This window comes from Pseudoalteromonas rubra (genome assembly GCF_005887115.1).
GTDB lineage: Bacteria > Pseudomonadota > Gammaproteobacteria > Enterobacterales > Alteromonadaceae > Pseudoalteromonas > Pseudoalteromonas rubra_F.
The window spans coordinates 1-57,671 of the sequence record NZ_PNCJ01000043.1 but is presented as its reverse complement, the minus strand read 5'-3'; the positions used below and the strand labels follow the sequence as shown (position 1 = coordinate 57,671).

The following is a 57,671-nucleotide window of genomic DNA, read 5'->3' as shown; positions in this document are numbered from 1 at the left end:
AACTTATCCCACACCAAACCAACGGGTGCAATACATGCGCCTGACTCTTTTGCTATGCCCGCATAAATATCATGCACATACTGGCCTTCCCACTGACGGCCTCTTTGCCCCCACTCAGGAAACATAACGGCCTGGGTGCCATGCTCCTTCGCCAGCGCAACCAGCTTTTTCGCCTCTTTGGTTGAGTAGAGCTTTCTGCGGCTTTGTGAGTATTTTTGCGCCTGCAATACCACATGGCTTAATGAGGTGTCTTTTAACATCTTACGGCTCGGACCATGATCCCAGCGCTGATCCAGAAATAAGATCCCGGGCGCCATTTGATAACTAACCTGAACCCCCGGCTCGGATGCCTCAATGATGGCTTTGACAAATTCGGGCACACTGTGTCGCTTGGTATGACTGTTGCCCATATATAAAATGTTCAGTGTTGATGTTTCCATTGCGTGTTTTTTAACTCCGCTATCCGTGACTACTGCGGCCCCTGCCTGTGCGCTGACCAGCAGCGACACAGCAGAAACCAGTGAATAAAGTGTTTTCATTATTGTTTATCCTTATCTATTTCCGTTTATCGGCTACATTGGGATCCGCGTCAAGAGCAGATCGACCAGTAAAGCCTGTTGGTGATGGATAAAAAAGTGGCCACCGGCGACTGACTCCAGCTCAGCCTGTGGCAGCAACTCACGCCATGCAGACATCGCTTGGGCGCCCACATCCACATCCTGTGTACCATAAATCAGCGTGGTGGGAAGCTGCTGCAAGCGTTGCTGAGGCTCTGTGGACATATAATCGAATCCCAGCTTAAAATCGGCGCGCAACATGGGTGACAGCAACGTCAGTAATTGTTCATCTGCCAGCAAAGCCTGTGGTGTGCCGCCCAGCTCAGCCAGTGCCTGCCTGAAATCCGTTTCATTCAGCAAGTGAAGCGGATCGCGCCGATAGGTAATTCGGGGCGCGGCTTTTGCGCCCAAAAATACCCGCCGACAATTTAGCAACTGTCCGCGATTAAGTAACTGACGAGCAAATTCATAACAATATAACGCACCATTACTGTGACCATACAGATAGAAGGGTCTGTCCAGATAGGGCAAAAACTCGTCAACCATATTGGTTATGGCCGCCTCAATGCTGGCATCAAATGGCTCACCAAAGCGCGCACCGCGCCCTGGCAGACTGACTGCCACTACCTCAATCTGCCGACTGAAAAAATAGTCTGGCCAGTCAAAGTAAATACTGCTGGTGCCCCCCGCGTACGGAAAACAAAAGATCCGTGCACGAGGGTTAAGCAGTGGCTTAGGTGCAAAGTAATACGGAGACTTTGTCATCTTATAGCCACCCACTTTCTTGCTCATCCAGCATCATGTCGATCTCTTCAGCCATAGACGCAATGTCGCCCAGCTCAAACAAATCAGCCACATTCAGCTCTAACTCAAAGGCATCATTGATCTTCGAGATCAGCTGCATCGCTAACAAGGAGTGACCTCCCAGTTCGAAAAAGTTGCTGCGGATACTGATCTGCTCCAGGCGAAGCATCTGCGACCAGAGTTCGGCCAGCTGTTGTTCCGTGTCTGTTTCCGGTGCGACATAGTTATCCACTGTACACTCGCTGAGGGTCAGCGCCTGCAGGGCTTTGTCGTCGCGCTTACCATTGAGATTCACCGGCATTTCGGTCACTAAGGCATAATGTCCGGGCACCATATATCCGGGTAGCCCTGTGCGAACCTGTTGCCAGATATCACCAAGTTGCGTCTCGTCTGCGCCCTGAGCCAGGCATACATAAGCACACAAGGTAGGGGCCGCAAAGTCCGTTTTATTGACCAAGACCGCGGCCTGACGCACCGCAGGATGCAGTTCAAACTGTTGTTCAATTTCCTGCAACTCGATACGGAAGCCCCGCAGTTTAACCTGATGATCTTTGCGTCCCTTGAAGTAACACATGCCATCCATACCAATCCGTGCCATATCACCACTGCGATAGTATCGCTGTTGCGACTGCGGATCTGTGATAAAGGCCGCTTCAGTGGCTTCAGGGTTATTCTGATAGCCAATACCCACACTCGGGCCATGCCAGCACAACTCACCCACAAATCCAGATGGCAGACGCTGCCCCTGTGCATTGCGGATCGTATACTGGGTACCACCCAGAGACAGGCCGATAGGAATATCATCGTTCAGCTGCAACGTGCGCGGAACCGGATAATAGCTCGACAAAACACTGTTCTCGGTCGGACCGTAAACATTGTAAACCTCAACCTCAGGGTCTAGTTCAAATAAACGTCGCACCGACTGAGTCGGGAAAACGTCTCCCCCGATCAACAAGTGACTAAAGCCACAAGTGCCTGTGAGCTGCTCGCACCAGGGTTCGAACAGTGCTGGGGTGATCAACGCGGTATTCGCACCACTTTGCTTCACCACCTGCTCCAGCTTATCTATCTCAACATGACGACCCGGATAGAACACCACAGCACCGCCGTGGACCAAAGGTCCCCAGATGTCAAAAACAGCCGCATCAAATGCCAGTGACAACAACTGCAATACCCGGGTATCGCGGTTGAACGGGCAGAATTCCAGCTGAGTCAGCATAGAGAAAATCGAGCCCTGGCTGATCTTCACCCCTTTCGGACGCCCTGTGGTACCTGAGGTATAGATAATATAAGCCAGATCATCCGGGTGGTTTTCGACCACAGATACAGCCGTGCCGTGAGCCTCAGGAAGTTGCGCCGTGGTGTAAGTCGGACACGGCAGTTCAACCTCAAAATGTGGTGCTTTTAGCAACATACGACATTGTGCGTTCTCAACAATGTAGCTCAGCCGGTCCATGGGGGCGTTCGGGTCAAGTGGCACATATGCTGCGCCCAGCTGCATAATGGCCAGCTGCGCGACCACCAGCTCAAGCGAGCGGTCAAACATCACCGCTACCTTGTCGCCATGACTCACGCCTTGCGCCGCCAGGCGTTGCATCAGTGCGTCGGCCTGCTCGATAAGTGCGCCATAACTGAGCTGCTCCTGAGCATAGAACACCGCAATATGTCCGGCATCCTCCAGCGCAAAGGCGCGGATCGCCGCAGCGATGGACTGTGGCCCTTGCGACGAGTGACAAATTGCCTCAGCAATCGGCTCATCGCTGAGCGTATGCTGTGACAAAGCCAGCTCTGGCGCATCGACTATCCCTTTGAGCAAGCGATTGAAGGCCTCTGCGGCGATTTCTATACTCTGCTGAGCAAACAAATCACGACAATAACCCCAGGTGAAGTACAGACCGGTATCAGATTCATGGGCTGTCAGTGACAAATCAAACTTCACATCTGACTCAGCCGAGCGCTGATAGTCCTCAACCACCAGCTGGTCCAGACTATAATCCGCCGACTGATTGTTCTGTAGTACAAAGAGCACCTGGAACAACGGATGATAAGCCGTGCTACGTTCTGGCTGCAGTTGCTCTACCAGCAATTCAAATGGCATATCCTGATGTGACTGAGCATCCAGATGCATTTGCTTGGCGTCGCGCAGCGCCTGCTCAAAACTCGGGTTGTCATCAAAGCGGTTGCGCAGCACCAGGGTATTTACGAAGAACCCGATCAGGGCTTCGACATCTCGCTGGGTGCGGTTTGCCACCACGGTCCCCATCACAATATCGGTTTCATTGCTCCAGCTGCTTAGCAGTGCCGCAAAGGCGGTTTGTAACGTCATAAACAAGGTTGCACCATGACGTTGCGTAAGCGCTTTAAGCCCTGCCAGGGTCTGCTGATCCAGTTCAGTACCAATAAAGTGCCCACGGTGCGACTGGATTTTCGGTCTGGCGAAATCCAGCGGTAAACTGTGCACCGCTGGGATATCCTGCAGCTGTTGTTGCCAGTAGTCACTTTGCTGTTCAAGCACTTCACCGCTGAACCAGCCGCGCTGCCATGCGGCATAATCCCGATACTGCACTTTTAGCTCAGGTAACTGCGGTTGTTCACCACGTACCAGCGCGGTATAGAGATAACTGAGCTCCTGCCAGAAGCGTCCGATTGACCAGCCATCACAAATCACATGATGGAAGACAAAGTTCACCATGTGGCGCTCTGCACCTATAGTGGCGACATGCACCCGGAACAGGCTGTCGCCTTGCAAATCAAACGCGCGGGTCGAAGTTTCATTCACCCAGTCAGCGATGCTTTGTGCATCCCCCTCTAACTCTGCCAGCTCAAGGGCAACCTGAGTATGTTCCGTGCAATACTGTAATAGTGTCTCGCCCAGCACAAAACGTGTACGTAAGCTGTGCTGACGTGTCACGATTAAATCTAGCGCAGCCCTGAACATAGTCAGATCCAGCGGCCCTGAGACGTCATACGGATAAGGCATGTTATACAGCCCGGACTCAGGGTTGGACTTGGCAATAAACAACAGACGCTGTTGTGCATATGACACCACAGACGGGCTGTTATCTGCCAGCACCTGGATCTCGGTCATGCCTGAAGTCGCACTCATTGCACTGAGTCGCTCGCAGAACTGCGCCAGTTTTGGTGCTTCAAAAATGGTTCTGACCGGCACTTCCAGCGTCAACTCATCCCGGATCCGCGAGACCAGCTGAATGGCTAACAGTGAATGCCCGCCCAACGCAAAGAAGCTATCATCCAGGCCAACTTGCGTCTGGCCCAGCAACGACTGCCAGATTTTCGCAAGCTGCAGCTGCAATGGCGTTTCAGGTGAGCGATACGCCACGTCTGATTGCCAGCTAGGCTGCGGCAGTGCTTTACGGTCGACTTTACCACTCATATTCAGTGGCAAGGCATCAAGCTGCATCCAGGCTTTAGGCACCATATACTCAGGCAGCAAGGCACTGAGCTGAGTCTGTAGTGTCTGACTGTCGAGCGTCTGCGATGCACAATAATATGCCACCAAAATGGCCTGCTGCTGCGCATCTTGCCTAATCACCACACAGCTTTGTTCAACCCCATCAAGGCGCTGCAGACAGGATTCAATCTCTGCAGTTTCAATCCGGTAACCGTTGAGCTTCACCTGTCCGTCGTTACGGCCAAAGTACAGGATCGTACCGTCATTGAGCCAGCGTACCTGATCGCCCGTGCGGTACATACGTCCACCCGGATTACCGTATTCAGGCAGGTAACGGCTCCCGGTCTGCTCAGCGGCAGCACCAAGGTAGCCCAGCGTGACCCCTTCACCCGCAATATACAACTCACCCACAGCGCCAACTGGTGCCAGCGCCTGTTGCTCATCCAGTACATACAAGCGAGTATTGTGAATAGGTTTACCCAGGGCAATCGCGGCCCCCTGTGGCGGCTCTGCAACAAAGTTAAAGGTACAGCCAATGGTGGTTTCAGTCGGACCATAGTGGTTGTAGATGCGGGCCTCAGGCAATAAAGCACGGATCCGCTCATAGGTTTGCACCGTGAACTCTTCCCCTCCCATCATCAGTGTGTGTGGCTGAGCTACAGGCGCACTTAACTGAGACAGCAGAACCTCTATCTGAGTCGGCGTCACCTTAATGTACAGCGGCACGTCACTGTCTGTCAGGATCTGCGCGGCACTGAGATACAGGTTATCATTGTCAGCGATATGGACTGTTTTACCCCTCAGTAACGGCAGGTAAATATTCGGGATCGTACCGTCAAAACTGACCGAGCTCATCAGCACTGACCCTTCCAGGTCAGACACAAAATAGGTGTCTAACGCCTGAGCCAGATAATTGGCAATATTGGCGTGACTGATCATGACGCCCTTTGGCTGACCGGTAGAACCTGAGGTATAAATGACATAGGCAGGCATCAGTGACGACACGGCGACATCAGGTGCAACAGTCGCACAGGCGCTCAGCTGAGCCTGCCATTGCGGACAGTCAACTAAGCAGCGTGTTGCCAGTGCCGAGAACTTGTCACTGTCAGAGTGTGATGTGATCACACAAACAGCCCCGGAATCAGCAACCAGATAGTCAATCCGTGACTGCGGATACTCGGGGTCAACGGGCAGATAGGCACCGCCTGCTTTTAATACCGCCAGCATAGAGGCAATCAGCGTAATCGATTTATCCAGGCTCAGCGCAACCACATCTCCCGGTTTCACGCCCTGTGCAATCAACAGATGTGCCCATTGATTAACCAAAGCGTCCAGTTGCTGATAGTCTATCTGCGCAGCGCCCTGACGAATAGCAATCGCATTAGGTGTCGCCTTAACCTGGGCACTGAACCAGTCATGGAAGGGCACCTGCTCAGTAAACTGACGGCGGGTATCATTCCACGCGGCAAGCTCTGCATGTGCCTGCGGGTCGATCATGTCCAGTTGCGCCAGCGGAGTATGAGGCTGGTTCACAACCGCCCGGGCCAGCGTAGCAAAACTACGTGCCATACGTTGTATACTCTGCTCGCTGAACAAGTCCAGGTTATACTCCCAGGCAAGCACCACACCGCCCTCGGGTTGCTCTATGGTCGACAACTTAAGGTCAAACTTACTGGTGTCCCTGTCATATCCCATAGGTTCAACCGCCAGTTCAGCGACCTGCAATTCGTCAAATTCATTGTTCTGAAGCGCAAACAGGATCTGGAACAATGGTGAGTGACTCAGGCTACGCTCTGGCTGAAGCACTTCCACCAGGCGCTCAAATGGCATGGCCTGATGCTCAAAGGCATCCAGGATCATCGTGCTGGTACTTCTGAGGTTTTCAACAAAGCCCTGCGACAATGCCAGACGGTTACGCAGCACCACAGTATTGACGAAAAAGCCAACCAGAGGTTCGATTTCAGGTCGTTCACGCCCGGCAACGGGTGTGCCTATCATGATATCGTCCGTGCCACTGTAACGGGCCAGCAACGCCGCAAAGAGCGATTCCAGCACCATAAACAATGAGCACCCCTGATCCAGCGCCAGTGTATTGAGCATCGCACTGACATCACTATCCAGCTCAGTAATAAACCGTGCGCCGTTAAAGCTCTGTACCTGAGGTCGAGGCTTATCCAGCGGCAGGCTGTGCAGTTTAGGAGCGCCGTTAAGCGCTGCTTTCCAGTATTGCTCTGAGCGACTCAGCGCCTGTTGCTGCGCATCCTGATGTTGCCACTGCGCAAAGTCTTTATACTGAATGGCTAATGACTCTGCATCCGGCATCTGATCGGCACACAGCTGCTCATAATGAGCGAACAACTCACGCTCAATCACCGCAAATGACCAGCCATCAACGGCAATATGGTGGATCACCAGCGCCAGAACATACTCCTGTGTGGCCACTTTATATAACACCGCCTGTGCGGGCAGATCTGCTGCCAGGTTAAAGCAGGTCGCAGACAACTCGCGAAGCGCAGTGTCCAGTGCCTCTTGCGGGTTAGACAGACCACTCAAATCACGCAGGGTGAGTTGAGCTTGTCGCTGTGTAATGCGCTGGACAGGCCCGTCTGTGCCCTGCTCGTAAACTGTACGCAGGATATGATGACGGTCACTCAGGGCGGCAAAAGCGGCTTGCAGCGCAGTCACTTTAAGGGCACCGCGAAGGCGATAATTCGCCGGTACATTGTAGTTGCTGCTGCCCTGCTCAAGCTGGTCGATAAACCATAAGCGACTTTGCGCATAGGACAGGGGATAACAGGCATCCGGATTGGATACTGCATTTATCTGCCCCAGCTCACTGTGTGCAGCCGCATCAATGGCCAATGCCATGGTATCCAGAGTCGGTGTCTCGAATACCTGTTTAACGCCAAACTCGATGGCAAAACTCTGCTTAACCTGAGTCACCAGGCGCATTGCCAGTAAAGAATGTCCGCCCAGAGTGAAGAAGTTGTCCCCTTTGCCCACTTGCTCTACTGCGAGCAGCTGTTGCCAGATCTGCGCCAGTGTTTGCTCGGTTGGCGTCTGGGGTGGCGTATACTGCGCCTGCTGCTGAGCATCAGGCTGTGGTAGCGCGCGTCTGTCGACTTTACCATTATCGGTAAGCGGCAGTCGCTCAAGATGATAGTAAAGCTCCGGGCACATATAATCTGGTAAAGCACCTTGCAATGCCGCCTTTAGTGCTTCATCACAAGGCTTATCCGCCACATAGTAAGCAATTAAACGGCTTTGCTGGTGTACCGTCACCAGGGCTTCACTCACGCCCGGATATTGGTTCAGCAGGGTTTCAATTTCGCCCAGCTCAATACGGAACCCGCGCAGCTTAACCTGAGTGTCGCTGCGGCCAACATAGCGCAACTGGCCCTGCTCATCGAGCTGCACCAGATCTCCGGTGCGATACCAGCGTTTGCCCTCTGCCATCTCGACAAAGCGCTCATCGGTGAGTACCGGATTATTCAGATAACCCAGCGCCACGTTCACACCGCTGATAAATAACTCACCCACGCAACCGGGCAACACAGGCTGAAGATGCTTATCCAGCAGGCGTGCTTCATTCCCTGGCAGTAGCTGACCAATTGGTGGCAACTGCGGCCACTGCGCTGGCTCTCCCCGGAGTACATACTCGGTCACAACATGGGTTTCAGACGGACCGTAATGGTTAATCAGCGTGCACTTCGGATACTGAGTGAAGAAACGGGTAATATCAGCACTGATCTGCAATTGTTCACCGGCTGTCACTATCTCACGCAACGCATCCAGTGAGACACCAGACGCCAGCGCCTCGCTGCACATCACCTGTAAAACGGCAAATGGCACAAATATCCGGGCGACTTGCTGTGTGGCAATCACATCCAGCAACGCAGCCATATCGGTGCGGGTATGCTGATCGACCACCACCAGCTCCGCGCCTGTGGTCAGTGCCGTGCAGATCTCCTGCACAGACACATCAAAGTTCAGTGAAGCAAACTGCAGCGTTTTTGCCGGTGCAGACAGCACACTGTTGTCGCGGCGCTGGAACGTCAGCAGGTTTGCCAGTGTACGGTGAGGTACCACGACCCCTTTGGGTTTACCCGTTGAGCCTGAGGTATGGATCACATACGCCGCATCATCCGGATCCCCCTGCCAGTGAGGTGCGCTTGCTGCCACTGTACTGGTCAATAAGGTTTCAATTTCCAGTACCCGGGTGACGTCAGGGTGCTGCGCTGATGGCGTGTTGTTGCTGATCAGCGCAAAGGTCACCTCATTGTCGTGGCAAATGGTGTCGATACGAGCCTGAGGCCATTGACTGTCAACGGGCATGTATACTGCGCCCAGACGCCAGACTGCCAGCATCGCCAGCACCGCATTGATCCCCCGCGAGACCATCACTATGACTTCACTGCCAGGCTCAACACCTTGCTCGAACAAAGCGCCGCTCAGATGCTCAACCCGCTCAGCAAGTTGCTGATAGGTCAGGTGTGTCCCCTGGAAACTCAGCGCACTGTGTTGTGCATATTGCTCCGCGGCGGCCATAAATAAAGGTATAACCTGTGACTGCGGCGTCACTTCAACAGCGGCAGTTATCAGCTGACCTTGCGCTGGGGTAGCCAGCGAGATATCCGCTATACGTTGTTGTGGCGTATCCAGTAGTATGTCAATCAAACGGTGCAGCGCCGCATCAAACCGGGCGATCCGCTGCGCGCTGAACAGATCGGTATTGTACTCCCAGGACAGGCCCAGACCCGACTCATTTTCCATCGCCGTCAAGGTAAGGTCGAACTTAGCCAGTGCCGCTTTGCTACGCTCAATATCAATTTCGAAAGCGCTGTTGTCCAGCTCAACCGCCTGGTTGTTGTGTAGTACAAACATGATCTGGAACAGCGGGCTGTACGCCAGACTACGCTCCGGTGCCAGGCTTTCAACCAGTGCTTCGAAAGGCACATCCTGATGGGTCTGCGCCTCAAGCATATAAGCCTTGGAACGAGCCAGCACATCCATGAAGCCATCCTGCGCCTCAAACTGAGTACGCATGACCAGAGTGTTCACGAAAAAGCCCACCAGGTCCACCAGCTCTTCACGGCGGCGGTTCGCCACCGGTGTACCCAGCACAATGTCATCCTGATGACTCAATTTGTGCAGTAATACGCTGAACATAGACTGCAACACCATGTACAGTGTACTGTCGGTTTGCTGAGCCAGAGACTGTAACTGAGCAAGCTGTGCATGACTGAGCTGAGACTCATGCCAGGCACCGCGATAACTCTGTTTTGCCGGACGAGGCTGGTCGGTCGGCAATTCATGCACCGCGGGGATCCCTGCCAGTGCCTGTTGCCAGAAGCCAACTTGTTGTTCCAGCTGTGCCCCTTGCAACCAGCTTCGCTGCCACATTGCAAAGTCAGCATACTGCACACTCAGCGTTGGCAATACGGCCTCACGCCCTTCAACCAGCGCTTCGTAAAGACGAATAAATTCATTGGTGATCAGGCCCATAGACCAACCGTCGGCAACAATATGATGTACCGTCAGCAACAGTTTAAAGCAACATGCCTGCTCTTTGATTAAGGTGACATGCAACATAGGGTCACAACTTAACTCAATCGCCAGAGTGGCGGCCTGCGTTGTTGCCAGGGCCAGTTGCTGCTGTTTCTGTGCATCAGGCAAGGCACTCAGGTCACGATAATCCAGCGTGAAATGACTGCCATCATGGGCAATTTGTCGCGCCTCTCCGTCATGGTTGACAAACTGGCTGCGCAACACCTCGTGACGCGTCAGCAACTGTGCAAAAGCCAGCTCCATAAGACTGATATCCACTTCACCGCGGATCGCATACACCATCGGGATATTGTAGTTGCCGCTGTTGCCTTCCAGCTGGTTAATAAACCACATGCGCTGCTGCGCATAAGACAGCGGAGCCCCTTCAGCAGGACGCGCCTGAACGCTCAACTGAGCCCCCACTGAGAGCTGTTCACTGCTGTCTATCAGCAGCGCCTGCTTGGCGATGGTGTTGGCACTGAATACGGATTTAACCGCCAGCTCCACGTTAAACTCAGCAATGATGGCCGTCACCAGACGCGTAGCCAGTAATGAATGACCTCCAAGGTGGAAGAAGTTGGCTTCGGTACTAATCGACTCTTTGTCCAGCAAACGTTGCCAGACAGCTTGCAGCCGTTGCTCTGTTGGCGTAGCCGGAGCGACATACTCATCCTTCACCGCCACATCAAATGCCGGTAAGCGACTACGGTCAACCTTACCATTGGGTCGATAGGCAAAGCTGCTGACACACATAAAGGCATCCGGCAGCATGTAATCAGGCAGGGTCTGAGCCAGCTGCGCTTTGATTGCCTGCAACAGGGCTGATTGCTGACAGGCAGGGATCTGGGTCAGCAGATACGCCTGCAGGCTCTGCTGCTCAGGCACATAAATGACAATGGCATTCTGGATATCACTGTGACGCGCCAGCTGCGCTTCTATCTCACCGATTTCAATCCGGTAACCGCGGATCTTAATCTGATAATCTTTACGGCCCAGGCAATGCAAACGACCCGCCTCATCAACCCGACCCAGATCACCCGTCGCATAAGCCCGGCCAATCGGTGTTTCAATAAAGGCACCAGCTGTTTGCTCTGGGCGATTAAAATAGCCAGTTGCCAGACCGTGGCCTGTGATCACAATTTCACCCACCGCGCCCTGTGGCACCGGATTGTGGTTGGCATCCAACAATACCACCTGGGTATTGGCAATCGCAGCCCCGATAGGCGCATATAAGGTATCGGTAAGCGAAGTGTCAGTGACAACGTAATGGGTAACATCTGACATTACCTCAGTGGAGCCATAAAGATTCACCAGCTGAGTATCGCCCAGTGTAGGCAATACCTGACGGGCCAGTGACGTCGCCAGCGGCTCACCACTGACAAACCAGTAGTTCAGCGCCGGTAATCTGAAGCCCGTTTGCGCCATATATTCATTGGCTATATTCAGCAACGACGGCGCCGTAACAATACGGGTGATCCCCTGCTCACTCAGAGCCTGCAGCAACTGAGGTACCTGCTTGACCAATTCGCGATCTATCAGGTGCAGCGTCACACCTTGCAGTAACGGCGTGAACAATTCCCATACCGCCCGGATAAAGGCCATCGAAGTAATATGACAGGCCTGCTCACCGTCCTGATATGGATAGTCTTGTGCCATCCAGTTAACCCGGTTCAGGGTGGCGCCATGGGTTCCCAGCACCCCTTTTGGATTACCCGTTGAGCCAGAAGTAAAGATGATATGGGCACCATCATTGGGCGTCAGGCTAACCTGATAGCTCGGTGTTGTTGGTTGAGCCGCAATCGCGCTGGCAGTCTCACTGTCATCCAGAGCACAAATCTGCGCCTCAACCTGCCAATGCAAGACCTCACTGCCCGCATTGCTGAGTACCCATTTACAGCCAACTTCATCAATCATAAATTCACAGCGCTGTTGAGGGAGCTCGGTAGAAACCGGGACATAGATTGCACCCAGCTTGATCACCGCCATAATGGCGACAATCCTTGGCAACGCCCGGGCCATGCACACAGCGACCCGATCGCCCTGCTCAACCCCCAGCGTACTGAGGAAGTTAGCCACCTGTGTGGCCTGTGCATCCAGCTGCTGGTAAGTGAGGCGATGCTCAGCGGATATCAGCGCGGGCTTATCGGCACACATCGCTACCACCTGCTGCCACTGAGTCAGTATGGTGTCACTTTGCGATGGCAGAGCCAGGGGCTGCGGCAGCACCGCGTTGTCGCTCCAGGCATGACTTAGCAGTGGTTGTTCCGGGTTGTTGCAGCCCAGAGCCAGCAGGTGTTCATATTCAGCGGCAATCATGCTGATTGTGCTGGCTTTAAACAATCTAGCATCGTATGCCCAGGTCAATTCATACCCCTGTTCGCGGCGCGACAAATACAGGGTCAGATCATATTTGTTATCGAACTCGCCCAGTGCAAGTCCTGATACGTCCAGCCCGTCCAGTGCCAGTTCGGGTTGGTCATGACCATCGAAATTAATCATCACCTGGAACAGTGGCGCATGTTGCAGGTTACGCTCCGGATTGAGCACTTCCACCAGTCGCTCAAATGGCAGGTTAGCGTGCTCATGCGCCGACAGGTGATGCGTTTTCGCCTGCTGCAGCAGGTGCATCAGACTCGGCGAGTCACCTAAATCCAGACGCAGCACCACTGAATTTAAGAACAAGCCAATCACATTTTGCAACGCGGCATCGTTGCGGTTAGACACCGGTGTGCCAACCACAATGTCCGTCTCATTACTCCAGCGAGCCAGCAACGCGGCAAACACGCTATGCAGCAGCATAAACGACGACGCCTGCTCACTTGCAGACAGTGCATCAATTTGTGCACTGAGCGCCCCGTCAAGCTGGTGATGATGGAATCCCCCCTTAAATGACCGCGTGCTGTCGCGCGGCTTATCCAGTGGAATGCTGTGGACAGTTGGCAAACCTTGTAACTGTGTTTGCCAGTATTGTTCGCTGTGCTCCAGCGCGGCCAGATTCTCAGGCGCACGTTGCCAGGCGGCAAAATCACGATACTGAAGATCCAGCTCTGCAACTTCAAGCGGTGCCTGAGCACGGTGAGCATTGTAGGCACTGAACAGTTCCTGCTCAAAAATCGCGAACGATCCGCCATCGGTTGCTATGTGGTGCATACAAATCATCAAAATATGATGCTGTTCAGCCACTTTACACAACTCAGCACGGATCACCTCGCCCGCCTGCAAATCAAACGGCCGAGCGTTAAAGGCATTAAAGTGTGCTTCTGTCTCTGTGTCGCTCAGTGCACACTGAGTCAAGGTAAAGGATGACTGCGCCGGGTTCAGGCTGCGCTGACGTACAACCTGTTGTGCCCCTGCTTCTGCAAACACCCGGAACTGAGTGCGCAGGCTGGCCTGTCTGGCCACAAGCCAGTGTAGTGCTTGCTCCATCGCAGCAACATCCAGTTCCCCCTTAAACACATAGGCTGCCGGCATGTGGTAACTGGTGGCGTCCGGGTTAAGTTGCTGCATAAACCACAGTCTTTCCTGTGCAAAGCTCAGCGCACACCACTGGCCTTCCTCAGTTGCAGCAGCCAGTTTCAGGGACTGCTCTGTCGCCTGTGAGTCATCAATCAGTGCGGCCAGTTTGTTGATGGTGCTGTGACTGAAAATGACTTTCAACGGCAGCTGGAGTGAGAACGCTTTTTCAATGGCAATCAACAGGCGTGTCGCCAGCAGTGAATGCCCGCCCAGTTTAAAGAAGTTACTGTCGGTACTGATTTGCGCTTCGCGCAGTTTCAGCAGTTCAGCCCACACAGTGACCAGGAAAGTCTCTGTCGGCGTACTGGCCGGCACAATCACTTCATTCATCGTGACTGAGCTTTGCAGTTGCTCAAGCACGCGAGCCTTGTCCAGTTTACCATTGCGGGTCAGTGGCAGGCTCGCCACAAAGGCATAGCGCTCTGGCACCATGTAGGCAGGCAACTGTGTGCCCAACGTCTGAACCAGGGTGCTTTGCAGCGCTTCGTTTGCGTCACCGGACTCACATACCACAGCCGCGGCAAGCTGCTGTTGCCCCTGGCTATCGGTAAAGGTGAAACAACGTGCCTGATTGACCCCCTCGCATTGCTGCAATGCCAGGTCAATTTCATTAAGCTCGACACGGAAACCACGGATCTTAACCTGATCGTCATTGCGGCCCAGATATTCCAGCTTACCGTTACCATTGAAGCGGACCCGGTCGCCCGTATTATAGCAAGGCTGCCCGCTGGCGTGCGTATAAAAACGCTCCGCAGTTAACTCATCGCGGCCCAGATAACCCAGGGCAACCTGCGCGCCACTGACATGCAACTCACCGATGGCACCTCGCGGCACCGGCTGACCATGGGGATCCAGAATATGCAGCCCACACTGGCCCACAGGGAGACCAATAAAGGCAAAACCGGGCTGGCTAAAGTCGTCGACAAACTCAGCACAGGCCACATGGGTCTCTGTCGGGCCATAATGGTTCCAGAGCTTGCTGGGGTAGCGGGTAAACAGCGCCGCAATGGCCTCTGAGATATACAAGGCTTCACCGGCAACAATGATCTCATCCGGCACCGCATCATAGTCGTTACCGTTCACTTCTTCAGCCAGGATTTGAAGTACCGCTGGTGGACAGAACAAACGCTCGATTTTGCGTGCACTCAGTAGCTGAGGCAGCTGCGCCAGATTGTCTTTTTCCTCTTCGCTGATCAGTACCAGCGGACTGTGTGTGAACCAACTGGTGATCAGTTCCTGCACTGACACGTCAAAGGTAAGAGGCGTAAACTGCAAAGTTCGCTTCGCATCAGTGAGCCCATGCGTGCTTTGCTGGGCAACCGCCAGATGGCATAGAGTACGGTGCGTTTGCACCACCCCTTTAGGCTCACCGGTTGTCCCTGAGGTATAAATCACATAGGCCGCGTCGTCACCCTGAATGGGTTCTTCACTGCGATAGACGCTGTCGTCCAGCCCCTTCAGTTGCGACTGTAGCGCCGGCCAGGTGAGTGCCAGGCAGTTTAATTCAAGCGTGTCGATTAGCTCTGCGAGGCTGGCGTCGCCTCGGGTATCAATCACATGCTCAACGCCACTTTGCTGCAGAATATAGCGCAGACGCTGCTCTGGCAGTTTAGGGTCCAGAGGCAGATACGCTGCGCCCAATTGTAGCAGGGCCGCAATGGCCAGATAACTGGCAGGTGTACGCGCATAAGTCAGCGCCACAATCTGGTGTTGCCTGACCCCTTGCTGTGCCAGTAAACGCGCCAGCTGGCTGGATTGAGCCACGAACTCACCATAAGTTAGCTGTACCTCGCTTGATTCCAGTGCCAGGGCATCAGGCTGAGTTTGCGCACTTAACCGTAAGACATCGGCAACAGACTGAGGCAAGTGCGCCACGTCTGCAGCGTCACAGGCGTCCTCAGCGTTCAGCGGCAAAGACAGTAGCTGTACATCTGGTGTTGCCAAAGCTTGTTCACATAAAGCCACAAACGCCTGTGCCAGTGATTCTATGGTCGTTTTGTGGAATAAGTCACTGTTGTACTCCCAATCGAGGCGGATCTGTCCCGCTTGCTCAACCACCGACAGTGTCAGGTCAAATTTACTCTGATCAAAGTTAACCGGGTGCTCGCGCAGCTCTACCCCATCCAGTAACCAGGCACTATTGTGCTGACTCTGAACCACTAGCAAGATCTGGAACAGAGGGTTATACCGATTGTGACGTGCCTCTTGCAAATCAGCCACCAGGGTTTCAAAAGACACGCTTTGATTATCAAACGCAGCCAGCGCAGTGTCGCGGCTTTGTGCCAGCAATTGTGCAAATGACATAGACAGATCTGTGTCCATACGCAGGACCAGTGTGTTAGCAAAGAAGCCCAACATGCGCTGTGTTTCCAGCTGTTCACGATTGGCCACTGGCGTGCCGATAACAATATCGCGACTGCCACTGAACTTACTCAATAGTGCACTGAGTAAGCCATGCATCGCCATAAAGGTACTGACCCCCTGACGTTCACAATAGGCTTTCAATGCCTCGCTGCATTGCTCGCCAAGTTGATTGAACACCACCTGACCACTGTGGGTCATTTCCTGAGGACGCGGCTTATCCAGCGGCAACTCATGCACAGGCGGTAATTGTGCCAGTTGCTGATGCCAGTAGGCCCGCTGCGCTGCCAGGTTGTCAGGGTGACGACCCTGATGTTCCCACAGTGCATAATCGGCATATTGCAGCGCCAGAGGGTTCAAGCAATCGCCGTCTCCTTTGTGACGATACAGCGCATCCAGTTCGGCAATGAATATCTCCATGCCCGAACCATCCATCGCCACATGATGGAAGTTGAGTAACAGGGTGTAATGTTCACCACCGCGGATAAAGGTATGAGCACGCAGCAGCACGTCCTGCTCTAAATCAAATGGGGTCACCGCCAACTGCTCAAGCAGACCGGCAAATTCCTCTGTACTGTATTCGCTGGCATCGAGCACTTGTGGCTCAAATGCACTGACCTCCTGGATATACTGGTAAGGCCCCAGCTCATCCTGACGCAAGCAGGTGCGCAGCACTTCATGACGCTCGACCAGCGCCGTCAATGCCTGTGTCAGCGCAGTTAAATCAAGCGCGCCATGATAATCAAATGCGAAGGGCATGTTGTACTGAGCACTGCGCCCTTCCATCTGGTCAACCAACCACAACCGCTGCTGCGCATCGCTTAACGGCAAACGCTCCGGGCGCGGCGCCTTCACCAAAGGCTGATCCTGAGGCAGTTGCTGTTGTGACGTCAGCGCACGCGCCAGTGCCCGAATGGTCGGCATTTTAAACACATCAGATACGTTCAATGTACACGGCTGGGTTTGCTTCACCCGGGCAACCAGTTTGCTCGCCGCCAGAGAGTGACCACCCAACGCAAAGAAGTTAGCCTCAACGCTTATCTGGCCAACATCCAGTGTAAGAATTTCAGCCCACAGCGTTTGCAGCTGCGACTCCAGATATGTTGCCGGCGCCTCATAATACGCCTGCTCGACACTGATCGCAGGCAGTGCCCGCAGATTAATTTTTCCGCTTACGGCATACGGCACCTGCTCAATCTGAACATAGTAACTTGGCTGCATATAGTCAGGCAGGGCTTGCTGTGCCAGTGCCTGCAAACGCGCCGTAATGTCCTGCTCGCTCAATGTGCCTGCCGCGACAAAGTAGGCAACCAGGTGCGCGCCCTGAACCGTTAATATTACTTGAGCCACAGCCTCGCTGTGACTAAGTACGGTTTCAATCTCGCCCAGTTCGATACGGAATCCACGCAATTTGACCTGCTGATCGATACGACCAAAGAACTCCAGATTGCCATTATGATCCCAGCGCACTAAATCGCCACTGCGATACAGTGAACCAGTACCAAATGGATTGCTAATAAAGGCTTTTTCACTCTGTGCCGGATTGTTGAGATATCCCTCGGCAACACCCGCACCAGCAATATACAGCTCCCCTTTGGCTCCAATCGGAACACAACGCTGCTGAGCGTCCAGCACGTACAGCTGGGTATTGGCTATCGGACCGCCCAAATGAGGATGGGTGCCGGTGACCTCAGTCTGAGTTACTTCGACGGTTGTTTCCGTCGGACCATAGGCATTGAAGAACACGCGACCATGTTGCTCACTGTAGTCACTGAGCTGGCACCAGAGTTTACGATTCAGCGCTTCACCGCCAAGCATCAGCGATGGCACCGGTTGCTCATGACACTCCAGCATTTGCTCCGCAAAAGAAGGCGTGGCAAAGCTGTAGTTAATATCGTGAGCCTGACAGAACTGCATAAAGGCGTAAGGGTCACGGCCCGTTTCATGATCAGCAATAACCAGGCACCCGCCAAATGCCACTATGGCCAGGCCAAACATAGATGCATCAAACACTAAAGGAGCACGCCAGCCCCAGCGCACCGTGGTTATATCTACCGTTGCAAAGGTCCGTTGTGTCCAGCTTGTCAGTAGATGCGCCAGGTTTTGCTGACTGATACACACGCCTTTGGGCTCGCCGGTAGAGCCAGACGTAAAGAGCAGATAGGCCATCTGTGCATATTGCTCTGGTGTTCGGTAATCGCAATCAGATGGGATAGTTTGCAGGCTGACAATTTCGGCAATTCCCTCAAATACCTGCCCTGCATCCAGGTGCTGAACAAGGAGCAGACGGATCTGTGCCTGTTCAGCTATTTTCTCCACCCGGGCACGAGGATAATCCAGCGCCAGCGGCACAAAAGTCGCGCCACACAGCTGGGTCGCATAAATAGCCACGAGCGCATCCGCGCTGCGCGGCAATAATAGTCCCAGATTATCACCAGGCTGGACACCCAGAGATTGTAAATACCCTGCCAACTGTCTGGCGCGCGTGTGTAGCTGACTGTATGTCAGCGTCAACTCGCCTTCTTCAATGACGATATGATCAGGGCTTTGGACAACACGCGCTTCAAGCATAGTGCGTAAATCCGCCTCGTACTGGCATGGCGCTCCTTGCCCCAGTGTCTCAATGGCACGCCGCTGAGTGTTATCAACCAGTGCGGGTAATGATTCGAATGGCGTACCGCTGTGAGCCAGTAAGTTGCTGAGTCCATCGCTCAGACAAGTCAGCAGAGCGTGTGCCGTTGGCGTCTCAAAAATGTCTGTACTGAAGTCAATTTCCAGCAGAATATCGCCATTTTGCTGCTCTGTTGCATTGAGCGTCAGATCAAATTTAGCGAAACTGTTTGGCTCTTCCAGCGTTTCACAGCCAAGATCTCCCAGAGAAATAGCCGCACTATGTTCAGCCGTCAGATAGCTGAACATAATCTGGAACAACGGATGAAGGTGTGCAACCCGCTCCGGATTTAAGGTTTCTACCAGTGTCTCAAACGGGAAGGCCTGATGTTCATAAGCGCTCAGGAAGGTGCTATTTTGCGCTTTGACCAGGTCGATAAAACTGAGCTGAGGAGACACCTGCGCGCGCAACACAACACTATTTACAAAATAGCCAATCATGTGTTCACAGCTCGCCTGCTGACGGTTTGCCATTGGCGTCCCCATCACAATATCCTGTTCACCACTGAACAGCGACAAAACCCAGGAGAAAGCACTCTGCAACACCACAAATGGGGTGGTTTGTTGTTGCTGAGCAAACTCGCGGATTGCACTCACCTGCTCCTTGGGAATGCGTCTGCTCAGTGTCTGCGCACGATAACTGGCATCAACCGGGCGCGGTTTATCCAGTGCCAGCTCATGATGCAGTGGTAAGTCTGCCAGCTGCTGTTGCCAGTACTTCGCCAGCTTATCCATATGAACGGGATCTTCGAACCGTGCTTGCTGCCAGCGTGCGTAGTCATGGTACAGAGGCAGTTCAGACTCATCAGTGTGCCCAGTGCGATAAAAGTGATCCAGCTGCTCCAGGATCAATCCCATGGACCAGCCGTCTGCTGCGATATGATGAATACACAGCGCCAGAACGTACTCTTGTGCACTTAAGGTGATCAATTTCGCGCGCAGCAGCAGCGGACTTTGCGGCGTCAGCCCCTCATGAAGTTGCGCAAAACTGTTCGCCAGTGCCGTGTCGCGTTGCTCTGTCTCACACTCTGACAGGTCATCAAACGTTAGTAGGCTATCAGGCTGGGCATTAAGTTTTGCCATCAGTTCATTATCTTGCTGAACCACTGAGGTTCTCAGTACCGGATTGTGCTCAAGTAAAGCACATAAGGCTCGGTCCAGACGTTCAGGATCCGGACAAGTTTCAAAGCGCAGATAAAGCGGGATATAGTAACCGGCCTGGTCGTCACTCATCTCACAGGCCAGCCACATCTGGCGCTGTGCCATAGACAGCACAGGTTCATCCCTGTCTGAGCGCTCAATTTCGATACTGTGAGTAATCTGCGTGTGCTGCGCAACCATCCCAGCCTGGGCCTGAACGCTTGCATACTTAAAGACACTCGCCAGTGACCAGTCGCCCCCAAACGCCCCATTGATCAACGTGATCAGCTTAGCTGCCAGCAAGGAGTGCCCGCCCAGCGCAAAGAAATTGGCCGTTGTACTGATTTCATCAGCCTTGCGTCCCAATACCTGACCCCACAGCTCAACCAATTGTTGCTCTGTTTCATTAGCCGGCCCCTGGTAGGCCTGCTCAACGATATTTGGTGCGGGTAACCTGCGTTTATCTACTTTTCCGTTTACAGTCAATGGCATTTCATCAAGCAAAATACACTGTGAAGGCACCATATAATCCGGCAACTTTTCGCTCAGATGTTGTGTCAGTTGACGAGTAAGATCGCCTGTCGCTGTTTCAGATGCCGTATAGTAGGCAACCAGATGCTGTTCAACAACCTGCACGCAAGCTTGTTTTACCAGGCCGCTATTGCTCATCAAACGGGTGATCTCTCCCAATTCAATGCGCAAACCGCGCAGTTTAATTTGGTCATCCGCCCGCCCCATATAGGTCAGACGACGAGCCTCATCCCAGCGTACCAGATCTCCACTGCGGTATAGTTTTCCCGCACCAAACGGGTTGTTCAGGAAACTATCCCGGGTTTGCTGGTCACGATTCAGATAACCCTGAGATACCCCGCTACCTGCGATGTAAAGTTCGCCTTTCGCACCAAATGGTTGCAGACGTTGATACGGATCGAGCACATATAGCTGGGTGCTGGCTACGGTTTGTCCCAGGTGCGTTGTGTTGCCAGTTACCTCAGTACAGGTCACATAAACCGTTGTTTCCGTTGGTCCATAAACGTTATAAGCCCGGTGCCCCTGCTCACGCAGAGCGACCAGTTGTGACCAAAGGGGTTGCTCAAGCGCCTCTCCACCTAACACAAGATCCGGGATAGGCTTATCCTGTGGCCAGGCATCGAGCATCAGCTGAGCAAACGAGGGAGTTGCAAAGGTCAGATTGATACCCTGTTGCTGAACAAACGCCGCGTATTTAATTGGATCCCGGCTGGTTTCTCTGTCGCACACCCATAACTGTCCGCCCAGCGCCAGAGCCGCAAGGCCAACCACCGAAGCATCAAATACCAGTGGCGCACGCCAGCCCCAGCACACGTCACTGACATCACGGCCATTAAGCACAGTATCTTGCATCACTCCGATAAAATGAGCCAGGTTGCCATGGCTTACCTGCACCCCTTTCGGTTCACCGGTTGAACCAGATGTAAATAATATATACGCGGTATCTTGCGCACAGATATCTACGCTCCGATAGCGATTACGGTCGGCACTGAGGGTTTTCAGCTGATGGACCACCCGCTCACCCTGATACAGTGCTTGCAACGACTCACAACTGATTATAAAACGCACATCAGCCTGCTGACAGATGTTGTCTATCCGCTCAGTCGGATAGCTTTCATCCAACGGGATATAGACGCCGCCACACAGATGAATGGCCTGTAGCAATGCCACCAGCTGAATATCTTTGGGTAACAACAATGCCAGCGCATCACCCGGCTTTACACCCCGCTGCTGTAGACCCGCAGCATACTGTCTGGCTTGATGATCCAGCTCGGCATAACTCAGCTGAGCATACGCATCATGCACAGCAATGTGCGCCGGACGAGCAGCGGCTAATTCTGACAAGCGCTGTGGCATGAGTACCGACTGCACAGCTTGCTCAGACCCGTGACCCAGCTGCTCACGCTGGACTGTAACTTGCTCCGGTGCCAGTAAATCAAGTGCATTGAGTGGCTCAGAAGGCGCAGCGCAACATACCGAGATAATATGCACGAACTGAGACAACATGCTGTTTATCATTGCCTCACTGAACAGACTCGTGGCGTAATCCACTTCGATACTCAACGCTCCAGAGTCGCGCTCTATGATATTCAGTGACAGATCAAACTTAGCGGCGCTTTGCTCAGGGGGCAGTGTACTCACCTGGACACCCGGCAAGGCAAAAGAAGTCAGACGTTCATCACTGGATAAATAATTGAACATGATCTGGAAAAGCGGATGACGACCATGTACACGTTGCGGCTGTAAGAGCTCAACCAGCTGTTCAAAAGGCAGTTCCTGATGTTCATACGCATCGAGGATCATGGCTTTTTGTCGGACCAGCATAGTGCTAAAGCTATTCGTCCAGTCTACCTCGCTGCGCAGCACCACAGAATTGACGAAATAGCCAATCAATGACTGAGCTTCTTCATGACGACGATTCGCCATAGGCGTACCCATTACCACGTCCTGCTCGGCGCCAAATTGCGCCAGCAATAACGCAAATGCGCTCTGCAATGTCACAAACGAGGTAACATCATGAGCGCCCGAAAAAGCTTTCAGCTGCTGGTTTTGCTTTTCATCAAGTGTCACCCGGCAGGTATGCGCGGTATGCAGGTTCTCCTCAGACTCACCATCTACAGGCAAACTGTGTAAACTCGGCAAATCGACAAGCTGTGTCTGCCAGTATGTACGCAACGACGGCAGCACCTCTTGCTCAGCAAAGTGCTCACGCTGCCAACGTGCAAAGTCGCTGTATTGTAATGCCACATCATCCTGTGCTGTGGGGTCAATATACAAAGCGGATAATTCATTCCCCAACAACTCGACAGACCAGCCATCCGCTGCGATATGATGGCACCATAATCTCAGTTCATACTGCTCAGTGCCCAGCGTAAACAAGACAGCATGCAGCATAAGGTCACTTTCAGGTGTCAGGCTAGTTGCCACTTGCTCTGTCACTTTGGCAATGGCCTCTTGCTGCTGCGCGGTAGTGTACTCACGCAAGTCAACCTGACTCAAAACACTGTCCGGTACCGGATTTACCCGAGCAGCAATACCCTGCCCGGCGCGCTCAATGGAAGTGCGCAACACGGTATGACGAGTGAGCAGGCTAACCAGAGCAGTATCAAGTCGGGTAGCATCAACTGAGCCGTGCAATGCCAGATGTAATGGCAGCAAATAGCCAGCCTGATTGTCGCTCATTTCACAGGCCAGCCACATCTGTTGCTGCGCAAATGACAGCACGACGTCTGCATTGGGATCAAATTGTATCTCACTGCGTGTTGCGCTCTCGCCATCCTGAGGCGCTGGTAACAGGGCTGCCAGTGCAGCAATGTTTGGATTGGCAAACAGCTGTGTCATTGTCAGCGGATAGCCAAACACCTTCTTAATCATACTGATCAGCTTAGTTGCCAGTAAGGAGTGGCCACCCAGCGTAAAGAAGTTACCGTGCACACTGATCTGCGAGGCTTCCAGTGTTAATACTTCTGCCCACACTTCGCTGAGTTTCACCTCAGCACTTGTGCTCGGTGCAACATACTCATCCGTGCTACTCACCTGAGGAAGCGGCAATGCTTTTTTGTTGACCTTACCATTCACGGTCAACGGCAGCTGAGGTATGAAAACAAAGTGGGTCGGTATCATATAGGCCGGGAGCTGCGCATTCAGGTTAACCTGTAAAGCGCGCTGCACCTCAGCATGTGCGCCCTCCGCGACATCCCCCACTGCCACATAAGCAACCAGCTGCTGGCGGTGTGCAGTCACAAACGCTTGTTGTACGGCCTCATGCTGAGCAATAACAGATTCGACTTCACCGGGCTCAATTCGATAGCCTCGCAGTTTTAATTGCGTATCTGCACGTCCCTGGAAAGTGAGCTGTCCTTGTGTATTCCAGCGCCCAAGGTCACCTGTTTTATAAACCAAACCCGGACCGTAGGGGTCGTCAATGAATTTTTCCGCGGTCAATGCCGGCTGGTCAAGATAACCAGCCGTAACCCCACTACCTGCAACCCATATTTCGCCAATCGCGCCACGGGGTAACAAGCTGCCACAATCATCGACCAGATAAACCTGCGCATTGCTTGCAACCTTGCCGATACTTGGTAAAGCTGATGAGCTGATATCACAGCTTGTCGCGTGTACTGTGATTTCAGTTGGGCCATAATAGTTGATAATGTTCAACCCGGTTTGAGCAGCAATCTGATTGAGGCGCGCCCACAGTGACGGTGAAATCGACTCCCCGCCCATCCCCAGGTTTGGCATCTGTGCAGCATCTGGCCATTGCTCGATAAATAGCTCACAGAATGAAGGCGTAACACAACAGTGAGTGAGTTGATGCTGACGACAAAACTCAGCATAACGCTCTGGATCCTGGCAGGTTGCTTCGTCTGCCAACACCACAGTCGCACCAGAGGCAACAGCGCCTAATCCCAGCATGGAGCCATCAAAGACAAACGCCAGGCGCCAACCCCATCTTACGTTGCAAGGATCATGCGCCGAGAATGTATCCGTATCATTGGTGGTTAAAAAGTAAGTTAAGTTACGCTGGGTGACGATAACCCCTTTGGGCGTGCCTGTTGAACCGGACGTAAACAGCATATAGGCCGTATCTTGTGGATGGTTGATTACCGGTTGGCAACTCACCCCCTGTGCAATCGCTACCCGTACATCGATAAATTCACACGCCAATTCTGGTGCCTTGTCAACTTCCGACACACTCAGCAAGCAATGGATACCAGCCTGGCTGGCGATATTATTAACCCGTTCGACTGGGAAGTGAGTATCAACAGGGACGAACGCCGCGCCACACAAATGGCAGGCATACACAGCGACAATATACTCGACACAGCGAGGCATCATCACAGCAACGGCATCACCTTGCTCCACCCCGTTACTTTGCAAGTAACCAGCCAATGCATGAGCCTGTTGTGCCAGCTCCCGGTAACTGAGAGAACGATTGTCGTCAATTAGCGCCGGGCGGCCGTCACATTGTTCACTAAGGCGGTTCAAGCGTTGCACAAAGGACTCACCCAGCTCACATTCTTCTCCTTTACCAAGTGTCAGCAATGCTTCTCGGGCAGACTGAGCAGGGACGTTGGTCAACTGATGTAGGGGTTGGCTGGAATTGGTTAGCCAGTGGTTCAGGGCCTCACAGAATTGCGACAGGATTGACTCTGCAGTCGTGCTATCGAACAAAGCACTATTGTAATAGAGGCTGGTTGTGAGCTCATCATCCATGCTTTGCCAGATATCCAGGGTTAGATCAAACTTCGCCTGCGTGTCTTGCTCAGTCAACACCCGGGCTTCAACCTCACCCAATACAAAGCGTTCACGATGCGGGTTCTTACCCAGAAAGTTAAATAGAATCTGAAAAATCGGGTGAACGTGTTCCTGACGTGGCGGGTTAAGCGTATCGACCAAATGAGAAAATGGAAACGCCTGGTGCGCCATCGCCGCCATGATAGTGTCGTGCTGACTGGCGATAAACTGAGCCAGCGTGTGCTGACGATTGACCTGACTGCGAATTGCCACCGGATTAACAAAATAGCCGACCATATCCTGAGTTGCGCGCTGTTGACGATTCGCCATGGGCGACCCAATCACGACGTCTTCTTCACGGCTAAACAGGCTTACCACCAGCGCAAACATACTCTGCAATACCACAAATTCAGAGGTGCCGTGGCGCTTGGCAAATTCAGCCAATTGCTGCCCGACAGCCTGCGGGAGTACAACTCGTGCCATACCTGCCGCGGGTGATTGCGCCTCATTGAGTGACAAATGACTGCGCGGCTTGTCCAGGGCAATACCATGCAGAACCGGCAACGACTCTAACTGCGTCTGCCAATATTGGCTCATGGCTTGCGCCTGTTCACTGCCCTCCCAGTATTGCTTTTGCCAGCGAGCATAATCCCCATAACCTGCCCGCTCACCAGGCTCAACCGCATGCTGATAAAACTCACTCAGTTGCTGGCACAGTAAATTGACCGACCAGTCATCAACTGCGATGTGATGAAACACACAGCATAAAAGGTGACGCTGCTCAGACACGCTAATCAAACAGGCGTTCACCATCAGCGAACTGGCTGGTGTCAGTCCGCGGCCCAACTCAGCACGGACCTGCGCAATGCGCTGTGACTGCTGTGCCTCATCCAGCTGGCTCAGTTCAATGTGTTGCAATGGCAGCTGCGTAGTGTCTGCGAGCTGAGGCTGCAACTGGCCGTCTTCGTCCATCACCAGGCGAGTGCGTAAGATTGGGTTATGTGCCAGCCAAAGATCCAATGCAGCTTGCAAACGCGGGATCTCCAGCGGGCCGCTAAGCGACAGTGTCAGAGGCACTAAATAGCTGTGTTGTCCATTTTCCTCCAAGCCTTCGTGCTGACTGGCCAGCCACATCTGTTGCTGCGCAAAGGATACCACCGGACCAGCTGCTGCATCAGGTTGCATCGAGATGGCGGGCAATGGGTTCGCTTCCTTTGCCAATGACGCAGTGTCGAGCTCAATGTAGTTTGCCAAATCCATTATGGTGGGATGAGTAAGCAAGGTTTGAAACTCAAGGTCTACCATCAACTGTTCGCTAATGGCGCCGAGTATACGCAGACCAATCAGGGAGTGTCCGCCCAGCGCAAAAAAGTGTGCAGCACAACTGAGCGCCTCTTCAGGCAATTCAAATGCCTGCGCCCAGATCTTCCTAAGCTGTGTTTGTAATGGCGACTGAGGTTCAACGATTTCACTGGCCACCGGTTCAGGCAAGCGATGATCTCGCAGTGCACGACGATTGACCTTTCCATTGGGCAGCAGAGGTAATTCACTCAGGGCGACAAACTGGTTTGGTACCATATGCCCGGGCAGACGAGATGCGGCAAATTCACTGAGTTCCTCGCCAGTGGGCGTCTCTCCCTGCGCAACATAGAAGGCAACCAGCTGTTGACTCTGTCCTCGTACAACATCAACCACCGCAATGCTTCTGATCTGATCATGACGCGCCAGTTGACTGTCAATCTCGCCCAACTCGACACGAAAGCCCCGCACTTTTACCTGTTCATCGGCACGTCCCAGGAAATAGAACTCACCTTCGGGGCCTTGTCTGACTAAATCACCACTGCGGTACCAGCGCAGGCCGCGATATTGAATAAACTTACTGCGGTTTTCTGCTTCGCGATTCAGATAACCTGAGCTCAGACAGGGTCCTGCCAACAACAATTCACCAACGGCCCCGGGAGGCTGTTCATGACCCTCATTATCAACCACCAACGCAATTCTGGGCCCACATAACTTACCAATGGGAATACTGGCCCGAGACAAATCAGCCGGTGTTACCTGGTGCCAGGTGGAGGTAATGGTTGCTTCAGTGGGTCCATAGGCATTAAATAATCGACAGCGTGAGAAAAGCGCCAACTCTTCCCAGCGACGGACAATCTGAGGGTTCAGGGTTTCTCCGCCCAGTACTAAGGTATGTAATTGGGTTTGCTGCCAAAAAGCCTCTTCATTCGCTTGCTCACTGAGCAATTCAGCGACCAGTGCCGGTGGCAGGTCGGTACAAGTGATCTGATGATGCAACAGGTAATCGGTCAGCTCCTGATGGCGCCATAACCGCTCCCCCTTAATATGCACAGCAGCGCCGGCACATAGTCCCACCCATATCTGCTCCAGCGCGGTATCTACGTTCAAAGACGCAAATGACAATACGGCATCCTTATCTGACAACGCCAAATGCTCAGACATGGCATGAATGTGCGCAGCAAAAGCATCATGGCTTATTGGCACGCCTTTAGGTAAACCGGTCGATCCAGAGGTATAGATAATATAAGCAGACAAACTGGTGTCTATCTCGGGTGGGTGCCAGACCTTGTTATGTGTTTGTGCCATCAGAACATCATACCGATAGCTTTTCATACCATCGAGTGCACCTTTATGCTCATTGGCGGCATCTGTGAGCACACATTTAAGGTCTGCATCCGTCATAATATGTGCAAGCCTTTGTGCCGGATAACCTGGGTCAAGCGGTACAAAAGTGGCGCCTAAGCGCCATAACGCGAGCTGTGCCACCAGAGCAGCCACTGAGCCGGGCAGCATGACACCTACCCGAGTACCCGGGTCAACCTGCTCAGCAAGTTGTGCTGCCAGATGACAGGAGCGAGTCACCAAAGTGCGATAATCGATTTGCTCATCACTGTCACACACAGCAAGGGCCAGGGGAGCATGTTCAGAAACTTGGTCGAGTACATCGACAATGCTTTGAGGTGTTTGCGCAACCGTGGGAGACAAGGTCTCATGATAATAAGCCAACGCGTTAAGAGACTGATTTGGGTCAATCGCGACCTCTGTAACCACAAAGGTTAGCCAGTCTGCAAGCGTCTCCACGGTTTGACGGTCTATCTGCCCGGCATCATAAAACCACTCAAGGTGTGTCTCAGATGCCATGTTTAACAGCAAAGTAAATGACATATTTTCCATGCCTGCTTTGGCAGACTCCGCCACAAGGAAAACCGGTAACAGCGCATCTGTATTCTCTGTCGCGCCTGTTGGCACCGGAAGTGCGCTTGTTGTCTGTGCACACACATACTCATGCCATTGCTGCACAGTCATCATGGGGTCAAGGTGTAAGTCACATACATGTTCGGTATTACTTGCTGAATTAGCGTCAGCATTATCTACATATCGCATCCTCGCTGGTGACATCTGATAATATCTGGCATACACCAGTGCGAAGCAGCTAAACAACATCTGCGCTTTGTCTGTATTCAGCCTGGTTGCTGCCTGGATCACTGTTGCAGCATCTAGGCTGGATTGAGCCAAACTGGTTATTTCCTTAGCCATGCCTGGATTAGCTCTGTCGACAATCACTGTATCTCTCCCGGTATTATTATATTTATAAAATTCAGTACATAAGGGCTTGCACTCGTTGTCATGCAAGCCAGTGTGAATCTGTGTAGCTCTGTTTATGCTGTCCGTGATTGGCCAAACCATTGTTGCGCTGAGCGTCATATCTCTCGTCATGCGCTGCGCAAAACAACTTAAAACAAGATGCCTGACTCGGTTTAACGGCACTGCAGAATGAGATAACGGATACCATCACAGTGGCCTCACCATTACCCGTTCTTCACAGAGCTAAGTTAGTGGTTGCTTAATCAAAGGCATACTCAATGCGAAGTTTTATTACCATAGACAGGACTCATACAAAGGCACTGAATCCTCCGCCTGCCTTTTCATGCATGCTCAAAAATCACACAAAACATACAAGGTGGCATGCAGCAAGGCAGTGAACCCGGATGTTATTAACTTTGCATAACCCTGTTCATACATCGCACAAAAAGTTCACTTTTTATCCCAATTTGCACAACAAAATAAAACTTACAATTTCAATACTTAAAATTAACCACAAACAAACAATTTAGTTTGTAAGCACCCACAAACAAACATGAATTAATTAATTTGCAAGCACTAAAAGTCACTTAATACCTAATAAACACACAAGATGAGCACAAATCAAACTAAATTTGAATTTTTTTAATCTTGACAATTTCCAAGCCTTAGGTACTCTAAATCCGAATTGCAATAAAATGAAAACAACACTGTTAATTGCTGTAACAAAAACAACAAACAAAGATAACCAATTCTCTATATCCAAGGAGGCGACATGGATATCCAGAGCTTGATCCAGGAAGCAGATTCAGCAGGTGTTTCGCTGTTTATTGAAGATGGAAAACTGGGTTACAAGACGAACCGGCGGCTCAAAGATCGCTCCATCCTGTCCAGAATTTCGGGCCGGAAATCTCATATCATTGCCTACCTTGAAGGACAACAGGCTGCTCGTCTGTCAGGTGATGCGCCTGCATCGCTGAGCCAAAAACGTATTTGGCTGACACAACAGCTTCAACCCGGCACTGCAGACTTCAATATTCCAATGTGGATCAGGTTCGATAACAGCTGGGATACCCATGAGCTGGAAACCACGATTCGAAATTTGATTTCCAGTCATGAAATATTTAATACCTGTTACTACGAAAAAGACGATGAAGTTTATCAGCGAGTACAATCTGATTTGGTACTTACTGTGGAACATCACCAATGTACTCAAAGCAGTGAACAAGATTTGGCAGAGCAGGTACAAGCCTTCTCTGCATACTCGTTTGAGCTGGAGACGGATATGCCGGTGCGCGTTGCCTTTTTCCATACCGCCACGGGCTGCGACTTGTGTTTGTTGTTCCATCATATTGCGTTGGACGAGACCGCCTGTCAGACGTTTGTTGCTCAACTGTTTGCTTCACACCAGCAACACACCACACCAGCCAGCACGGAGCAATATCGCGATTATGCGCTGTGGCAAAAGCAACACCTGACAAGCCCGGCTTTTCAGCGCCATGCAACTGCGTTCATTGAGACCTTGCGCGGTGCCCCTCAGTTACATCGCTTACCGCTTAAGGCACCGCATGCACAGAATACCCGCAGCACAGCGCAAACCATTCCCGTCACCATTCCCGATGCACTGGCAGACTCAGTAAAGCATCTTTGTCAGGAAGCTCGGATCACCGAGTTTTCGTTTTATCATACCGTCCTGGCAATACTACTGGGCCACTGGAGTAAAGTGGATGATGTGATGTTCGGTACGCCGGTGATCCATCGCCCGACGGCGAATATGGATCAGGTACTTGGCTGCTTTTTAAACCTGTTACCACTGCGCCATCAGCTTGACTATAACTGGTCTTTTGCTGAGCTCATTGAGTACATTAAGGGTAAGCAGAACGCGCTGATGCGCTACCAGGACGTACCCTTTGAATACGTACTGGAGCAATTAAAACCGGCTCGTCAGCCTTACGTGAATCCACTGTTTCAGATCCTGGTATCTAACCACACCAGTTCCGACCAAGCACATTCAGATACGCAAAGCTGGTCGTTTGTCAGCTCAGCACAGGCAACCTCGAAATACGATTTGACTCTTAAGATTGTCACCGCACCAAATGAAGCACGGATCCTTTGGCAATACCGGGAAGACCTGTTCAGCAGCGAGCTGATGACCATGATGAGCGACAGCCTGGTGCCCTTGCTCACACAATTAATGAATACCCGGGAGCAAACATTAAAACGCGCCCTGACAGAGATTAAGTATCCAACTCTGGCTCAGCTTACTTCGACACAGATTGCACCAAAACGCACCCTGCTTGGAGCCCTGGCTGAGCATGCACAGCACCAGCCTCACGCCATTGCACTACGCTGTCATCAGCAGCAGATAAGTTATGAATCTCTTAATAATCAGATTAATTTACTGGCACAAAACCTGCTGAATCAGGGACTCAAACAAGGCGATCACCTTGGACTGATGCTTGAGCGCCACTGTGATATGGTTATTGCGATGTTGGCAGCCCTGCGCCTTGGTCTGATTTACATTCCAATGGATCCAGATTACCCGCAGCAGCGCCTTGAATACATTGCACAAAAAGGTCAGTGCAAGCTGATCCTGTGTGAACAAACACAGCAGCTCAGTGGCACCTTTGCTCAAATGACCTTAGATGAGCTGAGAGCACAGCCGGTGGCACCAACGGACCTGAATACGCTCCCGGAGTCGGATCAGCTAGCCTATATCATTTTTACCTCTGGCTCGACCGGGCAGCCCAAAGGGGTCAAGATCAACCATGGAAATCTGGATAATTTCCTGACCAGTATGGTCACTCAGTTGTCACTGACTCGCCATGATACCTTGCTGGCCGTTACGCCAATTTCGTTCGATATTTCGGTTTTGGAGCTGTTTGCCCCATTGATGGCAGGCGGTGAAGTGGTCATTGCACCACAACAGCAAAGGGATGGTCTGAGTCTCAAGCAACAGCTCAACACGCTGCCGATTACCGTGATGCAGGCAACGCCTGCAGGCTGGCAATCGTTGCTTGATGCGGGCTGGGAAGGCAAACCGACTGTGCGCGCGCTATCTGGCGGCGAACGCCTGCCGACTACATTGGCTCGGGCACTCAATGGCAAAGTCGCCTGCCTGTGGAATATGTATGGCCCCACCGAGGCAACAGTTTGGGCAACCTGCCAACTGGTTGATCCTAACACCAGCCAGGATATACCGCTTGGCCAGCCAATCAATGATTGCGCAATCCATATCCTCGACGAGCAGGGTAATCCCTGTCCGCCTCAGATGCGCGGAGAAATTGTCATAGCTGGTGCGTGTGTCGGCCAGGGCTATGTTGGATTAGCATCTCAGACAGCTGAACGTTTTATCACGCTGGACAGCCCACAGGGTCCTGTCAACGCATACCGCACAGGCGATTTGGGCTACATCAATTGCGAAGGTGAGCTTTACTGTTTAGGCCGAAATGACCATCAGGTCAAAATTCGTGGCTTTAGGATAGAGTTACAAGAAATCGAGCGCCAGCTTCAGCAACTGGCGGCACTGGAAAAAGTGTGTGTTGTCGTGCACACCATGCCTAACGGCAGTCAAAAGCTCATTGCCTATTTTGCCGATCCGGCGCAGATGCAAGATTGCGAGCAGTTACAATTTCAGCTCCGTCAGGTACTACCGGCCTATATGGTGCCAGATTTCATCATCGCGATGGACAAATTACCACTCACCCCCAGTGGCAAGATAGATCGAAACCACCTGGCTTCACTGGAGCCCAGCCCGGAATACAATCAGCTCGTTCCCCCGGCAAATGATCAGGAACAGCAATTGCTGGAGCTTTGGAAAAGCCTGCTCAACCTGTCTGACATTGGCACTAATTGTAACTTCTTTGCACTGGGCGGAGATTCAATCACCGCGATAAAGCTGGTAAGCCAACTACAGACACTGGGCTTCAATGCAAACAGTGGCCATATTTTTCAACATCAAACCATTAAGGATCTGGCTCAGAGCCTGATCCCGAACTCAACACCCAACACTGTGCTTGCCAGCGAGCAGCAACTGCATGGCGTTGAGGTGATTGGTGATGCCGTATCAGAAGCGGATCTGCAGTCCTTATTCGATGAGTTCGAGTCCTGATTTTTAAAAATATAAAAAATATAAGAAAACAAGGAATACCCATGAGTTCTGTTAAAGAAATACAAGCTGTGTACCCGCTTTCGGCAACCCAACGTGGCATGTTGTTTTACCTGGTTAATGCAACAGAGTCAGACGAGAACTACCGAGAGCAGCTCAACCTCATCGTTGCAAAAGAGACCCGGGTAGAGATCTTGCAACAGGCCTGGCAGGCCGTCATTGACCACAACCCTGTACTGCGTTCAGTGTACAGCTGGGAAAATAAATCTCAGCCATTACAAGCTGTGCTGGGTCAGTACACCCTGCCCTGGCATCAGCACGATTTCAGTGCCATGAGCGAACAGCAGGCCGAACAGAGAGTCTTAGAAAATAGTGCGCAGAGTCGCCGCAAACCGCTTGAGTTAGGCAAAGTGCCCCCAGTCTGGGTCGACTATTATTTGCTCCCCGAGCATAACCTGATGACCTTTAACTTCACCCACCTGCAACTGGATGGATGGTCCATGGCGCTGATCACCAATCAGCTTGAACTGGCCGTATCCCAGCTGCTTCAGGGTTCAGCTGTGGTACTTCCTCAGGGAGGCCAGTACAAAGATTATGTGAAATGGCTGCTGGCGCAGGACACCAAACAGTCTTTAGGCCACTGGTATACTCATCTGGGAGAGCCGCAATCAAGTGCTCCGCTCAAATTGCAGGGGTTTGCGGTCGAGCAGATTAGTGAGCAAAACTCTCAGGCCAAGCTCAGCTTCAGCGAGCAGGAATTTTCAACGCTCAACGATTTTTGTCAACGCCAGGGGGTGACATTAAATGCCCTGATGCTGGGCGCATTTGGCTTGTTTGAAGCTCAGGTCAGCAGACGTGAAGATGCCGTCATTGGCTCGGTTGTCGCAGGTCGTCCGCATCAGGTGCCAAACATGGAAAGCATTGCCGGCTTTTTCAGTAATGCCCTGCCAATCCGTATTGATGCACAGCACAACAGCGACTTCACCAGCTGGCTGAAACAATTCCAGAACACTTTAGTGGCATCATGGGATCATGCCCATGTCTCTTTGGAACAAATTAAACAAGCGGTCAAAATGCCGATCACTGAGCATTTGTTTTCTACTTTGTTTATTTTCCAAAACTTCCCTAAGCGTCTGGTCAATGATGAACAATCAGATGCACAGCAAGCTCCAATGCAGCAAGTGGTGGGTTATGAACAAAGCCACTATCCACTGACGCTGTATGTCATGGCATCGGGCGCACTCAGTGTGCACGCCAGTTATCAGTCCAAGCATTACAGCGCTGCGCATATTCAGGCGTTGCTGGACTTTTACAAGACTTTCCTGCTGAACTGTGTTGAACAAGCGCAGCAGTCGCTGACCCAGTTGGACCCTTACAGCCAGGATGTGCTGACGGCCATGCCGGCGGCGGATCTTAGCATTCAGTGGGAAAACAACCATCTGCACGCACATTTGGCCAAGCTGGGTGAACCGGGCGAATCCATTGCAATCGTGGATGGCGAACAGTCAGTCTCATATCGCGAATTGAATACACTTATCAATGGCTGCGCTCAACAATTGCAGGCACAAGGTATTACCGCAGGTCAGCGTGTCGCCATTGCACTCGACAGAGGATTACCTTTTATCGTCGCAACACTGGCAACCCTGCGCATTGGCGCCAGCTATATTCCGCTTGACCCTAAAATGCCTGCAAGCCGACAGGCATTTATTTGTGATGATGCGAAACCAGCCCTGTTGATCACCAATGTCGCCGTCGATAGTCAGCTACCTTGTCTGAGTGCAGAACAAGTCACATCCATACATGCCGATACACTGCTGGCAGCAGACGTTGAAGACACGGCTGAAGCCTACGTCATTTATACCTCTGGCTCTACCGGTAACCCGAAAGGGGTGAGTGTGCCTCGCAGCGCATTGCTAAACCACACTTTGTCAGCAATGCAGTGCTACGACATTACACCCCAAAGCAGCGCTTTGCAGTTTGCTTCAGTGAGCTTTGATACCGCCGTTGAAGAAATCTACCCCACCTTATTTGCGGGTGCCAAACTGGTATTGCGAAACGATGCCATCATGGCTGATCCACAGGCATTCATCGACTTTATTACTGCCCATAACCTGAGCATCCTGAACTTTCCAACCGCATTTTTTATTGCCTGGAGTAATACCCTTGAGCAGCCACTGCCTGCATCAGTAAAGACCGTGATAGTCGGCGGCGAAGAGCTGACTCAGCAAAGCTTTAGCGCCTGGCATACCTTCTGCCAGCAACATCAGCTGAACATTGATTTATTCAACACCTACGGCCCGACTGAAGCGACCGTGGTCACCACTCGAATTAAACTGGATGAGTCACATCTGGCCCTCGCCCGCTTGCCTATCGGTCGTGCCATCGACAACGCCGCCTGTCACATCCTGAGCCAGTCTCTGCACTGTCTGCCGGAAGGGTTTTTAGGTGAAATTGCCATATCGGGCGCCGGTCTGGCACGGGAATATCTGAACCAGCGTGAGCTGACCGATGCCGCGTTTGTTGCGCACCCGCAACTTGGCCGCTGCTACCTCAGTGGCGATCTGGGTTATATCAAACAGGGCGTGCTCTACTATGCTGGCCGTAAAGACCACCAGGTCAAAATCCGCGGCTACCGCGTTGAGCTGGGTGAAATTGAACATGCCCTGGCGCAACTGGAGGACATTTCGGAAGTGGTCCTGGTTGTTGTCGATAACGACCAGGGTGCTCAGGAACTGGCGGCTTACTATACAGCGGCAGTGGAGTGTGACTCGGCGTCACTGCGTGATGCACTGACAGAGCGACTGCCTGATTATATGGTGCCCAGTCACTGGATGCAGTTGCCACATATCCCCAAAACCATTACCGGTAAATATGACCGGAAAAAACTGCCTGAGCTTGAGCGCAAAGCGGTTGAAATTGATTTCGAGGATCACTACCTCAACTCACTGGCGGTGATCTGGCAGCAGTTACTCTCTCCGGAAACACTGTGCGAAGACAGCCACTTCTTCCGTTTGGGTGGTCACTCAATTCTGACCATCAAACTGCTGGCAAAAATTAAAGATGTTTTCCGCGTAAAACTGAATTTCAGTGAGATCTTTGATTATCCAACGCTGGCAGCACAAGCTCAGCTGATCGCCCAGAAAGCGCGTAACAGCGAGAGCAGCCAACAACTGCTGCCCAGCCTGACACATCGTCCGGAGCTGGACCGCTACCCCTTGTCGTTCCAGCAGGAACGCGTATGGTTCCTGCAGCAATTACAGAAAACCAATACGGCCTATAACTTCCAGATGACCTTCTATCTCGACGGTCCATTGAACATCACTTACCTGGAAGAAACGCTGGAAGAGATCGTTGCCCGTCATGCGCTGTGGTTCAGTACCTTCCACGATGACGATGGTGTGCCTTATCAGCGCATCGAAAGTCCGTTCAAAGTCGACCTGACCCCGCTGGACATGAGTCACCTGAGCGAAGAACAACAACGAGCAGAATTGGATGAGTTACTTCCTAAACTGACTCAGAAGCCATTCGACATTACTCAGCTGCCACTGATCCGCTGGAAACTAATCAAACTGGCTGAAGATTCTCACTGCCTGCTGCAGGTTGAGCACCACCTGATCCACGATGGCTGGTCTGTGGGTATTTTCACCAAAGAACTGCACGCCATCTACGAGGCCAAACTGGCAGGGAAAGCCCATTCAATGGCGCCGCTTAAATTCACTTATGCCGACTTCTGTTTGTGGCAACGTGAAGTGATGTCTGGTGCCTACTACGAAGAAATGGAGCAATACTGGCTGGACAAGCTGGCAGATTTACCGCCGGCACTGGAGTTGCCTTATGACTATCCACGCCCGCTGGAGCCGTCGTTTAGAGGTGACTCACTCATGTTCAACCTGGACTTTGAACTGTATGAGTCATTGCGTACATTTGCGCGCGAAAATGGCTTCACCTTATATATGACCATGATCGCTGCATACTATGTGTTACTGCACAAATATAGTGGCCAGACCGACATCAACATCGGTGCTGGTACGGCGTCGCGCACCGCACCCGAGCTGCACCCTATCATGGGTATGATGGTAAACAGTATCGTGCTACGTACCAGCCTGGAAGGTAACCCAAGCTTCCTTGAGTTACTGCAGCGCGTGCGTAAGACCTGTCTTGATGCCTATGCTTATCAGGACATGCCATTTGAACAACTGGTTCAGAAACTCAGCCCTGAGCGTATGGGACAGGCTAACCCCTTATTCCAGACTATGTTCAGTTTCCATGATGCGGAAGTGCCTGAGCCAGACTTCGGTGGCTTACAGGTCAATGGCCTGGTTAACACCAACAAATCGGCCAAGCTGGACCTGAACATCATAGTCGCGCCGCATGCAGAGCAACGCGTAGGACAAACTACATCACGACGCGCGGCAGCAGTTATGACCTGGGAATACAGTACCGATCTATTTGCCAAAGAAACCATGCAGGAAATGGTGGCTAACTTTATGCACCTGCTGGCTAACCTGACCCAAAACCCGGATCAGCCTATTGACCAGCTGACGGCCATCAATGCCAGCTCTGCCAGTCAGCTACTGATGAACGAAGATGAACTCGCATCACAGCTGTCACCGTCGGTTGCAGCCCTGTTCGACCGCCAGGTTTCGCAATACCCGAATAACACAGCTGTTATTGATGCAGACTCAACCGAGTACAGCTACCTGGCATTGCAACAGCGCTCTGCCAGCATAGCCGCAGCACTACAGGCACAGGTTACTGCGGGTGATACTCTGGGTCTGGTACTTAAACCCGGCTTTGAACTCTATGCTGCCATGCTCGCGGCGGCTCGTCTGGGTGCGAGTTATATGCCTATCGACCTGGACAGCGGTGAAATCCGTACCCAAACAATGCTCGATGACCTGGCACAGCTAAATGCCAGCCCGGTGATTGTGACCGATCAACAGGCACTGACACTGGCAGAGCGGTTCAACCTGGTACATATCAGCGAAATTGCCGATATGTCTGATGCGCCATTGCTGGATTTAGGTACTCAGGACTCGACGGCATACATCATGTACACCTCGGGCTCTACGGGCAAACCCAAAGGGGTTCGCATTCCGCAAGCCGGGATACTGCGTCTGGTAGAACAGCCTGATTTCATTGCCCTGGGCAGTGAAGACGTATGGCTGCAGCACTCGTCTCAGTACTTTGATGCTTCCACACTTGAGATCTATGCACCACTGCTCAATGGCGGCACTTTGGTTGTGCCAGCGCAGAAGCGTCTGTCTCTGGCTCAGTATCAGGATTACCTGAACACCCACAACATCAGCCATATGTGGTTAACCGCAGGCCTGTTCCATCAGTTGGCTGAAGCACAACAAACAGCCCTGCCCGCCTCGCTACGTTATTTGCTGGCCGGTGGTGACGTGCTGTCTCGGGACAAAGTGCAAAAGTTTGTGGAGCACAATCCGCACTGCATCCTGATCAATGGCTATGGACCGACAGAAAACACTACTTTCTCATACTGTCAGCAACTCACAGCCGACGTCCTCGAAGCCACTGCGCTGTCACGCTCAGTGCCCATTGGTACCGCCATCAAAGGAAGCGAAGGGTTTGTGCTGGATGCACAAGGCCAGTGTGTACCACAAGGTGGCATTGGTGAGTTGTATCTGGCCGGACTGGGACTGTCTCAGGGATATCTGGATAACGAGCTTAACGCACAACGCTTTGTCACTCATACCTTTAAGCTGCATGGAATTGAACGCACCGTTCGCTTGTATCGCAGTGGCGATATGGTGCGCGAAAATGCCCAGGGACAGCTTGAGTTTATCGGCCGTAACGACAACCAGGTCAAGGTGCGTGGTTTCAGGGTTGAACTCAATGAAATTGAAGAAGTAATAGGTCAGCACCCTGGTGTACAAGCCGTGTGTGTGGCTGTAACTGGTGAAGATAATCAGCATCTGGCCGCGTATTATCAGGCAGACAAGAACCTGGACGATGCATTGCTGGATCACTGTCAGTCTGCGCTGATGGGCTTCCAGATCCCAGACTTCTTCGTTAAAGCGGAGCAGTTCCCGTTAACCAGTAATGGTAAGCTGGATCGCAATGCCATTATTGCGGCGAACCCGATTGATGTACGCAGTAAGCTGGCTCAGTTTGTGGCACCACAGACTGAGCGAGAGCAGACACTGTGCGCTATTTTTGCACAAGCCCTGGGACTCGAGCAGGTTGGTTGTAACGACAACTTCTTTATGCTGGGTGGCCACTCGCTGGTCGCAGTCAAAGTGATTGCCAACATCGAAGAGCAGCTACAGGCACATCTCACTCTGGTTGACCTGTTCACTGCCCCTACGGTCGCTCAGCTGGTCCGCAAACTGGACGAGCAGCAGCATGCACCTCAGGCAGCGGATCCTGCCCATGCACCGGAACAGGCTGAAATCGACGAGCAACTGTCCGATCAGGAATTGGATGCCTTGCTGGCTGCGATGGATGGCGAGGAAAGCTAGGATGACAGCCTCAACTCTGAGCCGCGCAGAAAAACTCGCGCGGCTGAAACAACTGCAACAGCAAAAGGCGGGTCTGGCCCTGCTGGGACTGAGCGATAAGCAGCAACGCTTCTGGTTCAGTCATCAGCTGGATGCCACCAGCGGCATGAATAATATTTTTCGTGCCTACCGCTTTGCTGGCAGACCAGATACTGCGGCATTGCAACAAGCAATTGCCGCTGTCATGCAACAACACCCGGCCCTGACCAGTAAATTTGTGATGGTCAAAGACGAGCCCAGACAGTTCAGTCAGCCTCTGGAAAAGGTCCCGTTTGAGCAGGTGCCGGTGAACTCAGCAAGCGAAATGAAACACGCGATTGAAGCCGAGGCAAAAGTGCCGTTTGAGCTCAGTCGTCAGTACCCGTGTCGGTTCCGGTTATTCCATAACACTGAGGCCGCAGACGAATACGTGCTGACCTTGTGTTTCCACCATATTGCGCTGGACGGTTATTCGGTGGTGATGGTCGAACGCGCCATTATGGCTCTGTACTCGGGTGCTATACGTGTACCGACAGAGCCCGCCTACACGCTGACTCAGTTACTCGCCACCCAAAGCGGCGACCGCAGTGCAATGGAACAATACTGGCTGAGCCGCCTTGCAGACACTGAACATACTTTGTCTCTGGCGCTCAACCCGGCATCACCGGAGCAGGATTTACAGCAAGGCAGTTATGTCAACTTCAGCTTTGATAACGCGCTCAGCAAGCAAATCACTGCTTGCTGCCAGCAACTTGCTATCACACCATGTGTGTTTTTTCTTGCCGCTTATCAGTTGTTACTACATAAGCTGACCGGTCAGCATAATTTTATTGTGGGCATGCCTGAGCTGGCACGTGCCAATCAGCAGCAACGCGCTATGGTGGGCAACTTTGCCAACACCTTACTGATCCCGGCAGGCGTGAGCCCGGACACACCGGTTAGCGCTTTTATTTCCCGGTTGCAGCAGCATTTCTATCAGGATCTGCAATGTAACCAGGTCACGGTTGAGCGACTGGTCGATTTGCTCGGGGCAGATCGTGACAGTGGCACGAATCCGCTGTTCCAGGTGATGTTTTCATTTAATAACCTGAGCAGCAGCACGCCATCAAACTCTGAGGAAGCGCCAATTTGGCAGCCCTACCCGGTACAAAGACACTACAGCAAACTGGATGTTACGCTGGAAATTCAGCAAGCCAGTGACACATTTAGCGGCTACTTTGAATTTCGCACGGCGCTGTTTACGAAAGAGCAAGTGCGTCAGTGGCAGCACCAGCTCGCCGCTATCATCAATGTGATGCTGACCCGCTCTGAGTGCACGATTGGTGAGCTTAGCAGCTTCGATTATGCACAACAGTCGGCGCTGCTGAATCAGCCTCAGCCATCACATCTGGTGCCCTGCTTCAGTGAGCGACTCATCGCGTTATCTGAGCATCAGGGAGAGTCCATTGCACTGGTTGCGCCCGGCGCACAACCGGATCAGGATACCAGCCTTACTTATACCCAGTTACTTCAGGTGGTGCGCAGCGTCAGCAGTGAGCTGCGCTCTGTGGCACAGACCGGACAGACCATCGCCATTAGCTGTGAGCAAAGCTACCATTGCGTGATAGCCATGCTGGCGGCCCAGTTTGCCCGGTGTGCCTTCGTTGTCATTGACCCTGCTTTACCTCAGTCCCGGCGCGAGTTTATTGCCCGGGATGCTCAGGCAAGCGTAATGTTAACAGATGACACAAACCAGCTTGCACTGACCGTGCTTGATGTACAGGCGAGCACAGATCCTGAACTGGGCTATCTCGTATATACCTCAGGCTCTACGGGCACGCCCAAAGGGGTACGCGTAACCAGACAAGCGCTCAACAACCACTGTCAGGCGGTTGCCAGGCTCTATCAACTGGGGGCGCATACCAAAGCGCTGCAATTTTCGGTGTTGTCATTTGATCTGGCACTGGAAGAGTTTTTCCCAATCCTGTATCACGGTGGTCAGGTCGTGCTGCGTACGACAAAAGACACCCCCTCTTTTGCCGATTTGGGTGATCTGATTGCGCGCTACGCACTCAATCACCTGAGCCTGCCGACAGGCTATTTGCATGCCTGGATGGAGCAACTGCGTCATGCAGATCAGCCGCTGCCAAGTGAGATCAAACTGGTCGTAACCGGCACTGAACAACTGCAAAATCGTACCGTTGCCAACTGGTTCGCGCTGGCCAACCCCAAAACCCAACGCTTTATCAATGCCTACGGGCCGAGTGAAGCCACTATCAGCTGCAGTGCCCACGAAGTCAATCAGCTTGATATTCACCGCTCGCCAGTACCAATTGGCTCTGCGCTGCCACACAGCCAGGTCTATGTGCTGGACCAGCAGGGTCATGCGGTTGCCCCTTATGTACTTGGCCAGCTCTATATTGGTGGTGACAACCTGGCGCAAGGTTATCAAAACCTGCCAGAGGTAAGCGCCGAAAAATTTGCGGTCCACCCTCAGCTACAGCAACGTTTGTATGCAACGGGCGACCAGGCATATTACGACCAACAGGGGCTGCTCTATTTCAAAGGCCGCATTGACGAGCAAGTGAAATTCCGGGGCTACCGGATTGAGCCCGAAGAGATCAGCCGTCAGCTAAACAACATCACAGGCGTGACCGCCAGTATTTGCGTTGTGCAGCAAACACCTCAGCCAACCTTGGTTGCGTATGTCGTCAGTCAGGCACAGTTACAGCAAGACAAGCTCAACTATGTGCTGGCTCAGACTTTACCCGCCTACATGCTCCCAGAGCACATTATTCAACTTGATGCGCTGCCGCTGACCGCGCGGGGGAAAATTGATAAAAAAGCCCTGCCTAAAGCCGATGTGGTTAACGCACTGACTCAGCGTGCTGCGCCTAACTCGCAGCTTGAGGCGACGTTGCTGACCATCTGGCAGACGGTACTGAATAAGACCGGGCTCTGTTGTGAAACCAGTTTTTTCCTGCAAGGGGGTCACTCACTGGCAGCACTTAAAGTGCTCAGTCAGATCACACAGCAGTTAGATAAAGAGCTCACGCTGAAGCAGTTTTTCGCAGCGCCAAGTATCGCACAGCAAGCGCAATTGCTGGAGCAGCAGCAAACAGAGCAGCGCATGAGTGCACTGCAACCGGTTTCTCGCACAGAGGCAGGTACCCTGACCCACAGCCAGCAACAGATGTATGTGCTGGATGCATATGCCGGTGAGGCCGGACTGTACAATATGCCGCTGTTAGTGCAACTTGATGGCCCGCTGGATAAAACCGTGCTCATCAGCACACTGCAAGCCCTGACCACCAGACATGAAGCACTGCGCACCTGTTTTGTTGAGCATCAGGGTGAAGCCCGCCAGCAAGTGCTCAACACCGTTGAGCTGCCTTTGCAAACGCTGCAACTGGGTGAGACAGAGGCAAAAGCGCACTTTCATACTCTGCTCAAGCAGAAGTTCGATTTGGCCAAACCAGCCTACTGCTGGGTCTTGTATCAGCTAGGGGATGGCCGTCACTGGCTGGGGTTAGTGATCCACCATATTCTCTGCGATGGCGCTTCAATGGATGTGCTGATCAAAGAGCTGACCGCCTGTTATCATCAGCAGCTTCAGGGCAATCACTGGCAGCCAGATCATCTGACGGTGCAGTTACTGGATTACGCCCACTGGCAGCACACAGAGCAAGGCCAGGCATTTTTAGCACACAGCCAGCAATACTGGCTCGATGCGTTAAACGGTATGCCGCATACTCTGGACTTGCCGCTCGATGCACCTCGCCCGGCTCGTCCCAGCTTTCGGGGAAGTCGTCTTGAGTTGACGCTGCCTGCGGCGCAAAGTCAGCAGCTGGAACAGCAGGCAAGCCGCGCTGGTGTCTCTTTATATACCTTGTCTCTGTGTGCTTTTGCACTGTTATTGCAAGAGCAATCGAGACAGCAGGATTTCGCCATTGGCATTCCGGTTTCCGGACGCCCGGGCCATCAGCTGGATCAGGTTGTGGGATTATTTGTTAACTCCCTGCCAATTCGCATGACACTGACGCCTGAGCAAACTCTGACTGAGCTGCTTGCGCAAACGCAGGAACGCATCTTGTCTGGGTTTGACAACCAGAGCCTGCCGTTACAATCGTTAGTCCAGTTACTGGACGTCGACCGGGCTTTAAATTACAACCCGCTATTTCAGGTATTCTTTAACTTTTTAAGCAGCAGCGGGGAGCAGTCACACCCCATCACGGATACGCTGACACTGTCTTTGCCGGATACGCCCAATGACACCGCCAGATTTGACCTGACCTTAACTCTGGTCGCCTCTCCTGCGGGGATAAAAGGGCACCTGGAGTACAGCGAAGAGTTATTCTCTGCCGACACTATCGCTTTACTGCGCGCACGCTATATTGCAATTATGACGCAGCTGGCGAGCAGCCTGGACGGCTCGGTAGAAACATTAGAAAGCACAGCTCAGTCAGACACTTTGGCAAATCTGCCGCAAGGAACTGCCATTGCCCCCACGCAGATCCCTGACTTACTGGCACAACTGGCGCACCACACCGCGCAGCACCCGCAGCAGACGGCGCTGATCTGTGGCGAAGCACAATGGAGTTATGAAGCATTACAGCAGGCGGTTGAAACGCGTGCCATGCAACTCCACCAGCTTGGCATACAACCGGGCGACCTTATCGCGGTCTCACTGCCACGCCAGGGAGACTTACTGATCAGCCTGCTTGCCATTCTTCATTGTGGTGCAGCCTATCTGCCACTGGACCCAGACTATCCCAGCGAGCGTCTGAGCTTTATTGCAACAGATGCGGGAGTCAGATTTGTACTCAGCGATAGTACAGAGTCCGGCTTTAGCCTTGGCGCAGACTGCCAGCTTGTTGATATCAATCAGCTCGATGCGGCCACCTGTGCATTAACAACACCTGAGTATCGCCCTGAAAATCAGGCCTATTGTATCTACACTTCGGGTTCAACGGGTCTGCCTAAGGGGGTTGATATCAGCCGTGCCAACATGAATAACTTCTTGTACGCAATGGCTGAAAAACCGGGTTGCACCGCCACAGACAAGCTGCTGGCCATTACCCCCTACTCCTTTGATATTTCTGTGCTGGAGCTTTTCTTGCCACTGTACTGTGGTGCCACTTTGGTACTGGCGAACGATGTACAAAGCAAAGATGGCGCACAACTTTGTGCCCTGATTGCACAGCAGGATATTACCCTGATGCAGGGCACGCCCGCCACCTGGCGTCTGCTGTATAGCGCAAACTGGCAAGGCAAATCTAACCTCACTTGTCTGGTTGGTGGTGAAGCTCTGCCCGATGCACTGGCACAACAATTGGCACAGGATAATCAGGCACTGTGGAACATGTACGGCCCGACAGAAACCACCGTCTGGTCCAGCATCAAACAGATCCTGCCCGGTGAGCGCGTAACCATAGGTTGCCCGATCCACAATACCCAGTTGTATGTGCTGAATGAGCATAATCAGCTGGCACGCTTTGGTGCAATGGGACAACTGGCTATCGCGGGCCAGGGTGTGGCCATGGGTTACCGTGACCGCCCTGAGCTGAATGCCGAAAAGTTCGTTACCCTGGATATTGACGGCCAACCTGTCGATGCCTATCTGACCGGAGATTTAGTCCGTCAGCTTGGCAATGGCGAACTGGCCTATTTGCAACGTCTGGATGATCAAGTGAAGCTGCGTGGCTACCGTATCGAGCTTCAGGAAATTGAAGCCGTACTTGAACGGCAAAGCGGTGTCAGTCAGTGTGCTGTGGTCATCAACCAGACCCAGGCCGAGCCTGTGCTGGCGGCGTTCTATGTCGCCCAGAGCGCACTGGAAGAGACGCAGCTGGTCACCGGTTTATCAGCTCAACTCCCTCACTTTATGGTGCCGACTCATCTGATAGCACTGGACACGCTGCCACTGACGCCCAGCGGTAAAGTCGATAAAAAGGCACTAAGTCGCTATCAGCTCACTCAGTTAATGCCCTACCAGGCACCGCAAAGTGAGACAGAGCGAACCATTTGTGACTTATGGCAGAACATTCTCGGCCAGGACAAAGTCGGGCTCAGTGACAACTTCTTTAAACTCGGGGGCAACTCTATTTTGGCCATGCAGCTGGTCGCAGGACTCAACGAGGCATTTGGCCTGAGCAGCCTGACGATTGCCGATGTGCTGGCCTATCAGAGCGTAAGCCAGCTAAGCAGTCACATTGAGCAAGTACAGTTAAGTCAGGTGGATGACGCCGATTTAGCTGCATTACTGATGGAACTAGAACAAGAATAACAATGAGGCATTATGGATATTCAACAAAAACTCAGTGCACTTAGCCCCGAAAAACGGGCTAAGTTACTGCAACAACTTGCGGAAAAAAACAAAGCAGCCAAAGCGGTGGCCAACGATATTCCCGTCGTGGCTAAAGCAGCGCAGCAACGTTTTCCACTCTCGCATGAACAACAAAGGATCTGGTTCTTGTCTCGCTACGAACCAGAGAGCCCGGAATACAGCATTCCTCAGCTATACCAGAGCACACAACCGCTGGATCTGGATAGCTTTACTCAGGCCGTTGAGCAAACTCTGGCAGATCACGACATTCTGCGCTGTCGGTTTGACGAAGATCAGGGCGAAGCGCATCAGGTCATCCTGAGCATGGATGAGCTCAAAGCACAGGACAAATACCGAGTGCTGCCCATTGTCGATTTCTCTGAGCGTACGCTGGAGCAGGGTAAACAAGATGCGCTCAGAGAAATTGAGGAAGATTGCGAACGCGCATTCGATCTTACTCGCGAAGGCATCTTCCGCACTCGCCTGTTCAAGCTCGCCGGCGATCACTACATCTGGTATGTCAATGTACACCACATCGGATTTGATGCCTGGTCGCACAATCTGTTTATTCGCTATGTCAACCAAACCTATGCCGCACTATCGAGCAAAGGCGAACAGCCTGCTAAACCGCAGGCCAGCTATATTGACTATGCCTGCTGGCAACGTATGCCTGAGCAAGAAGAAGCACTGAAAAGCAAACTGCAGTACTGGCTGAAACAGCTCGAAGCCGTTCCGCCGATTGAACTGTATTGCGACCGCCCTCGCCCGGCCGAGCGCACTTTTAACGGCGATGCCTGCGGACTGCCACTGGAAGAACACCTGGCTGCACGGGTACGTGCGTTTTGCGAGCAACGTGGTATCACTACCTATAACCTGCTGCTGTGTGTACTGCGCATTTTGCTGCACAAATACACGCGTCAGAGCGACTTTGCCATCGGTACCCTGATTGCCAATCGTGAAAAACCCACCCTGGCGCAGGCACTGGGCTTTTTTACCAACACTCTGGCGTTTCGCACCCAGGTGGAGCCCGAACTAAGCTTCACTCAGATGCTGGATCTGGAAAAGCAAACGCTGCTTGATGCTTATGCGAATCAGGACGTGTCATTTGAAAAACTGGTGGATGAGTTAAACCCGACCCGGGATTTAAGCCGAGCCGCTATTTTCCAGGTCATGCTGATCCTCGATAACACCACCTCATCAATGGGTAATCCGGCATCATCAGGGCAGCAACCCCTGTTTGCGCCCATGAGCTCGGAGAACAAAACGTCCAAACTGGATCTGACCTTCTACTTTAGCCAGTCAGATACCTTGAGTGGCTTTATCGAGTTCAATACTGATCTGTTTGATATGGAGTCGATTGAGCGACTTGCCGGTCACTTTGCATTATTGCTGGAGCGCGTGATAGCCACGCCTGAACAAAAAATTGAGCAGTTTTCATTGCTCTCTCAGGAGCAGCAGCAGACCATCACAGAGCAATGGCAGGATGGGCCACAACACACCTTTGACCATCAGCCGCTGCACCAGCTGGTCAGTGCGCAGGTTAACCGTACTCACAACGCCAGTGCCATCATCGATGGTGACCTCACCCTGAGCTATCAGGCGTTAGAAAACCGTGCTAATGCCCTGGCGAACCACCTTTATCAGCAAGGTGTGCGTGCGGGTGACTTTGTGGCCATGGCCACGCATCGTAATGCGTCTATGATAGTCGCCATGCTGGCGATTTTGAAAACTGGCGCAGCGTACATTCCACTTGATACCGACTACCCGAAAGAGCGGGTCAGCTATATGCTGGACAATGCTCAGACACAATATGTGATCACCAATGACTCGCTCAGTGAGAAATTCAGCCAGTATAGTCAGCTGACTCTGATCACACCCGATGGCCTGTTGAGCGCAGCTGCACCGCAGCCGGATGCGGATATCGCGCTGAGCTTTGATGTGGCCAATGATTTAGACCTGCTGGCATATGTGATTTTCACATCCGGCTCGACCGGTAACCCCAAAGGGGTGATGATCCCACATCACAGTGTCAGTAACTTCCTGTTCGCAATGCAACAGGCACCCGGCATGCGCACAGGCGAGAAACTGCTGGCCTGCACCACCATTTGTTTTGACATTGCGGTGCTTGAGATCTTTATGCCCCTGATCAGCGGCGCCACTGTGGTACTGGCACAACGAGAGCAAGTGCTGGATCCGACCCAGCTCATTGCGTTGATTGACCGCCACGATATCGACGTTATGCAGGCTACCCCGTCGACCTGGCGTATGATGCTGGAACTGGGCTGGCAGGGTAAACGCGACATGCGGATCCTCTGTGGCGGTGAAGCACTCCCACCTGAGCTGGCAGAAGACCTGCTGCTTAAATCCTCGTCTTTCTGGAACCTTTATGGCCCTACCGAAGCCACCGTATGGTGTTCGCGCCACCGTATTGAAAGTGGTGACGGAGAAACCGGTGCGGTGACCATAGGTAAACCGATTGAAAATGTCACTATGTTGCTGCTCGACAGCCAGATGCAGGCAGTACCGCCTGGCGTACCTGGCGAACTGTACGTCACTGGTGATTGTCTTGCCCGTGGTTATCTCAATCGTGATGACCTGACTGACGAGGCATTTATCAGCCATGACTATAAAGGTCAGACTCTGCGACTGTATCGAACCAAAGACCTGGCCAAGTACGACCCGAGCGGCAAAATCATCTTCCTGGGCCGTGCCGATGATCAGGTAAAAGTGCGCGGTTATCGTATCGAGCTGGGCGAAATTGAAAGCACACTGAACAGCCACAACGACATAGAGCAAGCGGTTTGTCAGGTGCACACATTTGGCAGTGATAAAAAGCTTATCGCTTATTACAGCAGTGCTGCGGGTGAACTGGAGCAGGAACAGCTGGTTCGTCACCTTAAGAAAAAGCTGCCCGAATACATGGTACCCAGCTTATTTGTATACCTTAAGCAGATCCCTCTGACGCCCAACGGTAAACTGAACCGTCGCGCATTACCGGTACCAGACATGAGCGCGATGAGCAGTAAAGTGCCCTACTGTGCTCCGGAAAATGACTTGCAGGCCACGCTGTGCCGCTTGTACAGCGAAATTCTTAAAACACCGCAAGTGGGCATAGACGACGACTTTTTCAGCCTGGGGGGTGACTCACTACTGGTGATCCGTCTGGTTGCCAAAGCCAAACCGTTTGATATCGAAATCACGCCAAAGCAAGTGTTCCAGCACAAAACCGTGCGTGCCCTGGCCGAAGCATCATTGACCACGCAGATCCTGCGTCAGGTCGAGCCTGTGGTTGGCCCGGTTGCCATGACACCGGCACAAAAGCACTTCCTGGAGTTGTCTCATACTCATCCGGAATATCACACTCTGGGTGTATTCCTGCTACCCAGAGACAAAGACTTTGATATTTCGGCAATTGAGCAGTCTCTATTACATGTGATGGCACAGCACGACACGTTGAGAATGCGTCTGACCACAGATGCGGCTGGTCAGCATCAGCTGATAGGTGATGAACTGCCGGCCCAGGCGCCCCTGACAATTGCCACTGTGGAAGAAACCGAAGAACGCACACAGGCGCAGCAGGTCAACTACCACATCTTTGATACAGCCACTTCGATGGATATGGCCAACGGGCCGCTGTTCCGTGCCATACTGTATCCGTCAAGTAATGATGAAAAGCCTATGCTGTTCCTGATCGGCCACTTTATGCTGGCGGATATTGGCAGCTGGCATACCATCATAGATGATTTTGAAACCTGCTACCGTCAGATCAGTCGCGACGAGCCTCTGGAGCTGCCCAAAAAAGGCACATCGTTTGCTCAGTGGGTGGATAAGCTCACTCAATGGAGCCAGTCGGAAGACGCTCAGAAACAGCGCGAATACTGGATGCTTGAAGAGCGTAAACATGCCGCCGACCTGCCAAAGGATTACCCGGATGGCGTCAACAGTATGGATTCTTCACAGAGTGTCTATGTACAGTTTGATGAAGCCGAAACCACCTTGCTGACAACAGAAGTAACTAAGGTGACGGGCGCACAAATAGACAGTGTTTTGCTGACCAGTATCGTCTATGCCTTTATGCGTGAGTGTGACTCAAACTGTCTGATGATCGACCTGCTCGGTCATGGTCGTGAACCTTTGTTTGATGACGTCGACTTGTCTCGCACCGTGGGCTGGTTCAATACCATTTACCCCGCTTTTCTCAGCTATGGCGACAACCGCAGTCCGGTTGGTGCCATGAAGTATATCAATGAACAACTCAGAGCCATTCCTAACGGCGGTATCGGCTATGGCGTACTGCGCTATCTGGCAAAAGATAAGGAGCTAATCGACCACTTTAATACCGTCCCTGAACCTCAGGTGTTCTTTAACTACTTCGGCCATGACAATGTCGCCGATCTGCGCGTGTTACAACGTGAAGATGGCTTCGGCGGCTATGGGCTGGATAAAGAAACCAAGCGTCTGCGTCCTCTTGCCGTGGGTGTTTATATCAAGCAGAACCAACTGAGTGTGCGCTGGGAATTCAGTAGTAATCAGTTTGAAGAAGCCAAAATAGCGCGCCTTGCTGAGCATTGTGAAGCGTGTTTAAAAGAGATCCTTGCAACCTATAACCAATTATAATGAAGAGATTTTTCCATGTTTGAGACAATCAAAAACTCCAGTAGTGGGATGAAAACCTACTACCTTATGTGGCTGGGACAGATGGTATCTGTACTGGGCTCAGGGATCACCAGCTTTGCCGTCGGTATCTGGCTACTGGGCGAAACCGACTCAGTAACCAGCTTTACTATGGTTGCCGTGATAACCGGTCTGCCGGCCATTATTTTTTCTCCCATTATCGGTGCGTTGGTTGACCGCTACGATCGTAAGCTGATTTTGATTTTTGCTGACACACTCAGCGCATTGGTCACGCTTGGTCTGGCAGCATGTTTCTACTTCGACATGCTGAACATGTGGATCATCTTTATCGGTGTGGGTATCTCTGCCATCGCCACAGCCTTCCAGGGACCGGCGAATATCGCAGCCATTACCACCCTGATTGAGCGTAAGGATTATGGCCGGGTATCGGGCTTGATGCAGATGATTGGTTCTATCTCACTGATTGCAGGTCCGTTATTAGCGGGTGCTCTGCTAGCCTTTGTGGATCTGTTCACTATCTTCATCATTGATTTAGTGACCTTTGTATTTGCCCTGTGCACCCTGCTACTGGTGAAAATCCCTAAACCAGAACCTTACGAGGGCGCAGAAGAAGAATCTAACATGTGGCAGGAGATCAAAGTGGCCTGGAACTACCTGTTCCAGCAAAAAGATCTCGTCTATTTGCTATTATTTTTCTGCCTTGTTAACTTCGTAGTAAGTATGGGCACAATTTCCATTGTTCCTATGGTGAACTTCACTGCCGAAAACTGGCAGACAGGTCTGGTGTTATCCGTTGGCGGTATCGGCTCGCTGGTTGGTGCCAGCTACCTGGCATGGAGTGGCGGTCCGCAACGCAAGATCAACGGTATTCTGTTCGGCGGTCTGGCCATGGGCATTTGTCTGTTCATCATGGGTATGAGCAATATGATCTGGGTCGTTATGATCGGCCTGTTCCTGTTCCAGTTTTGTGTTCCTACCATTAACGGCAGTAGCCAGGTTATCTGGCAAACACGTATCCCGCCAAAAATGCAAGGACGTGTGTTTGCTCTGAGAAGGATGTTTGCACAATTTACCATTCCGCTGGGTGATTTCCTCGCCGGACCTCTGGCCGACTATGTGTTTGAGCCGGTTATGCGTAGTGAGAATGCGGTATCAAACTTCTTCGGACCACTCATTGGCACCGGCCCGGGTCGTGGTATTGGCTTAATGCTGATCCTGCTCGCGGCACTGCCAGTGCTATTTGCTGTGCTGGGCTTTATGAACAAGCACATTCGCAACATTGACGAAGCCAATGATGACGATGATGCCAGCCCGGACCAGGAAGCTGACGATACTAAAGCGCAAACCGCATAACGTAATGCCGGGCCCGACAGGGCCCGGGAACGTCATTTAAGGAATAGAGATGGATGTAGTCAAACACAAAGCTAAAAAGCAATCGAATAAAAAGTATCTGATGACAGGTGCCGCGTTACTGTGTGTTTCGATCCTGGGCTGGGTTGCCTTAAAACCCGATGGCGAGCGCAAGATCCAACGCAACGACATAGTGACAGCACAAGTGCAACGGGGCACGCTGCAAGCTGAAATCACCGGCTTTGGTGTACTCAGATCAAACAGCCAAAAGCTGATCACTGCCCGCTACCCTGCCACCATTGACGAAGTGGTACTCAAGCCAGGCGCCCGGGTCACCCCGGATTCGGTTATCTTACGGATGAGTAACCCGGAAATGGAGCAAGAGTTAGAACGCTCTTTGATGGCACTATCAAAAGAAGAAGCCAATCTCAAACGCCTGGCACTGGACAATAAACGAGAGTTACTTACCGAATCCTCTAAGCTGAGCGAACTGCGTGCCGAGTATAAAAAGCTGGCACTTAAAAAAACTGCCGAAACTGAGCTGGTAGAGAAAGGGATAGTATCGCGACTAAGCTACAATACCACGGTACTTGAATATGAGCAGTTACAAGAGTCTATCGATATTCAGGAGAATCGGATGGCGCAGCTCAAACTGGTTCACGAACAGGCCTACGCTATTCAGGAAGGTCAGATGGAACAGCAAAAAGCCCAGCATCAGGCTATCCAGGATCGGGTCAACAGGCTAACCGTCAGAGCGGGCATGAGCGGTATTTTGCAGCGCTCACCGGTTGAGCTGGGTCAAAGTGTTATCGCAGGCCAGGAGTTGGCGCTGGTAGGCAGTGAGGATGACCTGGTTGGTCTGATCAAAGTGTCACAGTCGCAGGCTGAACGTGTTCAGATTGGTCAGGCTGCAACCGTTAAAATTCGCAACGATCAGGTTGCTGCGAAAGTACAGCGCATTACCCCAGAAGTACAGGATGGCATGGTTGAGGTCGAAGTTGCATTTGTTGCAGAGCTATCCAGCTCGGCGCGGCCTGAACTCAGCGTCGATGCAAAAATTTTCACTAAAGCACTAGAAAATACCCTTTATATCGAACGTCCGGTCAACGTCAGAACACAGTCGACACAAACCTTATTCAAACTGGATGACAGTGGCGATGCGGCCTATCGGGCGCAGGTCACGTTTGGCGAAGACGCCGGACGCTATTTACAAATTACCTCAGGAGCCAAACTGGGCGACATCTTTATTTTATCGGATATGGCCAGTTTTAAAGAATCAAAAACAATAGGCATCATCAACTAGGAGCCGGGAGAAGCATTTTATGTCCAAGTCAATTATCACCCTTAACGGGATCAAAAAAGTCTACGCGACGGAAGAAATGGAAACCCATGCACTGCGTGGCGTGAATTTAGAAATCAAAGAAGGTGAGTTTGTTTCAATCTGTGGCCCTTCTGGCTGCGGTAAATCAACCTTACTGTCTATTCTGGGCCTGCTGGATATTCCTTCAGAGGGCACCTATATGCTCGATGGCATGGACGTCAGCAGCCTTTCGATTAAAGAAGCGGCAGCCATTCGTAACCAGAAAATCGGCTTTATCTTCCAGTCATTTAACCTGATTGATGAGCTGAGTGTATACGACAATGTGGCATTACCACTGGATTATGCAAACACTCAATATAGCGACGAAGAGATCCGCACCCGCGTTGAGAAATGTCTGGCGACGGTTGATATGCTGAACCGCGCTGGTCACAAGCCAAACCAGCTTTCGGGCGGTCAGCAGCAGCGTGTGGCGATTGCCCGGGCACTGGTATGTGAACCAGCTCTGCTACTGGTTGATGAGGCCACCGGTAACCTGGATTCCAAAAATGGTGATGCGGTAATGGCGATGCTGAAATCACTCAACGACAATGGCACCACAATTTGTCTGGTTACGCACGACCCTCGGTATGCAGATCACGCCAACAAGCAATTCCGCTTAAGTGAAGGCCTCATTGAGCAGCACATTGAGCAGGTTGCGGAGGCTGTGTGATATGTTATTCAAAAAGAATCTGCGCAACGCGCTGAATAACCTGCTGCGTGCACCAGGTTATTTTATCACCATAGTGCTGACCTTAGGGATCACCTTAGGTGCCCTGTCGTCCATTTTTAACCTCAATTACCTGTTGAGCTTCGAACCTTTGCCCTACCCGGATCAATCACGACTGGTGATCAGTAACTGGCGTCATACCGACGATGGCAAGCTAAAATTCGCCAATGCCCAGAACTACCCGGGGTTGCGCGAAATGGCCAACTCCGCAGAGCTCTTTGAGCAACACACCTTTATTAAATATGGTGAAGAAATACTGCAAAACGACCCGAGCAAAAGCAAACTCAAAGCGGCATACACAGGCCCGGAGTTCATGCAATTGCTGGCGGCTGAATATGCGCTGGGTCGTGGCTTTCAGGACACTGAACGTAAAGACAGCCACAACCCGGTTGCCGTGATCAGCTATGATTTCTGGCAGGACTTTTATGCCGGCAGCCAGGATGTGCTGGGCCAGACTCTGGAAATTCAGGGCACTAAGTTCTCGGTAATTGGTGTGACCAGCCCTCAATTCGTTGAGCCGCAGTTAATGTCGGTCGACAATAAAACACAGGTGTGGATGCCATGGGACTTCAACCCGGTCAGTGAAAAAGACGATACCGACTGGGGACTGTTCTTCATCGATATCTTTATGGTTGCTAAGTTGCAGGCAGATCAATCGCCTAAACAGGCTGAACTGGTATTGAGCAACGCCATTAATACCAAATTCCGCGCCGAGAACGCTGGCGTGGCTTACTTTGAATCGCGCAAAATTGACGTTACTTTAGAAAAGTTTGAAACGGTCATTTTGGGTGATACCCGCTCTCAAACCTTACTGATGCTGGCGGGTATGATCATCCTGCTGTTGATTGCGGCGGTTAACGTGACCAACCTGGTACTTGCCCGTGCAGCCAATAACCATCGTAAATTCAGTATTCAGGCCGCACTGGGCGCCAACAAGCGTCATATTTTCTCTGCGATTCTGGCTGAAATTGGCCTGGTAATGACAGCCGCGGCGGTTTTCTCTGTCGTGATCACTTTGATTGCAAACAATCTGCTGGTCAGCTTTGCACAAAACCATATTCCGCGCGTCGCAGAGCTACACCTGAATGTGGCAACTGTGGTTTTCTCATTTGCGGTTGCCTGGTTACTGGCGTTTGCGTTTGCCACCATTACCACACAACAGATCAAGTACCGTGCTCTGGCGGGTGCCATTCAAACCAGTGGTAAAGGCAGCGGCCTGCAAATTTCAAGAAGCCTGCGCACGACCCTGATGGCCAGCCAGGTAGCCCTCAGCGCCTTGCTGGTAACCTGTAATGCCTATGTGCTGAGCAAAGCGTTAGACAATATCCAGCGCCCGCTTGGGTTTGAATCTGAACAGGTTGCCTATGTGTCTATGGAGCTGGGTGGAGTCGACCTGCAAACTCGTGAGCAATGGATGAGTCTGGTACAGGATCTGAAAGATAAAATTGCCACGCATCCGTCGGTTGCTGAAGTCAGTATAGGATCAAATGCCCCTATGGCTCGCACTAAAAACATGGAATGGACCATAGCGGTAACCACGGAGCAAGGCGGTGGTGACCGCATCAGCCCGGGAGTGGCACTCATTGATGAGCAATACGTACCTTTAATTGGTTTGCCAATGCATCAGGGCCGTAACTTTACCGCAGAAGATGTCGCCAATCGCCAGAAGGTTGCGATCATCAACCGCACTATGGCCGAGCAAATTGACCCAAGTGGTAACGTGCTTGACCGCCCTGTGTATTTACCTCGTCAAAAAGACCCTTACATTATCGTGGGTATCGTTGAAGATATGCAGGTACCTGCACAGGAAAACAGCCCGCGCTTTTATATTCCAAGCATCTCGGCGGCCAGCTTTATGGTGAAGTATAAGCCGAACAACCGTGTCAGTGTCCTGGAATACAACCAGCTGGCAGAGCAGGTGCACTCTCAGGTATACCTGTACGACGCCTATGACATGACCAGCATCCATGACCAGAAACTGGCACTGGACCGCATCTTTGCCTGGATCTCAGCTTCGCTGGGTGTCTTGTCTATCCTGCTCGCAGCCATTGGTCTGTACGGTATGTTCAGCTACAGTGTGACACTGCGTAAGTTTGAACTAGGCGTGCGCATGGCCATTGGTGCGGCGCCAAATCGTATCATCTCTTTACTGCTTAAAGATGCGATGACACCTCTGCTAAGCGGTATCGTGATAGCCCTGCTTGGCCTGGTTGGGATTTACTATTACCTGAGCAACCACAGCACTTACTTTGTAGAGCTGGATATAGTCAGCGTACTGCTGTCATTGCTGGTGATTGTAGGCACATCTGTGTTGTCTGCTATCTATGCAAGCAGCCCGCTGATCCGCAACCGAGTGATTTATTCACTACGCGGCAGCGACTAACCACAAAAAAAGCCACCTGTGTGACAGGTGGCTTTACCCTCTTGAACTTATCTTTTTATTTATAACGCCCAGTTAAGGTGTGTTTGGTAAACACGCGCTATTACTTGAATTAACCATGTCAGAGCTGAGCTTTTTCTTCTCCAAAGCTACCCTTGAGTAAATTTTCATTTCTGAATTGAACCAGCATTATTTTTCGGTTGGTCTGCGGTTATTAACAGGTTCCAGTTGGGTACCTGCGGTTTTTATAAGTGCTTTATCCGGTAAGTTCGATACCGGATGCCTAAACATTTTGAGGGCTGTTGTCCAATAACATTATTACGCCCCAATTTGTCCAAATACGACACAGATGTGACTTTGACAGTTGCAACAGATTGTTTACTTTGAGTTTATTCCGTGGGCTCATAAGGTTATGTAATACAGCCCGTTTTGTCGGTTTACGTTCCGACATGTTGGGGTAGAATAAATTGTTAGCAGTACTAAGTATGTATCGTATCAAAAGAGCTCGGAGTGTAATTCATAGCCTTGCACATCATGGTGTAAGTGCTCTTTCTTGGTTGCATCCAAGATTAGGAAACGAGTGCACTTCATCTGGTTTAACGGAAGTTGAATTTGATTTAATTGGTGAATCAATTACTACTAAAGAGTTTAATGGTTCTAAAGAAACATTATTAGCTTACAATGCGCTTAGAGACACATTTAAACAAATTCTAAAATCGGAAAAAATGGATTTGTCTCATATTCAGAGCGCTAGTATTACTTTTGGGTTTAAAAATGAATCGTGGCCAAATTTTTGTATATGCACAATTGCAGGCTCAGATTCAGATCCAATTAAAGTAAAAGTTGATTGGTGTGGTAATAAATACAACTTGTTAAGTGATTGCTAATCGTACTGCTAACAAGTCAATCAAGTCGGACGCATAACAGTTGGCTGCGTTCACTTCGTTCACAATTTTAGCCAACTATTATCCGCCGCTTATTGGGGTGTTATGTGTCTGAAGGTGTCCGATGAATAATCCACCGAGCGAAATTGACGGGGCCAACGTCTTAGAGTGGGCTTGGTCCGGCGACAAGCCTTTTGGCTACATTCACTATGAGAATGGGAAAGTAGCAGCAAAAATATATGGGCTAGCGATCTGCAAATATGAGAATGGCGACGGAGTATATAGATTTAGCTGTAATGAGCACTGGGAAACTGAGCAAGACCAAAAATACGGCTCTATAAATGAAGCCAAATTGAACATACCATTACAGTACCAATCAGTAATTGCTAAGTGGCAATCTCAAAAGTAAACACATAACAAACCGCTTAAACCGAGGCCAAACACTCCAGTTGCTTTGTGGTTCGCTTCGCTCACTTTACCACAAAGCAACTTCCGTATTTGCCCCGGGTTAGCGGGGCGTCTGGTATGACTCCCACTGTCAA

Annotated in this window: 13 protein-coding genes (1 of these 13 running past the window's edge); 10 read left to right on the top strand and 3 right to left on the bottom strand. The window is 51.9% G+C overall.

What is annotated here, in order from left to right; all coding sequences use genetic code 11:
• The 3 genes in view from CWB98_RS20665 to CWB98_RS20655 are tightly spaced (at most 33 nt apart) and all read right to left on the bottom strand, a layout consistent with a single transcriptional unit that may run on beyond the window.
• Nucleotides 1–539: the 5' portion of a hypothetical protein gene (locus CWB98_RS20665; protein WP_138546553.1), read on the bottom strand. Its footprint begins 223 nt before the window's first position; only the first 539 of its 762 coding nucleotides appear in the window; its start codon is at nt 537–539; its stop codon lies off the left edge, out of view.
• 33 nt (nt 540–572) lie between these two features.
• A complete protein-coding gene (locus CWB98_RS20660; RefSeq protein WP_212751153.1) occupies nt 573–1,322 on the bottom strand; it encodes a thioesterase II family protein in 750 nt (249 codons plus the stop codon).
• A 1-nt stretch (nt 1,323) separates the two neighbouring features.
• Entirely contained in the window at nt 1,324–28,860 is a 27,537-nt protein-coding gene (locus CWB98_RS20655; protein ID WP_171045710.1) for a non-ribosomal peptide synthase/polyketide synthase, read from the bottom strand.
• A gap of 793 nt (nt 28,861–29,653) precedes the next feature.
• Between CWB98_RS20655 and CWB98_RS20650 the strand changes: the two genes are divergently transcribed.
• From CWB98_RS20650 to CWB98_RS20605, 10 genes are all read left to right on the top strand, one after another.
• On the top strand, nt 29,654–32,989 hold the full coding sequence (locus tag CWB98_RS20650) for a non-ribosomal peptide synthetase (RefSeq protein WP_138546550.1): 3,336 nt from the start codon (nt 29,654–29,656) through the stop codon (nt 32,987–32,989).
• A gap of 41 nt (nt 32,990–33,030) precedes the next feature.
• Nucleotides 33,031–39,471 (top strand): non-ribosomal peptide synthetase, encoded by a 6,441-nt coding sequence (locus tag CWB98_RS20645; protein WP_138546549.1) that lies wholly within the window; start codon nt 33,031–33,033, stop codon nt 39,469–39,471.
• A 1-nt stretch (nt 39,472) separates the two neighbouring features.
• A complete protein-coding gene (locus CWB98_RS20640; RefSeq protein WP_171045709.1) occupies nt 39,473–45,754 on the top strand; it encodes a non-ribosomal peptide synthetase in 6,282 nt (2,093 codons plus the stop codon).
• Between the two features lie 12 nt (nt 45,755–45,766).
• Nucleotides 45,767–50,410, top strand: coding sequence for a non-ribosomal peptide synthetase (locus tag CWB98_RS20635; protein WP_138546547.1), 4,644 nt, complete (start codon nt 45,767–45,769; stop codon nt 50,408–50,410).
• Between the two features lie 15 nt (nt 50,411–50,425).
• Nucleotides 50,426–51,781 (top strand): MFS transporter, encoded by a 1,356-nt coding sequence (locus tag CWB98_RS20630; RefSeq protein WP_138546546.1) that lies wholly within the window; start codon nt 50,426–50,428, stop codon nt 51,779–51,781.
• Between the two features lie 49 nt (nt 51,782–51,830).
• Complete coding sequence (locus CWB98_RS20625; RefSeq protein WP_054016500.1) at nt 51,831–53,081, top strand: HlyD family secretion protein; 1,251 nt, start codon at nt 51,831–51,833, stop codon at nt 53,079–53,081.
• 19 nt (nt 53,082–53,100) lie between these two features.
• Nucleotides 53,101–53,808 carry an ABC transporter ATP-binding protein gene (locus CWB98_RS20620; RefSeq protein ID WP_054016499.1) on the top strand — a complete coding sequence of 236 codons (708 nt, stop codon included), beginning with the start codon at nt 53,101–53,103 and terminating at the stop codon, nt 53,806–53,808.
• Between the two features lies 1 nt (nt 53,809).
• On the top strand, nt 53,810–56,248 hold the full coding sequence (locus CWB98_RS20615; RefSeq protein WP_138546545.1) for an ABC transporter permease: 2,439 nt from the start codon (nt 53,810–53,812) through the stop codon (nt 56,246–56,248).
• A 482-nt stretch (nt 56,249–56,730) separates the two neighbouring features.
• Nucleotides 56,731–57,132, top strand: coding sequence for a hypothetical protein (locus CWB98_RS20610; RefSeq protein ID WP_138546544.1), 402 nt, complete (start codon nt 56,731–56,733; stop codon nt 57,130–57,132).
• Nucleotides 57,133–57,253: 121 nt separating this feature from the next.
• Nucleotides 57,254–57,538, top strand: coding sequence for a hypothetical protein (locus tag CWB98_RS20605; RefSeq protein ID WP_138546543.1), 285 nt, complete (start codon nt 57,254–57,256; stop codon nt 57,536–57,538).
• The last annotated feature ends 133 nt before the right edge of the window (nt 57,539–57,671 follow it).

What these genes read in the sequence shown, in the direction of transcription:
- CWB98_RS20630 (WP_138546546.1), top strand. Translation starts at nt 50,426, where the DNA reads ATGTTTGAGACAATCAAAAACTCCAGTAGTGGGATGAAAACCTACTAC.
- CWB98_RS20620 (WP_054016499.1), top strand. Translation starts at nt 53,101, where the DNA reads ATGTCCAAGTCAATTATCACCCTTAACGGGATCAAAAAAGTCTACGCG.
- CWB98_RS20640 (WP_171045709.1), top strand. Translation starts at nt 39,473, where the DNA reads ATGACAGCCTCAACTCTGAGCCGCGCAGAAAAACTCGCGCGGCTGAAA.
- CWB98_RS20650 (WP_138546550.1), top strand. Translation starts at nt 29,654, where the DNA reads ATGGATATCCAGAGCTTGATCCAGGAAGCAGATTCAGCAGGTGTTTCG.
- CWB98_RS20615 (WP_138546545.1), top strand. Translation starts at nt 53,810, where the DNA reads ATGTTATTCAAAAAGAATCTGCGCAACGCGCTGAATAACCTGCTGCGT.
- CWB98_RS20660 (WP_212751153.1), bottom strand. Translation starts at nt 1,322, where the DNA reads ATGACAAAGTCTCCGTATTACTTTGCACCTAAGCCACTGCTTAACCCT.
- CWB98_RS20635 (WP_138546547.1), top strand. Translation starts at nt 45,767, where the DNA reads ATGGATATTCAACAAAAACTCAGTGCACTTAGCCCCGAAAAACGGGCT.
- CWB98_RS20625 (WP_054016500.1), top strand. Translation starts at nt 51,831, where the DNA reads ATGGATGTAGTCAAACACAAAGCTAAAAAGCAATCGAATAAAAAGTAT.
- CWB98_RS20605 (WP_138546543.1), top strand. Translation starts at nt 57,254, where the DNA reads ATGAATAATCCACCGAGCGAAATTGACGGGGCCAACGTCTTAGAGTGG.
- CWB98_RS20645 (WP_138546549.1), top strand. Translation starts at nt 33,031, where the DNA reads ATGAGTTCTGTTAAAGAAATACAAGCTGTGTACCCGCTTTCGGCAACC.
- CWB98_RS20610 (WP_138546544.1), top strand. Translation starts at nt 56,731, where the DNA reads ATGTATCGTATCAAAAGAGCTCGGAGTGTAATTCATAGCCTTGCACAT.